Source organism: Nocardia vaccinii NBRC 15922 (assembly GCF_001613305.1).
GTDB lineage: Bacteria > Actinomycetota > Actinomycetes > Mycobacteriales > Mycobacteriaceae > Nocardia > Nocardia vaccinii.
The window spans coordinates 57,672-110,323 of sequence record NZ_BDCC01000064.1; the positions used below are offsets into that span (position 1 = coordinate 57,672).

Sequence of the window (52,652 nt, forward strand, 5' to 3'; positions counted from 1 at the left end):
GACGGGTGCCGTACTTGTTGTCGAACTTGGACTTGGTGACCGAGTCGTTGACGTTGATCGCCGGGAACACCAGCTCACCCGCGGCGGCGAACTGATACAGCCGCAGCACGCCGGTGGTGGTCTCCTCGGTGACGCCGCGCACGCTGTCCGCGATGACGCCCCACTTGTTCTTCTCGCTCTCGAACCGCTCGCGCAACAGGTTCAGGAACACGGTGAACTCGGCCGAATGCTCCTCGTCGGCCGGCGGAACCACGCCCGCCTTCTCGAACTGCGCGCCGCGCAGTACGAGCATGGTCGCGTCGCCACCGTCGTCCAGAATCATATTGGCTGGCTCACTGTTTCCATTGACCGAAGGCCAGGTGAGCATCTGCTCCGCGGCCCACCAGTACTCCTCGAGCGTCTCGCCCTTCCACGCGAACACCGGCACGCCCTGCGGCTCGTCGACGGTGCCGTGCGGACCGATGACCACGGCGGCGGCCGCGTGATCCTGGGTGGAGAAGATATTGCACGAAGCCCAGCGCACCTGCGCGCCGAGCGATACCAGCGTCTCGATCAGCACCGCGGTCTGCACCGTCATGTGCAGCGACCCGGAGATGCGCGCACCCTTCAGCGGCTGCACCTCCGCGTATTCGCGACGCAGTGCCATCAGGCCGGGCATCTCGTGCTCGGCGAGTCGAATCTCCTTACGGCCGAATTCGGCCAGCGACAGGTCCGCGACCTTGTAATCGATCCCGTTGCGGCTGTCGGCAGTCATCATGCTGCTCACTGCGGTCGTCATCTGCCTCTCCTGGTCGGCGTGTACGCAGAAGAGACTAGTACGAATCCTGCGTACACGGTACGCACGGTCGTTCACCAGCGAAATGATCGCGGGCGCGCACCTCAGGCGGCGGCCGCGCGGCCTTCGTGAGCGGCCAGGATGCGCTCCCGTTTGCGCGGGGCGATATTGGCCCGGCCGACGTCACCGCCGTAGTGCGCCAACACCTTCGGATCCATCACGTGCCGCCACAGCGGCGGCACCGCGGCCAGCAGGATCATCCCCGCGTAGCCCGCGGGCAGCTGCGGAGCCTCCAGGGAGCTGCGCAGCGTCTGGTACCGGCGGCCCGGATTGGCGTGGTGGTCGCTGTGCCGCTGCAGGTGGAACAGGAAGATGTTGGTGACCAGCCGGTCGCTGTTCCAGCTGTCGGCGGCCGAACAGCGGGCCCACGTCCCGTTCGGCCGCTTACCACGCAGCAGACCGTAGTGCTCGACATAATTGACCGTCTCCAGCAGCCCGGCCCCGATCACCGCCTGCAGGAACAGGTACGGCAGCATCTCCGGGCCGAACGCGGCGAGCAGGCCGAGATACAGCAGCAGCGTTATCGCCCAGGCCTGCAGGATGTTGTTCTGCCAACTCCACCAGCCCAGTCCCTTGCGCTGCAGACGTTCCTGTTCGATGTGCACGGCCGAACGGAAACCGCCGAGCACACTGCGCGGCAGAAATTCCCACAGCGACTCCCCCAGCCGGGCGCTGGCGGGATCCTCCGGGGTGGCCACCCGGGCGTGATGCCCCTTGTTGTGCTCGACGTAGAAGTGGCCGTAACCGGACTGTGCCAGCGCGACCTTCGCCAGCCACCGCTCGGAACGTTCGACCCGATGCCCCAGCTCGTGCGCCGCGTTGATGCCGATCCCGCTGACCAACCCCAATGTGGTCGCCAGCCCGATCTTGTCCAGGACGCTCAGCTCGTCGCGAGCCCACAGATATGCCGCGATCCCCAGCCCGAACAGCTGAATCGGCAGGAACATATAGGTGCACCAGCGGTAGTAGCGGTCCTTGGACAGGACCTCGTAGTCCTCATCGCGCGGATTGGTGCCGTCCTCGCCGACGATCCAGTCCAGCACCGGAATGGCGATCAGCACGATGATCGGCCCGATCCACCAGAACACCCGCAATCCGGTGTGCAGCACCAACTGTGACGGCAACAGGGCGCATCCGGGCGCGATCAGCCCGAGCACCCACAGGTATCGCTTGGGGTCGGGCCGACCCGAGCGATTGCCAACCGATTGCACGTTTGCCCCGCTAATTGATTCTCTGGAACTGATGCCAGTAGATAGGTACAGACATTAGGACCGTTACACACAGTTTCCGGGCCTGTAAGTGGCGACCGTTACATACGATCCGGTCCATTCTCGATCCATTCCTCATGTCCCGGCGATCACCGCATACGACAGGCAAACAACGGCGCCCGCCCTTCCACGATGCGTCATCCTCTCGTTCGAGCCTTGCAGATCGTCAGCCTCGGCTCAGCGGCACACGCCGGGCGAGTCGACGCAAATGTTATACAACACAACACAATTGGGATAAATCCGAGCCGGTCGTAACGAACCGCCCGAACCGACGTCACACCACCGTTACCACTGCCCGCCGCCAGGAATACCACATTCGACGCCGTCCCGCCGGATGCCCGCCGAGAGGCACATGAGCCGACCGGCCCGTCCGGACCTTTCCGGGCAGGTCCGCAGCGCCCGCCGACCGCGAGCCGAACGAGGTGAACCCGGAATGCGCCGTCCCGCACCTCATCGTCGCCAGACGTACCGTACCTGCGGGCGTCCCGCGCGGCCGTAGTCGGTCCGCCGCTCGACCGCGCCCGCTTCGGCCAATTGCTCGAGATAACGCCAGGCCGTCACCCGCGAGACGCCGACCTCGCGCCCGGCGGCAGTGGCGGAAAGGCCCTGGGGCGCCGCGCGGATCGCCCGCGATATCTGCTCGAGCGTCGGCGGGGACATACCTTTCGGCACGGATGCCTTCGGGTCCGGGGTGCGCAGCGCGCCCAGCGCACGATCGATGTCGTGCTGGGTCAGTGCCGACTCCTCGGCGGACAGCGCCGCCCGGAATTCCAGATAGCGCTCGAGCTTGTCCCGGAAAGCCGCGAACGGAAAGGGTTTGAGGAGATACAGCGCCACGCCGTGGGAGACGGCGGCGCGCACCATCGCCAGATCCCGGGCCGAGGTGATGGCGATGACGTCCGGGCGCGGACTCAGCCGGGCCAGTGCCGCGGTCACCTCGAGGCCGCCGATATCGGGCAGCCCGATATCCAGCAACACCAGATCGATCGGCTCGCCCTCGGCCACGGCCCGGGTCGCCCCGCGAATCGCGTCCCGGCCGGTGTGGGCGATACCGACCGGCGCGAAACCGGGCACCCGGCGCACATAGGAGTGGTGTGCCTGGGCGATGCGCGCATCGTCCTCCACGATCAGCACCCGGATCATCGCGGAATCCTCACCACGACAGCAGATTCGGGAGTCCGCTCCGCGCTCAGCACGCCGCCGTGACGCGCCACCAGCCGCGACACCAGAGCGAGCCCGAGCCCGTGATGATCGGATTTGGTCGAATAACCGCGTTCCACGGCGTGCGCGAACGCCTCCCGCGACATGCCGGGACCGCTGTCGGCGACTCGCACGAACAGTTCCGAGTCCTGTTCGCGCACGGTGACCTCCACCCAGGCGTCGGCGTCCCGGGCGACAGCGTCCAGCGCGTTGTCGATGAGGTTGCCGACCAGGGTGATCATGTCGTGCGCGCTCAGGGGCGCGGTGGAGTCGAGCGCGGTGTCCTGCGCGACGGTGAGCTCTACACCGCGCTCCATCGCCTGATCCACCTTGCCGAGCAACAGCGCCGCCAGCGCGGGTTCGCGCACCGCCTCGGTCAGGCGGTCGATGAGGGCCTGGGACAGGCGCAGCTCCGCGGTCGCGAATTCCACGGCCTCCCCGAAATGTCCCAGCTCCACCAGGGTGATCACCGCGTGCAGCCGGTTGGCGGCCTCGTGCGCCTGGGCGCGCAGCGCGGCGGCCAATCCGCGGGCCGAATCCAGCTCGCCCATGATGTCCCGCAATTCGGTGTGATCGCGGATCGTGAGCACAGTGCCGAGGCTGCGGCCCGACCAGGTGACCAGGTCTTGATTCACCACCAGCACCCGCCCGGCGGTCACATGCATCTCGTCGCGCACCACGCTCGCGTCGAGCCTGCGCAGCGACACCGGCAGATCGGTGCGGCGCACCGGCCCGTCCGGGAGTTCGAGCAGCCGCCGGGCCTGGTCGTTCACCACCGCGGCCCGCTCGGAGTCCCGGTCGAACACCACCAGGCCCTCGTGGATCGAATGCAGGACCGCGTCATGATGTTCGTAGAGGGTACGCAACTCGCCGGGGCCCAGGCCGTGGGTCTGCCGCAGCAGGCGCCGGCGCAGCAGCAGCGCCCCGATCACGGCGAGCAGCAGTCCGGCCGCCGCCGCGCCCAGGATCAACGGCAGTTGCGCGGCGACCTGATCACCGATGCGGGACCGGGTCACGCCCGCCGAGACCAGCGCGACGACGCGACCGCCGTCATCCTGGACAGGAGTCACCGAGCGGATGGACGGACCCAGCGATCCGGTATAGGTCTCGGTGAACGTCTCACCGTTCAGCGCGCGAGTGATGTTGCCGCTGAAGGGCTTTCCGATCCTCGCGGGATCGGTGTGGGTGTACCGGGTGCGGTCGGGAGCCATCACGACGATGAAATCGACCCCGGTGCGCCGCCTGATGCGTTCGGTTACCGGCTGTAGCTCCCGCGTCGGGTCCGGGGTACGCACCGCCGCCACCGTCGCGGGAGACTGCGCGATCGATACGGCGACGCCGATCACTCGCTGTCGCGTCGCGTCGTCCTGTTCGCGGCGTACCTGCCAGACGGCCAGCGCGGAACCGACCGTGATCACCACGACCAGCACGACCAGTTGCACGACGAAGACCTGACCGGCCAGGGTCGTTCCCCGGCCGCGCCGGAATCCGGCCCAGCCGCTCGCCCGCACGACACCTCCCGTGAACCGCACTCCGTGAACGAAATGTACGCAATGGTGACCGACGTCACGGTAGCCGCCAGGATCGGCTGTACGAACGCGTGGCCCAGCTCACGCCGGACCGGAGGCAACGATCGCCATGACCAACTCGACCGGGTCGCACCGTCGCGACCGCACCCACTGGCTCTACCTCGCCGTCATCGCGGCGGTGGTGGCCGGCGTCCTGACCGGATGGCTCGCACCGGGATTCGGGAAATCGGTGGGGAATCTGGGCACCATATTCGTCGATCTGATCAAGATGATGATCTCGCCGGTCATCTTCTGCACGATCGTGCTGGGTATCGGCTCGGTGCGCGCGGCCGCGCGAGTCGGCCGAATCGGCGGGATGGCCATCGCCTACTTCCTGGTCACCTCGACCGTGGCGCTCGCGATCGGGCTGGGGGTCGGCAATCTGCTGCATCCGGGCAGTGGGTTGAACATCCACCAGCACGCCGCCGCGGCCGCGGCCTACGCCAAGCAGGCCGAAGGCGCGGGCGGTACCTGGCATTTCCTGGAAGGCATCATCCCGACCTCGTTACTGTCCTCCTTGACCGCGGGCAGCGTGCTGCAGACGTTGTTCATCGCGCTGCTGGTGGGCTTCGCGATCCAGGCGATGGGCGGCTCGGGTGAACCGATCCTGCGCGGTGTGTCGCTCGTGCAGAAGCTGGTGTTCAGGATTCTGTCCATGATTCTGTGGCTCGCCCCGATCGGCGCGTTCGGCGCGATCGCCAACGTGGTGGCCGACACCGGACTCGGCGCGGTGAAACAGCTTGCGGCACTGATGTTCGCGTTCTATCTGACCTGTCTGATCTTCGTCTTCGGCGTGCTGGGCACGACGATGCGGCTCACCGCCGGGGTGTCGATCTTCCGGCTGGTCCGGTACCTGGCGCGCGAATATCTGCTGATCTTCTCCACCTCCTCCTCGGAGTCGGCGCTGCCGCGGCTGATCGCCAAGATGGAACATCTGGGTGTGGAACGGTCCACTGTGGGCATCGTCGTGCCGACCGGATATTCGTTCAACCTGGACGGCACCGCGATCTACCTGACCATGTCGTCCCTGTTCATCGCCGACGCGACGGGTAAGCCGATGTCGATGGGCGCGCAGATCGGACTGCTGGCCTTCATGGTCGTCGCCTCCAAGGGCGCGGCCGGAGTGACCGGCGCGGGACTGGCCACGCTCGCGGGCGGCCTGCAGAGCCATCGTCCCGACCTGCTCGGCGGCATCGGGTTGATCGTGGGCATCGACAGGTTCATGTCCGAGGCCCGCGCGATCACCAACTTCTCCGGCAACGCCGTCGCCACGGTCTTGGTCGCCACCTGGACCCGCACCATCGATCCGGACCGCGCGCGCTCGGTGCTGAATCGTGAGTTGCCCTTCGACGAATCGGCGCCGGCCGATGAACAGCCGGCCGAGTCGTCCACGACGGTCCCCTCCGAGAAGCAGGACCTGGTATCCGCCTGACGCCGGGCCTGGAAATCGTGTCGTCGACGCACCCGCTCAACGAGCGTGGTGCGTCGACGACACAGATGGTCAGCGCAACAGCAGATCGGAATCGTCGGGCAGGGCGTCCACGGGCCACCAGCGCAGATCGGTGGATTCCGAACTGCGAACCGGGACTGCGTCCTTCGGCGCTCGAATCCTGAACACCAGGTCCAGGTGACGGGTGGGGCGGCCGAGCGAGCAGGTGATGGGGTGGGCCTGAGCGCCGTACAGACCCGGTTCGATCGTCAGGTCGGGGATCCCCGATTCCTCGACGGCCTCGCGCAGGGCGGCGGCCTGCACGGTGTCGTCGGATTCCTCGCAGTGGCCGCCGAGCTGGATCCAGCGGCCGACGCGCGGATGGAGGGTCAACAGCACCGCACGGTCGTCGTGGGAGAACACCATCGCCGAGGCGGTGATGTGTCCGGCGGCGTGCTCGCGCAGGCACCCGCGCGGAGCCGAGCCCAGGAACGCGAGCATGGCCTGGCGCAGGGATTGCTCCGGACCCGTTGCCGGAGACCAGATTTCGAGCAGTTCGGTCGCCGATTCGTGCAGAGAGCTCGCGCTCATGGACACCTTTCCTCGTCGAAATCCCGTGGCTACAACTCGACCAGGCCGGTACCCGGCTCCCGGGGCTCGCGCGGGGTGAGCTCCTCGTCCGGATATCCGACCGCGATCGCGCCCAGGGGATTCCACTCCGCACTCAATCCGAGCACCTCACGGGTGGTCTCCGGGGCGAATATGGTCGAGCCGATCCAGCAGCTGCCCACCCCCTCGGTGGCCAGGGCGACCAGCAGTCCCTGCACCGCCGCGCCGACGGCCACGGTGAACATGGTGGTCTCGGCGGCCCGGCGACGCTCGTCCGGATAGTCGTGCGCGCCGTCGGGCAGACAGAACGGAATGATCACCTCGGGTGCGTCGAACAGGATCCGTCCGCGCGCCACCCGCCGCTCCACACTCTCGGCACTGCGACCGTCGCCGGTCAGATCCTCGCGCCAGCGATCGGCCATCGCCTCGAGCAGCCGCGCCCGCAACGCGCGATCGCGCACCCAGACGAACCGCACCGGGCGGGTGTGGTGCGGCGCGGGCGCGGTCAACGCCACCGAGACCGCGGTCCGGATCAGCTCCGGATCGACCGGCGTGTCGGCGAATCGGCGCACCGAGCGGCGCAGCAGCAACGCCTCGTGCCGCCCCTTGTCGATGGCCTCGGCGGTACCGAGCCAGAACAGATCGTCCTCGCCGCCGCGCAGCAGATCCGCGGCGCGTGAGCCGTCGTCGTGCGGGGCGAGTCCGCGCACCACCGCGACCGGAACACCGCCGAGTTTGCCCTTGGCCAGATCCGCGGCGGCGGCCAGTTCGTCGGCAACAGCGACCTGGGTGACCTGCAGTTCGTTACCCTGCCCATCGATCGCGCCCGCGTAGTCGTGCAACACGCGCAGCCCGGCCGCGCCGATCGCCGCATCGGTCTGGCCGTTGCGCCAGGCGCGGCCCATCGTGTCGGTGACGACCACCGCCACGTCCACGCCGAGTCGCTGAGCCAGCGCGCTGCGCAGAGCAGCGGCGCTGGCGTCGGGATCGCTGGGCAGCAAAACCAATTCGCCCTGTTCGACATTGGAGCCGTCTACGCCGGAGGCGGCCTGCACGATGCCGAGTTTGTTCTCGGTGATCAGGGTTCGGCCCTTCTGGGCCAGCACCCGCACCGCCTCCGAACGCACCAGCTCCCGGCGGACCGCATCGCGCTCCTCGGGATCCGCGGGCGCGGCGACGATCCGCCCCTCCACCTTCGCGACGATCTTGCTGGTGACCACCAGCACATCGCCGTCGGCGAGCCAAGACGCCTGTGCCGCAATATGTTCGGCGAGGTCGTCGCCCGGGCGGAATTCCGGCAGGCCGGAGACCGGGATGATGCGCAGCTCGCCGCCGGGGGCGTGATCGCCGGTGTCGGAGGGCACCGGGGCGCGCTGTGTCGAGGATTCGATCACGGCTTCACCCCCGCGATATCCAGTGCCTCGCGGGCCATTTCGGCAGTCGCGGCCGGATCGGTCATCAGCAGCGGCACACTGCGCACCTCCACACCCGGAACGTCCGCGGTATCGGTGGAGTGCACCAGCCAGCCGTCCAGGATGCCGGTGTCCGAGCGGGCCCCGAAATGCCTGCCGATGGCCTCGGCGGTGGTCTCCACGCCCAGCACCGCGAGGCATTCATCGGCCATGCCGCGCAACGGCTTTCCGTCGATCACCGGCGACAGGCCGACCACCTTGGCCGTCGTGGTGCGCAGCGCGCCGCGAATTCCGGGGACCGCGAGGATCGCACCGATGCTCACCACGGGGTTCGACGGGGCCAGCAGAACGGCATCGGCCCGTTCTATGATATCGATCACACCTGGGGCCGGAGCGGCTCGATCCGCCCCGATTGTGACGAATCCATGGGTCTCCACGTCGGCGCGATAGCGTACCCACCACTCCTGAAAATGAATCGCGCGACGTTCGCCAGCGTTGTCCGGTTCACTGATCACGACATGGGTTTCGCATCGGTCGTCGGTCGCGGGAAGAAGTTTCACACCGGGTTGCCATCGGTTGCACAACGCCTCGGTGACCGCGGAGAGCGGGTATCCGGCACGCAACATTTCACTGCGCACCAGATGCGTCGCGATATCGCGATCTCCGAGCCCGAACCAATCGGGCTGGGCGTGATATTTCGCCAGCTCCTCCTTCGCGTGCCAGGTTTCCCCGACCCGGCCCCAGCCGCGTTCGGTATCGATGCCGCCACCGAGGGTGTACATGCAGGTGTCCAGGTCCGGGCAGATGCGCAAACCGTGCATCCAGACATCGTCGCCGACGTTCACGATGGCCGAGATATCGGCATCGGGCAGTAGTTCGCGCACGCCTTGCAGGAACCGCGCGCCGCCGACTCCGCCGACCAGAACGGCAACACTGGTTCGGGCACCGGCATGCTCGGCAGCGGGCGCGATGTCCGCTTGTTCTCCAGTCACATCCGCATAGCCTATGCGTTGCCTCCGACGCTCCGTCGAGTAGCATATTTGCTGCTCATTTGCTACTAGACGGTCACCGAATGGCCTCGAACCGGGTCGCGGATAGTAACGGAATTGTGTCGGCAGCTTGACCATCGCGCCGTCCGGCGTGTCTAATCACAGACATGTCATTCCGGGCATGCGCGAGAGCACAAGGCGCAGACCGCTTTTCGAACGAATGTTCGAACTGGAGTGACGAGCTCGGGGATGTCCGCGGGACAACGTCGCGGTGTTGGGCCGTCGGTGGGCAAATCGGGTCCGACGGATAAATCTTTCTGCGCTAACACACAGTGAGGAGGCGGAGCGATGGCCGAGGAGCTGGCCCCGTCGGGCATTCCGGGTGGTGTATCGCAAACCGATTCCACAGCAGGCGCAGTTCCAGGCGTCTGCACCGACCGCTGGACCGACGAACGAGAGGGGGGAAGCATGGTGACCGGAATCGATTCCGACACATCGGCACAGCCGGACGGTCACCCGCAGCAGGGCGGCCAGTGGGCGCGCACACAGCGCAAGCCCGAGCCGCCGCAGCTGAGTCTCGTCGTCACCGACTTCGATACGATGTTCGACACCATCGAGGAGCAGTGGCAGGAACGAGCCCTGTGCGCCCAGACCGATCCGGAGGCGTTCTTCCCCGAGAAGGGCGGCTCGACCCGCGAGGCGAAGCGGATCTGCATGGGCTGCGAGGTCCGGGACGAGTGCTTGGAATACGCACTCGCCCACGACGAGCGTTTCGGCATCTGGGGCGGATTGTCGGAACGCGAACGCCGCCGTCTCAAGCGCGGCATCGGTTAGGAGGCAGGGGGCGTCAGCCCTCCGCCTCCGCACGATTTCATTCCTCCGGATCGATGACGTCCGGGTCGACGCCCAGATAAGTCGCGATCTGCTGGACCAGGACCTCCCGTAGGAGGTCGACCAGATCGTCCGGGTCGTTGGCGCGCAATTCGAGGGGCTTGCGGAACAGCACGACGCGGGCGCGGGTGGCCGCGCCGCGCGAATCGACCCCCGCGGGAATCAGCCGGGACAGCGGCACCGCGCCGTCAGCCACGACCTCATCCGGCCAGGTCACCGAATCCGGGTGCAGCGCACGAATTTTGGGCACGTCGTCCACCGCGATATCCAATTTGGTGAGCCGGTCGTGCCAGCGGCTGTCCAGTGGCGCGAACGCCTCGAGCACCAATCGGTCGAACTGCTGCCCGCGCGTGCGCCAGGCCGGGACCGTCGGCGGCAGCATGGGCCCGCGAATCCCCCGCCCGCGACGGATCACCGACCTTGCGGTCGGCGGCCGCCGCTTCCGTGAACGCGTCATAACCACGAGATTAGTCACCCCGCCGCACACCTGGGCGGGGAGGTGAACGCGACGAACTGGTATGGGGCATTCGCGCGTGTCTGTCGGCGCGAGAGCCCCCGGAGGGTTACTCTCCTTTGCGTGATTCCCATGCGTCGTTGCTGCCGACCAGGCTGCAAGAACCCGGCCGTCGCGACGCTCACCTACGTCTACTCCGATTCGACCGCCGTCGTCGGCCCGCTGGCCACCGTCGCCGAACCGCATTCCTGGGACCTGTGCGAGACGCACGCCTCCCGGATCACCGCCCCCAAGGGCTGGGACATGGTCCGCCACGAGGGCGCCTTCTCCTCCAGCACTCCGGACGACGACGATCTGACCGCACTGGCCGAGGCCGTGCGCGAGGCAGGGATGCGCCGTCGGCCGCCGAGCGAACCCGAACAGCGCGGCTACTCCGCCGACTACCAGCCGGCGCCGCAACGGCCGGCCCGTCCGGCGCGTACCGGCCGGCGCGGGCATCTGCGCGTGCTACCCGACCCGCCCAACTGAGTGGCGGATCCGGGACGGAATATGTTCCGGCGCGGGGTCCTATTAGGGTGTTGTCCATGTCAGCATCGCGCAGCGATTCGATCAGGGGTGGCGGTCGGGCGACGGGTGGGCCAGTCGCTCGGTCTGCCGAATCGATACAAGCAGTTGTCAAAGCGTATGACGTGCGGGGTGTGGTCGGAGAGCAGATCGACGAGGATTTCGTGCGCGACGTCGGCGCGGCCTTCGCCCGCCTGATGCGCGGGGAGCAGGCGACCCGGGTCGTCATCGGCCACGATATGCGCGACTCCTCCCCCGCGCTGTCCGCCGCCTTCGCCGCGGGAGTCCTGGCACAGGGCCTGGACGTGGTGCGGATCGGACTGGCATCCACCGACGAGTTGTATTTCGCCTCCGGACATCTGGGCTGCCCCGGCGCGATGTTCACCGCGAGCCACAATCCCGCCCGCTACAACGGCATCAAGCTGTGCCGCGCCAACGCCCTGCCCGTCGGGCAGGACACCGGACTGGCGACGATCGCCGACGAACTCGTCGAGGGCGTCCCGGCGCACGACGGTGCGCCGGGCACCGCCACCGAGGAGAGCCTGCTCGACGCCTACGCCGAATTCCTGCGCGGGCTGGTCGATCTCGGCGGTATCCGCCCGCTGAAGGTCGCGGTCGACGCCGGAAACGGCATGGGCGGCTACACCGTGCCCGCAGTGCTGGGACCGGTCGGTGCGCTGACGGTCGATCCGCTCTATTTCGAACTCGACGGCACATTCCCCAATCACGAGGCCAATCCGCTGGATCCGAAGAATCTGGTCGATCTGCAGCAGCTGGTCCGCACATCGGGTGCGGATATCGGCCTGGCGTTCGACGGCGACGCCGACCGCTGCTTCGTGGTGGACGAGCGGGGCGAGCCGGTCTCACCGTCGGCGATCACCGCCCTGGTGGCCGAACGCGAACTGGCAAAGGAGCCCGGCGCGACCGTCATTCACAACCTGATCACCTCGCAGTCGGTGCCGAAGCTGGTCACCGAACTGGGCGGTAGCGCGGTGCGCACCCGGGTCGGTCACTCGTTCATCAAGCAGCAGATGGCAGCCACCGGAGCGATCTTCGGCGGCGAGCATTCCGCGCACTACTACTTCCGCGATTTCTGGGGCGCCGATTCGGGGATGCTCGCCGCCCTGCACGTGCTGGCCGCCCTCGGCGGCGGCGACCGTCCGATGTCGGAGCTGGCGTCTTCCTACGCGACGTATGCGGCGTCGGGCGAGATCAATTCGACCGTGGCCGATGCGAAGGAGCGGACGAGAGCCGTACTCGCGGCATTCCAGGACCGGGCCGTCGCGGTGGATCGCCTGGACGGTGTGACCGTGCAGCTGCCCGACGAGGCGTGGTTCAATCTGCGCGCCTCCAACACCGAACCGCTGCTGCGTCTGAACGTCGAGGCCCGTTCGACCGAGGAAGTAGACGCACTCGTAACCGAGATCCTGAGCATCGTGCGCGGCCGACTGGAATAGTGGAATCACAGGGCGTGGATTCGCACCCGACTTTTCACTCCGTACGGACAGGTTCTCCCGGCCTGGTGACTCGATGAGGGGAGGTGGCAACGCCCGATGATCGCAGGGACACCAGTTCTCGACCTCGATGACGTCGCCTCACTGGAGGCCGCCGATTCCGGGGGGACATTGCGTTCGGCCGCGTCCGGCGGTGCGCAGGTGCGCGCCACCGCGGCGGCCATCGGCGAAGGCGTGCTGACGCGGTTGGGCGATATGCGTCCGCGCAGCCTCGTCATCGTCACCGGCGCGGGTCGTGCCGCGCGGGCGGCCGGCTTGCTCGCGGCCTGCCTGGGCGATCGCGCCGCGCTGCCGATCGTGCCCGTCACGACGATCCCGCAGTGGGTGGGCCCGCTGGACGTGGTGCTCGTCGCCGGAGACGATGCGGGCGATCCGCGGGTGGTCGGCGCGATCGACCGCGCGCTGCACCGTGGGGCCGAGGTCGTCGTGGCCGCCCCAGACGAGGGCCCGTTACGCACCGCCGCCGCCGGTCGCGCGGCCATGCTGCCGCCGCGAGTGCCCGTACTGGATCACAATCGTCTGCTGCGTTATCTGGCCATCGGCATTGCCGTCCTCCAGGCCATCGATCCGACGCATATCGGCCCGCTCACACCGGATCTGGACACGCTGGCCGACGCACTCGATGCCGAGGCTCTGCGCGACGGCCCTACCAACGAGGTCTTCCACAATCCGGCGAAGACGCTGGCCGCGCGGATGCAGCAGCGCAACGTCGTGCTGTCCGGGGATTCCCCGGCCGCCACGCAGGTGGCCGCGCACATCTCCGAGGTGCTGCTGTCCGCCGCCGGGCAGATCGCCGCCGCCGCCGACCTGGCTCAGGTGGCGGCCGCGCACAATCTGATCTCCGCGGCCGCGGGCGCGGGCGCACCGGGTTTCGATCCGCTGTTCCACGACGAGCAGCTGGACGGCCCGGCCCCCGTGCAGCGCGTCGGCCTGTTCGTGATGAGCGCCGACTCCGACCAGCTCGCCGCACATCGTCGCCTGACCATCTTCGGGGCCGGATCCGGCCTGATCGACGCCGAGTTGGTGAACGTCGACGCCGAACTGATCGCCGGACAACCCGGCGAGCAGAGCCCGCGGGCCGTACGGCCCGGCAGTGAGCTCGAGCAGCTCGCGGTGCTCGTTCTGCGGCTGGAGACGGCGGCGGCCTATCTGCGTCTGCTCGGCGGCCCCGCGACACCGGCCGATCGCTCTGCCCACTACGACGGGGGCCATTTCTAGTGCACGAACTCGTTGGTGCGTTGCGTTCCTATGCCTGGGGCTCGCGCACCGTTCTGGCAGAGCTGTGCGGACGTCCGGTGCCCTCGGCGCATCCCGAGGCCGAACTGTGGTTCGGCACGCACCCGGCCGACCCGGCGCAGGTGCACATCGACGGGCGCACCGAATCGCTGCTCGAACTCGTCGCGGCCGATCCGCAACGCCAATTGGGCTCGGTCGCACCGGAATTCGGCGGACGTCTGCCATTCCTGCTGAAGATACTCGCGGCCGAGGAGCCGCTGTCGCTACAGGCGCATCCCAGCGCCGATCAGGCCCGCGCCGGATTCGAGCGGGAGAATCTGCAACGGGTGCCGCTGGATTCGCCCATGCGCAACTACCGCGACGACAGCCACAAACCCGAATTGGTGGTGGCGCTGAACCGATTCGAGGCGCTGGCCGGGTTCCGCGATCCGCACCGCACGGTCGCGCTGCTGACCGCACTGGCCGTTCCGGAGCTGAAACAGTACATCGAACTGCTTGCCGCACAACCGGATTCGTCGGGCCTGCGGACGGTATTCACCACCTGGATCACGCTGCCGCAGGCCATGCTGGACACGCTGCTGCCCAAGGTGCTCGACGGCTGCGTGAACTATCTGGCCGACGGCAACGACGAATTCACACCCGAGGTGCGCACCGTTCTCGAACTCGCCGAGGCGTATCCCGGCGATGCGGGTGTGCTGGCCGCGCTGCTGATCAATCGGATCACCCTCGAACCCGGACAGGGCCTGTTCCTGGCCGCCGGGAATCTGCACGCCTATCTGAACGGCGTGGGCGTGGAGATCATGGCCAACTCCGACAACGTGCTGCGCGGCGGGCTCACCCCCAAACACGTCGACGTGCCCGAACTGCTGCGGGTGCTGGATTTCGAGCCGCTCGCCCTGCCCATCGTGACTCCGGAACCGGTCGACGAGAATTCGTTCCGATACCGCACGCCCGCATCGGAATTCGCGCTGCGCCGCTTCGAACTGGCGGCCGGGGCCGACCCCGCGCCGATTCCGCGCACCGGACCGGGCATCATCCTGTGTACGGCCGGGACGGCGCGGTTGTCACAGGGGGTCGCCGATCTGGTGATCACCCCGGGCGGGGCGGCCTGGATCTCCGCCGCGGACACCGATATCCGTGCGCAGGCGGTCGACGGGGCGGCGCAACTGTTCTGCGCCTGCGTCGGAGGCGAGTAGTGCTCTCGGCCGGATGTCGGAACGTTCCGGTAGGGTTTGCGGACAAATCGGACGCACAGCGAGCAGGTCGACGAAAGGGCAAGGGCGACAGGTATGTCTGCGAGTGGCGGTAAGAAGGCGATCTTCGCTGCACTCAGCGCGAACGCGGGCATCGCAGTCGCCAAATTCGTCGGTGCGCTGATCACCGGATCCGGATCGATGCTGGCCGAGGGGGTGCACTCGCTGGCCGACACCGGAAACCAGGGATTGCTGCTGCTCGGCCAGAAGCGCGCGGAGCAGGAGGCCGACGATCTGCACCCGTTCGGCTACGGACGTAACCGGTACTTCTACTCCTTCGTCGTGGCACTGGTGCTGTTCACGCTCGGCTCGATGTACGCGATCTGGGAGGGCATCCACAAGATCCAGCACCCGGAGGAGCTGAATTCACCGATCGTGGCGGTCGTGATCCTGGCCGTCGCGGCGGTGCTGGAGGGCTACAGCTTCGTCACCGCCATGCGGGAATCCGCGACGTTGCGCGGCAACACCGGATGGTGGCGGTTCATCCGCAATTCCCGCAATCCGGAACTGCCGGTGGTGATGCTCGAGGACACCGGCGCGCTCATCGGCCTGCTGATCGCCCTGATCGCCGTCCTGCTGACCATGATCACCGACAACCCCACCTGGGACGGTATCGGCACCCTCGGCATCGGCGTCCTGCTGGGCGGCATCGCCGTCGTGCTGATCGTGGAGATGAAGAGTCTGCTCATCGGCGAGGGTGCGACCCCGGATCAGGTCCGCGCGATTCGCGAGAACCTCATCGACGGCACTCGCATCGACCGCGTCATCCACCTGCGCACCGAGTACCTCGGCCCCGAGGAGCTTCTGGTCGCGGCCAAGGTCGCGATCGTGCCCGGCCTGGAGATCGGCGATGTTGCCGCCGCCATCGACGCCGCCGAGGAACGCGTCCGGGTCGCGGTGCCCATCGCCCGCCTCATGTACATCGAACCCGATCTCTACCGCACTCAGCCCGCGTAGGACTGCACGGCAGCGACACAGCCCGCCGCCTCACCCCGGCGCATCGGGTCACCGGGATCCCTTGCCGCACAGCGTGGACGGTGCGGCTGCGTCGTTCGGCGGGCTCATGCCTCCGACGGTATGCCCATTTCATCGAGCAGGGCCCGGACGCGGTGTTCGATCTCGTCGCGGATGGGGCGCACGGCGTCGATGCCCTGCCCTGCCGGGTCGTCGAGTTTCCAATCCAGGTACCGCTTTCCTGGGAAGTACGGGCAGGTATCCCCGCAGCCCATGGTGATCACCACATCGGAGGATTCGACCGCGTTCACGGTCAACACCTTGGGGATTTCGCTGGAGATGTCGATCCCGATCTCGGCCATGGCCGCCACCGCGGCGGGGTTGACCTGGTCTGCGGGCTCCGAGCCGGCGGAGCGGACCTGGACACGGTCGGCGGCGAGGTGGATCAGGAAGGCGGCGGCCATCTGGGAACGTCCGGCGTTGTGGACGCACACGAACAACACGCTGGGTGTCGAAGCCATGAGGGGGTGTGCCTTTCAGTGTTGTCACCGGCGGCCCGGGCAGGTCGGGCGCGCGTCAGTCAGGATTCGGGGCAGAGCGCTGGGTGAGGTTGTGAGAGAAACGGTTTCGCACAGCGAGGGAGACGTAGACCAGCCCGACCAGGACGGGGACCTCGATGAGCGGGCCGACGACTCCGGCGAGGGCTTGCCCGGAGGTGGCGCCGTAAGTAGCGATCGCCACGGCGATAGCGAGTTCGAAGTTGTTGCCCGCGGCGGTGAATGCCAGGGTGGTGGTGCGTTCGTACCCGAGGCCGATGATGCGGCCATAGAGGTAGCCCCCGCCCCACATGATCGCGAAGTACGCCAGCAGCGGCAGCGCGATCCGGGCGACATCCCATGGGCGGGAGGTGATCTGGTGGCCTTGCAGCGCGAACAGGATCACGATCGTGAACAACAACCCGTACAACGCCCACGGCCCGATCCGCGGCAGTAGTTTCCGCTCGTACCAGTCGCGGCCGCGGGCCCTTTCCCCGTACCGGCGGGTGAGGAATCCCGCGACCAGGGGGATGCCGAGGAAGATCAGCACCGATTTCGCGATCTGCCACGGTGAGGTCTGGATCGTGGTCTGCGCCAGGCCGAGCCACCCGGGGAGGATCGAGAGGTAGAACCAGCCCAGCACGGCGAACATGACGACCTGGAAGATCGAGTTCAACGCCACCAGCACCGCGGCGGCTTCACGATCGCCGCAGGCCAGGTCGTTCCAGATGATCACCATCGCAATACATCTGGCCAGGCCGACGATGATCAGCCCGGTCCGGTATTCGGGCAGATCCGGTAGTAGCAGCCAGGCCAGGGCGAACATCAGCGCGGGCCCGATCAGCCAGTTCAGGACCAGGGAGCCGACCAGCAGGCGGCGGTCGCCGGTGACCGAGTCCAGGCGGTCGTAGCGGACCTTGGCCAGCACCGGATACATCATGATCAGCAGGCCGATCGCGATCGGCAGCGAGATCCCGTCCACCTGCACCGCCGACAATCCTTTGCCCAGGCCGGGGATGAGGCGGCCCAGCAGCAATCCGGCGGCCATGGCCACGCCGATCCAGACCGGCAGAAACCGATCCAGCGTCGACAACTTCCCGACGACGGCGGGGTGGCCGGTGTGTTGAGTGGTGCTCACGCGGGCACCTCCAGCCCGGCCTGCCTGCCGAGCACGAACGACAACCGCGCCAGTGCATCGGGCACCACCCGGTAGTACACCCAGGAAGCGCGGCGTTCGCTGGTGACCAACCCGGCTTCGCGCAGCACTTTCAGGTGGTGCGAGATCGTCGGCTGGGTGACGTCCAGGCCGTCGGAGACATCGCACACGCACGCTTCGCCCCCGGCACGCGCGGCGATCGCGGAGAGCACCCGCAACCGCACCGGATCGGCGAGGGCTTTGAACATCACCGCCAATTCGGCCGCTTCCGTGCCGGTCAACGCCCGGCCCACCGCACGGGTGGGCTCACACCCGCCCGGCGCGGCCAACGGCATCAGCACTTCTGGATTAGACATACATCAATATTGACTAATGTCGAACCAGGGAGCAAGTGAACACCCGGTGACACCTCCGGACGTCGACGCGGCGTGTCGGCAGCTGCCGTGGCGAGCGGACTTGCCGGTCCGGGCGTCCGGGACGTTCGCCTCTGCCGCTGCCGCCGGTGGCCGCGGTCGAATGGGAAATGCACGACTCGGCAAGATTCGGCTCGGGTCGGCTGTGGAGGTGAGCGGTGGGTGAGATGAAGTTCCTTGCGGGTGTGCCGCGGTTCGTGTTCTTCACCGGGAAGGGCGGGGTCGGTAAGACCTCGATCGCGTGTGCCGCGGCGGTGGTGCTGGCCCGGGCGGGGCGGCGTGTATTGCTGGTATCGACCGATCCGGCCTCGAATGTGGGGCAGGTATTCGGTGTCACGATCGGGAACACTGTCACCGCGATTGCGGGTGTGCCGAGGCTGTGGGCGCTCGAGATCGATCCGGAGCAGGCGGTGGCCGCGTATCGGGAGCGAATCCTCGCGCCGATGAGCGATGTGCTGCCGCAGGCGGATATCGCGTCGATGACCGAGCAGTTGTCGGGGTCGTGCACGACCGAGGTGGCCTCGTTCAACGAGTTCACCGCTCTGCTCACCGACGAGACCAGCGGCTATGACCACGTGCTGTTCGACACCGCCCCGACCGGGCACACCATCCGGCTACTGCAGTTGCCGGGCAGTTGGAGCGAATTCCTCACCGGCGGCGGCGACGCCAGCTGTTTGGGCCCGCTCTCGGGGCTGGACAAACAGAAGACTGTCTACGCCGCTGCCGTCGCCGCGCTGGCCGACCCCCACCGTACCCGTCTGGTGCTGGTAGCTCGCCCGTCACGCTCGACGCTGGCCGAAATCGCCCGCACCCGAACCGAACTGGCCACCGTCGGGCTGACCGATCAATATGTGGTGATCAACGGCGTGCTGCCCGACGCCGCCGATGCCGGCGACCCGCTCGTGGCCGCGACGCGCCGCCGTGAACGCTCCGCGATCGAGGCCATGCCTGTCGGGGTACGGGAGCTGCCTCGGGATCTGGTCGAACTCAAAGCCACCAACATCGTCGGCGTCGACGCCTTGACCACCCTGTTCGCCTCCGCCCAACCCGCCACCACCGCCGATACCGCGCGGCCGGTCGTGGCGGCGGTGGCCGAAGCGCCCTTATCCGGGCTAATCGAGCAGATCGAACACGAGGGACCGTGCCTGATCATGTGCATGGGCAAGGGCGGGGTCGGCAAAACCACCGTCGCCGCCGCGGTCGCGGTCGCGCTGGCCCGCCACGGTCACGACGTGCACCTGTCGACCACCGACCCCGCTGGCGACCTCGCCGACACCGTCGCCGGCAGCCTGGAACACCTGCAGGTCTCGCGGATCGACCCGGCGGACGCCATCGCCGACTACCGCGCCCGTGTCATGGCCGGCAAGGGCGCCGGCCTCGACGACGCCGGCCGCGCTGCCCTCGCGGAGGACCTGCGCTCACCGTGCACCGACGAAGTCGCTATCTTTCAAGCGTTTTCGCATGTGATCGCCGAATCCCGGCGGCGGTTCGTGGTCATCGATACCGCACCCACCGGCCACACCCTGCTGCTGCTGGACGCCACCGGCTCCTATCACCGGGACATCGTGCGTCAGATGACACCCGGCACCCGGTTCCGCACCCCGCTCATGCGACTGCAAGACCCCGAAGCCACCAAGGTCCTGCTGGTCACCCTGCCCGAAACCACCCCGGTGCTCGAGGCCGCCGACCTGCAAACCGACCTCGAACGCGCCGGCATCCACCCCTGGGCCTGGATCATCGACAACAGCCTCGCCGCCGCCGCACCGAGCGACCCGCTGCTGCGCCGCCGCGCCGCCGCCGAGCTCGACCAGATCCACCGGGCGACCACCTACACCGAGCGCTACGCGGTCATCCCCGCGCTCGCCGAGGAGCCCGTCGGCATCCCCGCGCTAGCCGCACTCACGCACCCACCCCGGCAAGCGACCGAGACCGAGCGAGGGTCCTGCTCGTACACCTCGCCCGCCTGACTCGCCGCACGAGCACACCGAGCGCAACCAGCCGGGCGCTACCGCCCGCCGCAGGCCACGCCGAGCCTGCCCCGGGCACTGTCAGTTGCAGCAGCCGGCGCCGGAAGCGATCACCTTCTCCTTCGCCTCGCCGGTGCAACACGCGCCCGCGTCGCCGGTGGCGGCTTCGGAGGCCGCCGTATCGCCGGCGCCGCAGCACGCCTGTACCGCCTCCGCGTCGCCGGTGGCGAATTCCGGTGCGACACCGAAGTTCTCGGTGTCGGCGAGTACGGTGTACACCTCCCACTTCTCGGCGTTGGGGCCGGTGACCCACACCTTGTCCTGGGTGGCGAAACAACACGTGGTCGCGATCTGCTCCTCGGTGAACAACCCCGCGGCCGACAGCCGCTCGATCTCGCCGTGGACCTGCTCGGAGGACTCGACCTCGACCCCGAGATGGTTTATCGAGCCGCCCTGGCCGGTGTTCTCGAGCAGCACCAGCTTCAACGGCGGGTCGGCGATCGCGAAATTGGCGTAACCGGGCTTACGCTTGGCCGGTTCGGCGTCGAACAGCGTGGAGTAGAACGCGATCGCCTGCTCGAGGTCGTCAACATTGAGGGCGAGCTGTACGCGGGACATGAGAACCTCCATAGTGAGATATATGTCGAAGAGGTGGACGAGCCCGAGTCTGCCACCTTTTCGACATATGTCAACAGTGTGGGTAGTGTGGACTTCATGCCCAAGGCTTTGCCCGTGATCGATATGTCAGCGCCGGTGTGCTGCGCGCCGGTAGCGGCCGGACCGGTGGACGACGATGCCGCCCTCGAGGTCGCGCTGCGGCTCAAGGCGCTCGCCGATCCTGTGCGGGTGAAGCTGATGTCGCTGCTGCTGACCAGCGCCGGCGGGCAGGAGAACAGCGGCGACCTCGCTGCCGCGGTCGGGCTGTCCGAATCGACCGTCAGCCACCACCTTTCGCAGCTGCGCAAAGCTGGACTGGTCGAATCCGAACGTCGCGGCATGAACGTCGTGCACCGCAGCCGCCGCGACGCGCTCGCCGCGCTGTGCCTGGTGCTCGACCCCAACTGCTGCACCTGAATTGGTCGATCCGACGCCACCGTTGAGCCGCGAGGTGACGAATTCTCGCCGCGCGTAGGGAAGTCGCCGGCACGCTGATCGTGTGATGGTGAGGATTGCCGTGTGGTCGTGCCGACCGGACCGGGCATGTCATCGATCTGACGGTGGGATGATGAGATTCTCCCGAATATGCCGAACGAGGCGCCATCATGACCGAATCGAACGCCGATCGCGACGCACTGGCCGCTGACCTGGACCGAGTGCGCCGAGACTTCCATCACCTGCTCGACACCACCGAACCGAACGAGTGGGACAAGCCCACCTCGGGGACCCGCTGGACCAACGAGCAACTGCTGTTCCACATGGTGTTCGGCTACATGATCGTCCAGAAACTACTGATCCTGGTACGCCTGTTCGGACATCTTCCCGATCCGGTCAGCCGAGGCTTCAGCGGACTACTCGATGCCGCCACCGGACCGTTCGACATGATCAACTACTACGGCTCCCGCATGGCCGCGCGCGTATTCAACCGGCACCGCATGGGCGCCGAACTCGACCGTGTCCTGGACTCCCTACAGCATTCGCTCGCACGCGAACACGACGCGGCCTTCGGGCGCGGCATGCACTACCCGGCCCGTTGGGACCCCTACTTCCGCGACTACATGACCCTCGCCGACATCTACAGCTACCCCGGGCGGCACTACGACCACCACCGCCGACAACTCACCCTGGCCGCAACCCGATAAGCCGGAAACCCCGGCCGCCGAGGAAATCGCCACTTCGATGAGACACCGCGCTCACCTGCGCTCGCGAAACGAGTTGGCAGACAGCTGAACGTGCCGGGATGAACGTGGTCCACCACGCCGGACGCGCCGCTATCGCCGCATTGTGCGCCGTGCTGGACCTCAGCTGCTGTCGCCGGGAGTACCGGATGTCGCACCAGAGGCGATTCAGCCGGTTTGCACCGCAACGCGATGTCAGCCACGAGTGCCGATCGGGTCCGTGCCGCGCGGTAGCGCGGGGCCGCGAGTACCCGGCGGCAACCACTCAGCCCGGCATGGACGCGGTCCCGGCGGCGAGGGTGAGCGGGTCGGTGCGGATGCCGAAGCGGGTGCGCAGGGCGTGTGCTGCGGCGTGCAGGCCCGACATGCCGTGGACGCCCGGACCGGGCGGGGTGGACGCGGAGCAGAAGTACACGCCGGGTAGCGGGGTGGAGTACGGGTTCCAGCGTGGGGTCGGGCGCAACACGATCTGGCGCGCGGTCATCGCGCCTGCCGAGATGTCGCCGCCGATGTAGTTCGCGTTGTACGACGGCATCTGCGCGGCGGTGCGGACGTGCTGGGCCAGGATCAGGTCGCGGAAACCCGGCGCGAAGCGCTCGATCTGAGCGATGACCTCGGCGCTGACGTCACGCGGGGAACCGTTGGGTACGTGCGCGTAGGCGTAGAGCGTGTGATTGCCCTGCGGCGCACGGGAATCGTCGACGACGCCGGGCTGGATGACCAGTACGTACGGCCGATCGGCATGACGTCCGGCGGCGACCTCGCGCTCGACCGCCAGCGCCTCGGCCCGGGTGCCGACCAGATGCAGCGTCCCGGCCAGCGCACAATCGGGCATCTGCCACGGCACCGGGCCCGACAGCGCGAAATCCACCTTGCACGCCGCGCCGCCGTAGCGCACCCGCGACAGCTGGGCGGCGTAGCGAGCGGGCAGGCGATCACGGCCGATCCGCAACAGCTCCGCGGGTGCGGTATCGAGCAGAATTGTTCGCGCACCGCGCAATTCGTCGAGCGAGTCGATGCGGTGACCGGTGACGATGCTGCCGCCCGACGCTTCGAGATCGGATGCGAGCGCATCGACGATGGCGCGACTGCCGCCTCGCGGAATCGCCCACCCGCCGACGTGTGCGAGAGTGCCCAGCAACAGTGCGACGCCCGCGGCGGAGAATGCGCGCGGCGGAACGATCGCGTGCGCGGCCACCCCGGTGAACAGCGCGGCGGCGGTTTCCTCTCGAAAACGCAAGTCCCACAGCGGCGAAGCCTGCTCCAGCAGCCGCCGACCGAAACGCACGCCGGTGATCGCGTCCAGCGGCGGACGGCGGGTGTCGGACATCGCCAATGCCACCAGTTCCCGCCAATCGCGCACAAGCGGACCGAACAACCTCCCCCACGACGCACCGTCCCGCCCCAGATCGGCCATCGTGCGGCCCAGGTCGAGCCACGCCAGACCAGCCTTGCCTCCATCGAGCGGGTGCGCGTAGGAGATCTCGGGAGCGAGCAGTTCCACCCCGTGCGCGGCCAGATCGAACGCGCGGAAGAACGGGGAGGCCACCGCCATCGGATGCGCACCCGCGCATTCATCGTGCTGATAGCCCGGGAGGGTCGTCTCGGCGGTACGACAGCCACCTCCGAGGGTGTCCGCGGCCTCGAACACCTGCACATTCAATCCCGCGTGAGCGCAGATCACCGCCGCGGCAAGACCATTCGGCCCGGATCCGACGACGGCGACGTCCATGATCACCATCGTAGGCGCGGGATGCTCAGTGATGCGTCCAGTCGGCGACGAGGAGGGCGAGACGCTGGTCACGGAACCCCGGCCGCAGCCTGCCGTGCTGCTCGAGCGTCGCCAGCCCGTGCAGCGAGGCCCAACCGACCTCGGTGAAGGTCTCCACGTCGTGTTCTCCCGCGAAAGGTGCGAATACGGCCGCCAGTTCCGCGAACGCGTCCTGCAGCGCCTGGGGCGCACCCTCGCCGAAGGTCAGATCCACCTTCTGTACGAACATCGCGTCGTACAGCGCGGGACTGTCCCGGGCGAAATCGAGATAGCCGTTCGCGACGGCGGTCAGGGCCTCTTCCGGGGTCCGCGCCGCGGTCCGCAACGCTCGCGACCGAACGGCCATCTCGGCACACCCCTGTTCGGCGACCGCGGCCACGATCGCATCGCGACCACTGAAATGGCTGTACAGCACGGGCTGGCTGTACTCGATCGCCTCGGCCAGTCGGCGCACGGTCACCGCATCCCAGCCGTGCGTCTCGGCGATCTCCCGCGCGGTATCGACGATCAGCTGATGCCGTTCGGCCCGTTGCCGTTCGCGGCGCGTCTGGGTGCTCATATCCGAATTCTAGCATTGCTAGACAATATAGCCAGACAGAACCTAGCGTTGCCATATCACTTAGCGCCGCTAGACGTTGGAGCGAACACCATGACCCCGGCCCACATCACCACCGCCCGAGCGGTACATCGCGGCCGGACAACGATTCGATGCGGTCGTTGCCGAGCCCGGGCGGCGAATTCCTAGATGTCGGTGGAGAATCGGATCCCGCCGTCGGGCAGGTCGACGCCCGGCCAGATGCGAGCTCCGCGCAGAAGTTCGCAGCGAGCGCCGACATTCGCGCCGTCACCGATCACGGCGTCTCGGACCAGGGCGCGCGGACCGATGCGGGCGCCGAAGCCGATAATCGAACGTTCTACTGTCGCACCGGCTTCCACGCGCGCACCGTCGAACAGCACCGCGCCGTCCAGGCGCGCGCCGGCGCCGACCTCCGCGCCGCGGCCGACGACCGTACCGCCGATCAGCAACGCACCGGGTGCCACACCGGCCCCTGGATGCACCAGCGACTCACCGCGCTGACCCGGCAGAGCGGGCGAGGGCGCGATACCGCGCACCAGATCGGCCGAACCACGCACGAAATCCTCGGGCGTGCCCATATCGCGCCAGTACGAGACGTCCACGTGGCCCTGGATGTGCGCACCCTCGGCCAGCAGCGACGGGAACACCTCGCGCTCCACCGACACCGGACGCCCGGTGGGGATCTTCTCGATGTACTCGCGGCGGAACACGTAACATCCGGCATTGATCTGATCGGTCGGCGGATCCTGGGTCTTCTCCAGGAATGCGGTGACCCGGCCCGAATCGTCGGTGGGCACACAGCCGAAGGCCCGCGGATCGCTCACCCGCACCAGATGCAGCGTCACGTCGGCATTGGTCGCGACATGGGTGTCGAGCACCGCGCCCAGATCCGCACCGCCGAGCACGTCGCCGTTGAACACCAGGACGGTGTCCGCGCGCAGTTTGGGCAGCACGTTGCGGATACCGCCGCCGGTGCCCAGCGGCTCGGTCTCGGTGACGTACTCCAGATCCAGCCCGAGTTCGGCGCCGTCCCCGAAATGCTCCTCGAACACCTCGGCCTTGAACGAGGTGCCCAGCACCACGTGCGTGATGCCCGCGTCGGCGATCCGGGCAAGCAGGTGATGCAGGAACGGCAATCCCGCGACGGGCAACATCGGTTTGGGCGCGGAGAGCGTCAACGGCCGTAGGCGGGTGCCCTGACCGCCTACCAGGATCACCGCGTCGGCCGTCGCGCCGAGCCCGGACCCGGCGGCGCCGCCATTCGACACCGCCTCACCGACGTCAGGCCCGGAGGCGGCAGCCCGCGTAACCACGGAGGGCTCGGCGGTGGGGCTATTCGACACCGCCCCACCCCCGCCAAGCCCGGAGGCGGCAGCCCGCGTAACCACGGAGGGCTCGGCGGTGGGGCTATTCGACACAGTAGTGTCGGCCATCAATCTCCCCTTGTCAGGTTCGGTCCACGCGGGTGCGGGTGGAAGTCGTCGCGCTAACGCTGTGCATCACGTTCGCGCAGCGCAGATCGAACCGCAAGCCTGCAGCGAATCGCAAGTCCGGCCTTCAGAGCCCACCGCAAAGGCGCCTGCCACCAGTGCGGATGCCGATCGGCCTGGAAGCGGTACGCCGACGCGTGGTGGGCGGGCAACATCGTTTCGGGGTTGCGGCCCGCCGCATGGCCCTTCGCATGTGTGACCTCGGCCGAGGGCACGAAGACGTTGTGCCAGCCCGCGCGGCCCATCCGGTCGCCGAAATCGACGTCCTCCATGTACATGAAATACCGGGAGTCGAACCCGTCGATGCTGTCGAACGCGGCGCGGCGCACCAGCAGGCACGAGCCCGAGAGCCAGCCCACGGTACGCTCGGCGATCTGTTCGTTGTCCTGGCGGTACCGCCGCGTCCAGGGGTTGCCCGGCCAGATGCTGCCGAGGACGGCGTGCCCGGCCCCGTCGAGCACTCCGGGCACCGATCGCGCCGACGGGTACACGCTGCCGTCGGGTTCGCGCACCAGCGGGCCGATCGCCCCGGCGCGCGGCCAGCGCTGCGCGGCCTCGAGCAGGATGTCGATCGAATCGGAGCCCCAGCGGATATCCGGGTTGGCGATGACGACGTACTCGATCTCCGGGTCGATCTCCGCAACGGCCCGGTTGATCGCGCCGCCGTAGCCGATATTGCCTCCGGTCCGTAGCAGCCGGACATGTTCGTTCGCCTCGGCCGCGAGTTCGGGAGTTCCGTCGTTCGAACCGTTGTCGGCCAGGATGACCTGCGGCTTCTCACCGGTCGCGGTGGACAGCGTACTGATGAAATGCTCGAGGTGCTCGCCGGGCGAATAGGTCACGGTGACAACGACCAGACGGGGCCGAGGGGTCGTCTCACCGTCGTGCCGTTCTACTGCATCCGAAGAGTTCACCGGTGCAGCCTACTGGTCCGGGCGGGCCAGCGCGTCGTCGAGTGCGAGCCGCCAATCACGAAGCGGTGTCAGTCCCGCCTCGGCCCAGGCGCGGTTCGACAACACCGAATATGCCGGGCGCGGTGTGGAACTCGGATATTCCGCACTGCTGCACGGACGCACCCGATCCGGATCCGCACCCACCCCGGCGAAGACGGCGCGGGCCAATTCGAACCAACTGGCCCGACCGGCGTTGGTGGCATGCAGGATCGGCGCGATGCCGTCCGCACCGGCGGTGACCGACCGGACGAGTTCGAGCAGGCCCGCGGCCAGGTCCGGAGCGAAAGTGGGCGAGCCGATCTGGTCGTCCACGACGGTGACGGTCTCGCGTTCGCGTTCCAGCCGGCGCATGGTCGCGACGAAATCACGGCGATCACCGGTGTACACCCACGCCGTGCGCACGATGTGAGCATCGGGAGCCAGCCGCAGTACGGCCTGTTCTCCGGCCAGTTTGGAACGGCCGTAGACGGTGGTCGGCCCGGTTTCGTCACCGGGTTCGTAGGGGCTGGTTCCGGTCCCGTCGAAGACGTAGTCGGTGGAGATGTGAATCAGCGTGGCGCCCACCGCGGTACAGGCCGCCGCGAGCACCGCCGGCCCGGTCTCGTTGCGGGCGAACGCGGCCGCGGCATCCGATTCGGCGGCGTCGACCGCGGTATAGGCGGCGCAGTTGAGCAGCACGTCACCGGGTTCGAGGACGGCGCGCACACCCGCGTCGTCGGTGATGTCGAGCTCCTCGCGTCGAAACGCCACGACGCCGGGAGCCTGGGCGCGCAGGGCTCGCCCGAGTTGGCCGCCCGCGCCGGTCACCACCACACGTCTGGAAATTTCTGGGCACACGCGGGCCAGTCTGGCACGCCACGCCCGCCCGCCTCGCAGATGCCCGCGACTGCGTTGGCTAGCCTCGATTCCACGGGGTCGATGCGTGAAAGAGTTCTTCAGGGCGTGGCCGAAAGGATCAGAGCATTGCCGCAGAAGCTGTCTCCCGCCCGCCCAGGATCCTCTCACGCCAATCCGGGCCGACTGCTGGTCGCGGCGCTCGCGGCACTGATCTTCATCGTCACCGGTTTCGGCTGGCACAGCATCGACGGACTGATCTCCGGTATCGAGCGGATCGGCGATCTCGGCCTGGGCGGCGGCAGCGACGGCGCCACCGACATTCTCATGGTCGGTATCGACAGCCGCACCGACGCGCACGGAAAGCCGCTCAGCACGTCCGAACGGGCGATGTTGCACGCGGGGGACGAGGTCGGCACCAACACCGACACGATCATCCTGGTCCGCATACCCAACAACGGCCGCTCGGCCACGGCGATCTCGATCCCTCGCGACTCCTACGTGGACATCCCCGGCATCGGTAAGGGCAAGATCAATTCGGCGTACGGGGCGACCAAGGAGCTGACCCGGCAGAAGCTCAACGCGAAGGGCGTCTCGGATGCCGAGGCGGACAAGCAGTCCACGCAGGCCGGGCGCGAGGCGCTGATCAAGACGGTGGCCGATCTGACCGGGATCACCGTCGACCACTACGCCGAGGTGGGTCTGCTCGGATTCGCCCTGCTCACCGATGCCGTGGGCGGGGTGCAGGTCTGCCTGAACAATCCGGTCTACGAGCCGATGTCCGGCGCGGACTTCCCGGCGGGCGTACAGCGGCTCGACGGCGCGCAGGCGCTGAGCTTCGTACGTCAGCGGCACGATCTGCCGCGCGGGGATCTGGACCGGATCGTGCGCCAGCAGGTGTACATGGCCTCCCTGGTACATCAGGCGCTCAGCGCCAAGATCCTGGCCAACCCGTCGAAGCTGGACTCGCTCAGCAAGGCGCTGGGCCGCACGGTCGTGCTGGACGACAAGTGGGACGTGCTGGATTTCCTGAAGCAGTTGCAGGACCTCACGGGCGGGCAGGTGCGTTTCGAGACGATCCCGGTGGCCGATCTGAATGGCAGCACCGACGATGGCGAATCGGTGGTACGGGTGGATTCGTCCGCGGTGCGGAGCTACGTCGCGTCGCTGGTCGGCCGATCCGGCTCGGATGGCGGGGTAACACCCGCGCAGGTGACCGCCGACGTGTACAACGCCAGCGGCACCTCGGGATTGGCCGGACAGGTGGCACAGGCGTTGGTGGGCAAGGGATTCCGCACCGGAACAGTGGACAACTGGTCGGGCGCTCCGGTGCCGACGAGCCGGGTGCTGGCGGCCAGCACCGCCGATCCCAAGGCCGAGGCGGTGGCCGATGCGCTGGGCGGACTGCCGGTGCGGGCCGTTCCCGGCACGCCGGAGGGGGCCGTGCGGGTGGTGCTGGCCGGTGACTACTCTGGTCCGGGCTCGGCGGCGGGCGAATTGTTCGATACGTCGGGGAGTTCGAGCACCGCGACCCCGGTCCCGCCCGCCCCTCCCATCGACGCAGGCCAGAACGGACCGAAATGCGTGAACTGAACCGCACTCTCACCGACGCGCTCCTGGAACCGATCCTCGCCCGGGATCCGGCCGGGCCGCGGATCACCTATTACGACGACGCCACCGGCGCACGCGTCGAACTGTCCGCGCTCACCCTGGCCAACTGGGCGGCCAAGACCGCCAACCTGCTCCGTGACGAATTCGGCCTCGCGCCCGGTGCGCGGGTCGCGGTGCTGCTGCCCGCGCACTGGCAGACCGCCGCGGTGCTGCTGGGCTGCTGGTGGGCCGGTGCGGAGGTGCTGCTGCGGCCCGAGGACGACGCCGAACTCGCCGTGACCACCGCGGCGCGGCTCGACGAGGTCGACCACATTGCCGAGGTGGTGGCCCTGTCGCTGGACGCGATGGGCGGGCCGGTGCGCGATCTGCCGCTCGGCGTCACCGATTTCGCGACGTCCGTGCGTGCCCACGGCGATCAGTTCCATCCGAGCGGCGCGGGTCTCGCACTGGCGGGCGCATCCGTCGCCGAGGTTCTCGAAGCGTCTCGTGAATCCGCTGTCCGGCAAGGGTTCTCGGAGAAGGATCGGGTGCTGTCCGAGACGTCCTGGGATACCTCCGCCGAAGTGATCGACGGTCTGCTCGCGGTGTATGCGGCGGGTGCGTCGCTGGTGCAGGTCGACAACGCCGATCCCGCGAAACGCGAGCACCGCGTCGGCACCGAGCACGTCACCGTGTCCCGGTCCTGATCGCTCGTCATCGCGATCCCCGGCGGGTTCTTCGGCCGCTGGCACGATCGGTTCGCGAGCACGGTGCGATCGGTTCGATGACGCACCCCGTTCCTGGATCCGCACACGTTCCCACGGCTGTCACGGAGGCGGCTGCGGGTAGCGGGTGCGGCTGGGAGAGAAGTGTGTACGCGCCGATATCGCGCTCGTAGCATCGGATGTGGCGTCCTACCGCGGGAGGGGTTCGAGTCCGACCGCAGGACGTTTCCGCTAGCAGTACGCGTGCGTACCGTGGATGTCGACCTGGACGAAACGACGAGTTGGGGGTAGCTATGGGACCGCTGTACTGGATGCGCTGGATGTCGGTGCAGGGCCTGCCGCGGCTGGCGTTGAAGGCGTACGCCCTGCGCGGCGATCCGCTGGCGCGGCTGTTCGGCGATCCCGCGGTCACCCACGACCCGTACCCGCTGCTCGAGTCGATCCGGGCGCGCGGGCGACTGGTGCGGACACCGTTCGCCTGGGTCACCGTCGAACACGATTTGTGCCGGAACATCTTGCGGGACAACGCGATGGGGGCGGTCAGCGCGGATGCCTTCGACATCCCGCGGCCGCTGCGCAAGCTGACCACCCTGGCCCCGCTCCCGCCGAATCCGATGGAATCGCCCTCCATGCTGGTCATCGATCCACCCGAGCACACTCGGCTGCGGCGATCGGTCTCGGCGGCGTTCACACCGCGGGCGATCGGCCGGCTGAGCGACCGCGTCGAATCGGTCACCGAGGAGCTGCTGGATGCCCTCCCCGAGAACGGTTCGGCCGATCTGGTGGCCGATTTCGCCGCACAGGTACCGATCGCGATCATCTCCGAGATGCTCGGCTTCCCGCGCAGTGCGAAGGAGCGGTTCCTCGGCTGGGGCGATGCGGTCAGCCCACTGCTGGATATCGGCATCCCGTGGCGCTCCTACCGCGATGCCGTGGCCGCCATCGGGCAGATGGACGAATTCGCCGATGAACACCTCGCGCAGCTGCGCCGCTCCCCCGGCGAGGACATCCTGTCCAGCCTGGTCACCGCGGGCGAACTCGACGAGCGGGAGCTGAAGGCCACCGCGAGCCTGCTGATGGGAGCAGGATTCGAGACGACGGTCAACCTCATCAGCAATGGCATCGTGCAACTGCTCACCCACCCCGATCAGCTCACCAGACTGCGCGAGGAGCCCGCCTTGTGGCCCAACGCCATCGAGGAGGTGCTGCGTTTCGACGCCCCCGTGCAGAACACCGGGCGCGTCACCCTGCAGGACACGGAGTACGAGGGCATCCCGATGCGCAAGGGCACGACCATCGTGCTGTCACTGGCCGGCGCCAATCGCGACCCGAATGTCTTCGACGCTCCGGACCGTTTCGATATCGGCCGCGCCAATGCCAAGGAGCACCTCACGTTCTCCTCCGGCATCCACGCCTGCCTCGGCGCCAGCCTGGCTCGCATGGAGGCGGTGCACGCGCTGCGCGCGCTGTTCGACCGCTTCCCCGATCTGCGACTGGACGGCCCACCGCAGCGCCGACCACTGTTCACCCTGCACGGATACAGCCATATGCGAGCGAATCTCGGCAGGCGCCACGCCGACCACACCACGCCGGTCTGACCGGCCGCTGCGGCTCAGCTGAAGCCGACGACCTGGTCGCCCCATGCGGTGAAGAGGTTATGGTCCGGATCGTCTTCGACGCGGTCCGCGACGTCGATGAGCAGTGTGTTGCGCACGGACTCGCGGTACGGCGGCCAGTGCTTGGATCCGTCCAGCGCCGCGGGCACACCGTGCTCGGCGAAGGCCAGCCAGCGACGCATCATCCGGCCCGAGACCTCCATGGCCGCTTTGCGACCACCGAGCCAGAACGTCGGATCATGGTTGAGGGTGCCGAAATTGCCGAAGACATAGGGCAATTCGGTGGCATGCCCGGCGCCGACCCGGGCCGCCTTGAGCATCGGGGTGGCCTGGTCGAACCGGTACATCCAGGTGCGGGTGTGCCGGGAGTGCGCATCGGCGACCCAGTGCGCGGGCATCCGGAACGCGGCGTCGGTCGACATCGCCAGGGCGCCACGGGCTTTGCTCAGATCCGGATAGGCCGAGGTGATCTCGGCGATCCGCTCGGGTGACATCTCCGGGTGATCGGCGGCGACACCCTCGAGCATCGCATTCACCGCATCCGGGGTGACCGGCATGATCGGCGAGCGGAACAGCCGGAAGAGCGAGGCCTCGTCCCGGTTGGTGCCGATCATCAGGGGCACTCGATGTGACCGCCCCTGCTGGAACCGGTCGGTGGGGTAGGTGGGCAGCAGATCGCCGTCCACCACCGGCGCCGCGGCCAACCGGCCCGGGGATTGCAGCGGCACCTCGTCCAGCAGGATCCCGGCCGCCTCCACGATCCGGCCGATCGGGCATTCGAGCAATTCCTTCGCACGCTCCCGCGGCAGATCAACGAGTTCCAGGAATCGGCCGGCCACGACCGCGGCCCGTTCGGGCCCGAAAACCGATGTGGCGGGGGGACTCTGCGCGATGGCCCGATGAAACAGCCCGGCCGCGGGAGGCGAGGTGAGCAGTGCGGTCACACATCCCGCACCCGAGGATTCACCGAACAGCGTCACATTGCCCGGATCACCACCGAATGCCGCGATATTGTCACGCACCCATTCCAGTGCGGCGATCTGATCGTGCATACCCAGATTCGGCACGAACTCGTCCCCGAGCGAGGACAGGTCCAGAAAACCCAGTGCACCCAGCCGGTAGTTGACCCCGACCACGACGACTCCGCCGGTCTCGGCGAGTTTGCGTCCGTCGTAGATGCTTTGGGCAGCGGTACCGAGACAGTAGGCGCCGCCGTGCAACCAGACCATCACCGGCCGCGGCTCCGAATGCGCCGCGGCGGGAGCCCATACGTTCACCCACAGACAGTCCTCGCCCATCCGCAGACCGGAATCGACCGGCACCATCGTGCCCATCGTCTGCGGAGCGATATCACCGAACTCGGTGCAGTCGCGTTCTCCGGCCCACGGGATGGGCGGTTGCGGGCGGCTGAACCGATCGGGGCCGGTCGGGGGCGCCGCATACGGAATACTGCGCCAGACGTGCACCGATCCGTCATGAAATCCACGGACCGCACCCGCGGCGGTGCGGGCTACGGGATCGGGGCCACGGGTGTCCACACCCTGAGCCTCTTGAAAGAATTGAGCACTCATCCGCGTGCCTCGCTCCGGCTCGCCTCCGGCCCGACTACCGCTGTAGCTGCGCCTGATACTCGCTCGCCCATGACGGCACCTCCTCAACTCTCTGTAATGAGAGTACGTCCGAGATCATGTCCGACGGCGAAGCCCGAGCCCTCGCACGTCAGCCGCGATCGATATGACCGAGGTCGCGACCGGGATCGATCCGGTCGCGAACACGCTGCTTGAGCAGGGCGATGTCGGGAAATCCGCCGTCCGAGCGGCGGTCCCAGATCTGATCTCCATCGAGCGTGATGCGGAAGACACCCCCGTCCCCCGGGATCAGCGCCACCTCCGACAGTTCGGTGGTGAAGGTACTCAACAGCTCCTGAGCCATCCAACCCGCTCGCAGCAGCCAGCGGCATTGGGTGCAGTACTCGATCGCGACTCGTGGCATATCCGCACCCTACGTCGGCGGCGGATCTGCCCTTGGAAAAACTTGTAGCAACTCCTCCGCTTCCTCGGTGCGTTTGTAGTGGGAACGGTAGGAGTGTCCCCTGTACCGGGCAGCAACTCGAGAAAGCCGCACCCGAATCGTTATATCTCGATGTCTCCGTCCAGGTAGCGCCACGCGCCGTCGACCCTGGCAAATCTGCTGCACTCGTGCAGCACACCCCGCCCGCCCGAACTCCGGTAGTGCGCACGGAATTCCACGACGCCGGTGTCGTCGAATGGCCCGCCCGCCTCTGTACGCAGAATCTCCAGAAACATCCAGCGCTGCCCCGGATCCAGTTCGAGCCGGCGCGGCCGGGTCCGGGGATGCCAGGACGCGAGCAGATATGCGGTGTCACGCACGGCGAACGCGGTGTACCGCGACCGCATGAGCGTCTCGGCAGTGGGTGCGGGCCGAGTGCCGTCCAAGCGCGGCCCGCAGCACTGCTCGAACGATTCACCACTGCGGCAGGGACACCGATCGGAGCCGGCCGGAGATTCACTGTGCATCGTTCGATTATCTGATCCGGGCGGCCCGGGTACGGGCCGCCCGGTCACCGAACGGGATACGTCGCCGGATCATCGGCTCCGCACCCGCCGGGTTCACAGCATGCTGAGCAGATTGATGACGCTGGCCAACGCCGCGCTGGCATTGGACACCAGCGACGAACCGGCGTTGAGCAGGTTGAGCATCCCCATATCCATGATGCAGCTCTCTTTCATCGAGACAGATGAAACCCGACTGTGTACAACCGCATTCACGCCGCAAACCGAGCAGCAAGCACACAGTACTGTTCATAGGCCGACCGCATCAACGAAATCCCCATGTTGATAGCGATATTAGGGCGTCCAGCATCGAATTGCCGGACAATACGGGCCATTACGACCGGCTGGTACGTGGTTGCCTAGCCGTAGCCATATCCTCGGATTCGGTCAATGTCCCCAATTCGTCCGCGAGCCGGGCGGTTTCGTCGAACCAGCGCCGCAGCTCGACCACGGTCGGGGCCAGTTCGTAATCCTGGTGATGCCCTACCCGGGACAACGTCGCCCACAGCGCCGAAATCCGGGCCGAGGTCTCCTGGCCGGCATAGGAATCCAACGCCAGCAGTTGGGCCCGCATACTGCATCGTGCCAGCGGCGGCGCGACCACCAGCCACAGCCGGTCGATGGACTGCTCGAGCGCCAGCCGCAGAATCCACACCGTGGCCCGCGACCACAACCCACCCGCATCGGTCACGGTGCCGCGCAGCAGTTCGTCCGCCGCGGCAAGGCGCTGCGCGACCGTCGGCGGCTGCGATTCCCGCGCTACGGATTCAGCCATTTGACGAATTTCCTGGTCCCACTGATTAATTCGCGCGTACCCCGGTCGATTCGGATATGCGCCCCGGCGGCCGCGTCCCGCAGGACCGCCCGCGCCCACGCCGCATCGCGATCGAGCAGCTCGTTCAGATCGTCCACTCGATCCGGATCGCCGAAGACGGCCAGCGACACCTTCTCCCAGGTGGTGCGCGCGGCGTCCACCCGGCGCTGCACCTCGCGATGATCGATTCCCTCGGCCAGCAGCGTGCGCCGGGACCGGGCCAGGGCGGCGGCCTCGATGGCTGAGCGGCAACAGGTCACCACCAGTTCGGCGGCGATGGCGCGCGGCAGCTGCTTGGTGCGCACCAGGGCATTGGCATCGCTGAGATAGCGCCGCACCGGATCCTCCGCGACGCGCACCTCCACCGCCGACCGCTCCCGCCGCTGTACGTCCAGGACCGTTGCGTCCAGCCGCAATCGGCGCACCGCTTCGGCCAGACGCTCGTCGTGGGTGAACACCACGACCTGACGTCCGCTGCGCGCGGCCGCGGCGAGCACCCGCGCGAGACCGTCCACCTTGGCCGGATCCATCGCCTGCACCGGATCGTCGATGACGACGAAACCGAACGGACTCTCCGGCACCGTCGCGCGCGGCAGGAACAAAGCCAAGCCCAGGGCGTGCAACTCGCCCTGGCTCATCACACCCAGCGCATTGCTCCCGGCCTCGTCGACCGTGACGTCCAGCAGCACCTTGCGACTGGCTCCGGCGTTGCCCTGCAACCGGATCACGCCGAGATCGACATTGCTCTGCTGACGCAGTCCGCGCCAGATGCCACGGGCATGCTCGGCCAGCGGCGCCATCCGCTCGTCGCGGAGTCCGGCAGCGGCGGATTTGAGCCAATCCTCGGCCCTCCGGACGGTGTGCAGTTCGGACTCGGCGGCCGCGACCGCACGCGCGCCCTGCAACCACGCGGCGATGCGCGGAACCAGGGGCATCCAGACCGCATCGAGTCGATCCAATTCCTTTCGGGCCGAACCACGCAGCGCCGCCAGCAGCCGGACCAGATCCGCATGGGCGGCCCGCAACCGCTCCGGAAACTCCGCATCCGGTTCCGTCTGCGCCACCCTTACCCACGCGGACCAGGCTCGCCGCGCCGGACCGGTATCCACGTTGGGGGCCTGCGGCGGAGCGGGATCCAGTTCGGCGGGCACCGGAAGCACCAGCGCGCGAGCACGTTCGGCCGCCGCCACGAGAGTGTCACGGGCCGCGGTGACCGCGGCCGCGCGCTCGGTCAACCGGGTGATCTGGACATCGGTCTCGCGCAACCACTCCGCATCGAGCATGCCCGCCCCGCACACCGGGCAGGCGCACGCGCCCGAGGCCGCCGCATGTGCGCGGGCACGGTCGAGCAGATCCAGCACACGCAGTTCCGCCTCGGTATCACCGGTGGTCAGCTCGCTCAGCCGCCGCGCGCCGGCCTCGACCGCCGCGGCGGCCTCGTCCACCGACGCCGAATCCGGCAATCGCAGTCGCAGCATCGCCTGCAATGCGGCGGTGCCGGCCGGATCGTGCCGGGCGCCCGACACCTCCCGGCCGATGGTCGCCAGATCCGGATCCACGGCCCGCAGCAGCTGCGCGACCCGGGCCGCGCGATCGTCGGCGACGGCCTCCAGAGCGGTGAGCAGCTCGTTGCGTTCGTCACGGGATTGTCTTGCCGCACGCTCCAATTCGAGTCGGCGCACGCGAGTTCGCTCCTGCGCCGCGGTGAGATCGTCCAGGCCCAGCAGCCGATGCAGTGCGTCGAACAGATCGCTGGGACGGCCGTCGACCAGAGCGCCGAGTTCGCTGTAGGACAGGAACGGCCGGTACAGCTCCAGTGCGCGAGCCCAGCGCTCGACGCGAAAATCGATGGGAACGCCGTCTTTTCGCGATTCCGTCCAGGCGCCGCCGGTGAGGTCGACGCCCTCGGGCCACTCCCGGGCAATCGTCACCGTCCCGTCCGGGCCCGCCGCCGTGAGTTCCACTTCGACACGAGATGTCTTGCTGTCGTGGAGATTTCGCCATCCTTCGCGCCAGACCGATGCCCTGCCCGCCCAACGCCGCGTATCGCCGGTCAGCGCCAGCTCGGCGGCCTCGGCGAAACTCGACTTACCGGACCCGTTGCGCCCTACCACGAGCGTGAGCCCCGGGCCGGGATCGAGGCGCAGCGACGCCTCGGGACCGATACCGCGGAATCCACGAACCCGGATGGCACGCAGGAAGATTCCGCTCATGCCCAGACCAGGCGACCGATCGGGTTCGGCATCCAGCGCGGCCAGCACCGCACTCGATACCTCCGGCGTGATCGTCGGGTCGGCATCCAGGCGGTGCAGTACCAGATCGGACAGGCGTTGCGCACCGCCGGTGGACACGTCCCCCAACTGCCACTCCCTCCGCAAACGCCGTAACGCGTTCGGACTATCGAGATGCCGACGCTACCGGATGCGCCGCGCCTTCGCGTATGCCGGAGGCCGCGAACCGTCCCGGACGGGGTGCTTATGGCCATCGAGCGGTGATCCGCCCGATGTCCACCCCTCGGCCGTCCCCGGCCGGGCAGTTCTACGGGTCTCGCCCGAATTCGGGCGGTTCGGATCAACCGAACAGAACAGAATGACAGAGTTCGATCTCGAGCACAAGAACAGATGAGATTTCAATTACTCACCGCCCCAGCGATATTGGCCTCGCAAACACACCGCGAACTCGGTCGTTCGAGCTGTCCGGCGATTCCTGTCGGTGGGGTGAGGTAGAAATCCGGTCAACCGAGTGAACGGGGGACGGCAGTGCCGACGACACCAGTGGGAACCGAATCGATGATATGGACCGCACCGCAGGTCGCCGCGCTGGCACCCGATGCCGCATCGCTCACCGCCGCGCGAAAACTGCACGGGCGGTGGAACTCCGCCGGGTGGTGCGAGACCGCGCTGTGGGGGCTGTGCAAGGGCAGTGGCGCGAAGCCGTATCAGACGATCGTGGATCTGTCCGGCCCCGCCTACAAATGCTCCTGCCCCAGCCGGAAATTCCCCTGTAAGCACGCCTTGTCCCTCTTGCTGACCTGGTCCGACGGCTTGGTGCCCGAGGCCGGCGCACCCGCCGACTACGCCGCGGAATGGCTCGGCGCCCGCGCGCAGCGGGAGTTCAAAACCGTTGTCGCGCAGAAAAAGACGCCGTCCGCAGCGACGGCAGCGCAGCGTCGCGATCGGGTCGCGGCCGGCCTGGCGGATCTGGACGTGTGGCTGTGCGATCAGGTGCGCACGGGGTTGGCCCAGGCGGACCGCTCGTTCGGCGCCTTCGAATCGGTGGCCGCGCGGATGGTCGACGCACAGGTTCCCGGCGTTGCCTCGGCGCTGCGGCAACTTCCACGCAATGTTGTCGGCCGGGAGGACTGGCCGGCGATACTCCTGCGCGAGTACGCCCGGCTACACCTCCTCGCGACGGCACATCGCCGCCTGGACGATCTCGAACCAGCGCTTGCGGCGAGTGCGCGCACGCACATCGGCTATCCGGTCACCGCGGAGTCCGTGCGCAACGAACCCGCCGTCCGCGATCACTGGATGGTGCTGGGCCTGCGCGTCTCCGAGGACGAGAGCCTGCACACCCGTCGAGTCTGGTTGCGGGGGCGGGTGAGCGGACGGTGGGCGCTGATCCTCGACCACGCTTTCGGCACTCCGGCCTTCCCCGCGGATCTCCCGGTGCCCGGTTCGATGGTGGACGCTGAACTGCATTTCTACCCGGGCGCCGCTCCACTGCGCGCACTGTGGGGCGAACGACACGGTGTTCCCGCACCGATCCCCCAGCCGCTCGCCGCCGCACCGGAGACATCCGGCGAGGAGCCCGGCGGTATCCCCGCCGCACTCACCGCGCACGCCCGCGCGCTCGGCGCCGATCCGTGGCTGCGATCGTGGCCGGTGCTGCTGGCCGATGTCGTTCCGGTGGTGTCCGGCGACGTCTGGTCCGTCGTGGATCGCGAAGGTTCCGCGCTGCCGCTGGCGCGGCTGGCCCAGCAGCCCTGGCAACTGATGAGCCTGTCGGGCGGACACCCGGTGACGGTCGTCGGCGAATGGTCCGCCGATGGTCTCGTCCCCGTGTCGGCCTGGGCGGGCGGCGAGATGGCCGCCCTCGGCGCGCAGGTAATCGGCGGATCCCGAACACAGTCGAACGACCTTGCCTCGGTAGCGCTACTGGGCACGGCGCGGCGCGGATTCGATCCGACCACACTGCCCGAGCCGGTGGCCGAGGCGGCAGCATCACTGCACGGCGATCCGGCACTTGTGTTGCTGGAAACCGCCGCGCTCCAGGACCTCTTCGCTCGCGGCGCGGTCCTGCCCGGCACCGGTGAGCCGCCCGAACCCGCCGAAGCCGACCCGCGCCCGGTCCTGCCCGCCCCGGCCGCGGCTCGACTCGTCCGCCTGCTGGCAGAGGGGTCGCCGTTCCTCACCGAATGGTTCGACGCCGCCGGACCACACGACTTCCGCGCACCCGACGCCATCTGCACCCTCTTGCTGGATCAGGCGAAAACCCGTGGCCCCCTGCGTGAATCGCTGCTACGGCTGGCCGGTGAGCGCGGCCGCTGGCTGGCCGCACACCATTCACCGTGGCACACCTTGGCCCGCGCCAGACCCGAGGACGCGAGCGTCTGGTCACACGGCCGCCCCGCCGAACGTCACGTCTGGCTGGCGCAACTGCGGGCGCACGATCCCCGCGCGGCCCGCGAAATACTCGCGGGCACCTGGCGTTCCGAACCCGGCCCGGCGCGCGCGGATCTGCTGGCCGTTCTCGCCGAGGGGCTCACCCTCGCCGACGAGCCCCTGCTGGAATCCGCGCTCGACGACGCTCGCGCCGAGGTCCGCCGGGTCGCCGCGGATCTGCTGGCCCGCCTTCCGGACTCGGCCTTCGCCGCGCGCATGAGCGAACGCGCCTCGCGCTGGCTCACCTTCGACGGTAAGCAGTTGGTCGCCGATCTCCCGCACCGACTGGAGGATTCGGCTCGTCGCGATGGCATCGCCGACCGCACCGCGCACACCGCCTACCGACTGGACGGGGCGCCGCACGTCGCGGCGGAGTGGCTGCGCCGAGTGATTGCCGCGACCCCGCTGCGTCATTGGGACGCGCTGCTGGGCGCCCCCGGAGCGGCCGCCCGGGTGGGTATGCGCGCCGATCTGCTCGGTCCGGTCACCGCCGGATGGGCCGACGCGGCGCTCGCTCAGCACGACAGCCGTTGGGCCGCAACGTTGTTCGAGGTGCTGACCAGCACCACGCTCGGCGCCGATCCCGATGTGCGGCGGCGGCTGTTCGCGCTGCTTCCACTCGACCGGCGGGTGGAGTATCTGCGCACGCTGGACAGCAGCTGGCTGGCCGAGATCGAACTACTGGTGCAGGCGGTGCCGCGGCCGTGGCCCGCACCGCTGGCCCAGTACCTGGTCCGGCTGCTGCTGGACCGCGCCAAGCTCGCCGCGGCCCGTCCCGGTGCGCCGGGCCTGTCGCCGGCCTCCTATCGCACCCTGTTCCGCACCGCCGCCGCGCACTTCCCGGTCGAGGCCATCGCCGCGGTCGAGGTCGCCGCCCGCCGCTGCGGTGATCCCTACTGGGAAACCTGTTTCAACGAACTGGCCCACGACCTGATCCAGCGCACGACCATGCTCGAGGAGTTGCAATGACCACGACGAATACGACCGATTCGGTGCCGACCGGGCTGCTGCGTCCACACGCCGAACAGGCCTTCGCCGATGAGCTGCGTGCACTGGCCGCGGCCGACGACCGTCCCCGCCCGCCCTCGTGGCGGCTGTCGCCGTGGGGTGTGGTCACCTACCTGCTCGGTGGCACCCTGTCCGACGGCACCGTGGTGAGCCCGAAGTACGTCGGACCGCGCAGGCTGATGGAGGTCGCGGTCGCGACGCTCGCGACCGACCGCGCACTATTGCTGCTCGGCGTGCCCGGCACCGCGAAAACGTGGGTGTCCGAACATCTTTCGGCGGCCATATGCGGTGAATCGACCCTGCTCGTGCAGGGCACCTCCGGAACCGCCGAGGAGGCGATCCGCTACGGCTGGAACTACGCCCGGCTGCTCGCCGAGGGGCCCAGCGAGGGCGCGCTGGTTCCCTCACCGGTGATGACGGCCATGCGCTTGGGCTCCATCGCCCGTGTCGAGGAGCTCACCCGCATCCCCTCGGATGTGCAGGACGCGCTGATCACGGTGTTGTCGGAGAAAACACTGCCGGTCCCCGAGCTGGGGATGGAGGTGCAGGCCGCCAAGGGCTTCAATGTCATCGCCACGGCCAACGACCGAGACCGCGGGGTCAACGAACTGTCCTCGGCGCTGCGGCGACGCTTCAACACCGTCGTTCTGCCGCTGCCCGCCGGCGAGGACGAGGAGGTCGCGATCGTGACCCGCCGCGTCGTGCAGCTCGGCGCCGCATTGGAACTGCCCGCGGTGCCGGCCGCCGCGCAAGAGGTGCGACGGGTGGTGCGAGTCTTCCGCGAGTTGCGGTCCGGAATCACCGCCGACGGCCGGACCAAACTCAAATCCCCCTCCGGAACATTGTCCACCGCCGAGGCGATCTCGGTGATCACCAACGGACTGGCGCTTTCGGCGCACTTCGGCGATGGAGTGCTGCGCGCCGCCGATATCGCGGGCGCGGTGCTCGGTGCGGTCGTGAAGGATCCGGTCGCCGATGCGGTGGTGTGGACCGAATATCTGGAAGCGGTCGTCCGCGAACGGGAGGACTGGGCCGATTTCTACCGGGCATGCCGCGAGGTACACGCATGAACTCACACGAAACACCGGACTCGGCACCGGAATCCGAACCGCCGCAGACCCGGGTGTTCGGCATCCGCCATCATGGCCCCGGATCCGCACGCTCACTTCGCCTGGCGCTGGAGCGGTTCCGTCCCGATGCCATCCTGATCGAGGGTCCGGCCGATGCCGACCCCCTGATCACCCATATCGCCGCCGAGGATATGACGCCCCCGGTCGCACTGCTGGCCTACGTCCCGGATACCCCCTCCCGCGCGGCGTTCTGGCCCTTCGCGGTGTTCTCCCCGGAATGGCAGGCTCTGCGCTACGCCCACGAGCACGACGTCACCGTCGGCTTCTGCGACCTGCCCGCCGCCCACGCCCTCGCCGCCACCGATGAACCCGGCGACCGCACCGATCCTCTGGCCGTCCTCGCCGCCACCGCGGGCTACGACGACCCGGAACGCTGGTGGGACGCGGTCATCGAATCCAGCGCCGACGCGGACGTTTTCGAGGCCATCACCGAAGCCATGACCGCCCTGCGCGACTCGACTCGTGAACCGGAGAATCCTGAGGCTGCACGAGGCGGTTCTACCTCTGTTCCGGCTACGGAAACTACTGCCGCACAGGGTAATCCGAGCTCGCGGACCACCCGTCCGGCCAAGCCGGACGACGCGGGCAACGATTGCGCCGCCACTGCCGAAAGCGCCACGGACCTGGCTGCTGGATCGATTGCAACGCAACAGGTCACAGGCTCGACAAATTCTCACCCGCGATGCGAAGGATCGACCGAAGGCGCGGAACGTGAGGCGGTCACCGAAGCCGTCACCGCGCCGGATGATCCGGCCCCGCAGTACGCCGACGGATCGCACGATGCCATCGGTGCGGCCGAGCGCTCCGAGAGCACCTCTACACCAGGCGATTACAGTTCGCCGGTGTTGACCGCACCGGACCAGATCGGCGAGTCGCCGACCGCGAGCGATTCGGCACACGAGGCCGATGAGCTGATCGGATCGGCGGTGGATCCGCATACGTTGCGGCGTGAAGCTTATATGCGCCAGACGATGCGTAAGGCGTTGAAGGGCGGCGCGAAGCGACTCGCGGTGGTGTGCGGGGCGTTTCATGCTCCGGCGCTGGCGGGAGCGCTCGGGCCCGCCGCGGCCGATGCGCGGATACTCGAGGGTCTGCCGAAGGTGAAGGCGACCTCGACGTGGGTGCCCTGGACGCATTCACGGCTGGCGGGTTCCTCGGGGTACGGCGCGGGAGTGACCTCGCCGGGGTGGTATCACCACCTGTTCACCGAGACCGATCAGCCGATCGCGCGCTGGCTCACCAAGGTCGCCGGTACCTTGCGGGCGCACGACCTGCCGGTATCCAGCGCGCACATCATCGAATCGGTGCGGCTCGCGAACACTCTCGCCGCCCTGCGCGAGCGACCGTTGCCAGGGTTGTCGGAGGTCACCGAGGCCACTAGAGCGGTGCTGTGCGAGGGTGATGAGACCATGTTGCACCTGGTCACCGGGGAACTGGTCATCGGCGAGGCGCTCGGCTCGGTACCGCAGGACATCCCGGCGGTTCCGCTCGAGGCGGATCTCCGCACGCAGGCGCGCTCGCTGCGGTTGACGCGCCAGGCCCTTTCCCGGCAGCTGGATCTGGACCTGCGCAAGGACCGGGACATCGCGCGCTCACGGCTGCTGCATCGGCTGCGACTGCTCGCAATCCATTGGGGCACACCGACATCCAGCGAGGTCCGCAATGCCGGAACCTTCCGGGAGACGTGGACGCTGGTCTGGGAACCCGAACTCGCCCTGGCCGTGATCGAGGCGTCCCGGTGGGGCACCACTCTCCTAGCCGCCGCGGAGGCGAAAATCCTGGACTCCGCCGCCGCACCCGATGCCGGCGTCGCCGATCTGAGCGGCGCCCTCGAACAGGCCCTGCTGGCCGATCTCGGCGGGGCCGTACCGGGACTGGTGGCCCGCCTCGAATCCGTGGCCGCGGTGGATCACGATGTCACTCACCTGCTGGCCGCCCTCCCCGGTCTGATCCGCACGCTGCGGTACGGCGACGTACGCGGCACCGACGTGGCGGCGCTCATTCGCGTCGCCGACGGGATGCTGGTACGTATCTGCGCCGGATTGCCCAGTGCCGTCACGGGATTGGACGCCGACGCCGCGGCCGGCCTGCGCGCTCGGCTGGACGACGCGCAGCTCGCCCTGGCCACCCGCGACGACGAGTGGGCGACCCGCGAATGGCACAGTGCCCTGGGCAAACTCGCCGACCGGAGCGATGTGCACGGCAGCCTGGTCGGCCGTGCGGTCCGGCTGCTGTGCGACGCGGGCATCTTGGACGACGCCGAATCCGCCCGTCGCCTGTCCGCGGCGCTGTCGGTCGGTCACGATCCCGCCGAGAAGGCCGCATGGATCGACGGATTCCTCGGCGGCCGCGGCCTGCTCCTGGTGCACGACCGGAACCTGTTGCACCGCATCGATGTGTGGCTCCGCAGCTTGAACGAAGACCAGTTCATCGCCACTCTGCCCCTGCTCCGCAGAACCTTCGGCGCTTTCGAATCCGGTGAGCGCCAGGCAATCGCCCGGGCCGTCCGCGACGGCGGCCAGGTCGCCGTCACTCCGACCCGAACCGGTGGCTTCGATCCCGATCGCGGCGTCCTCGCCCTGGGGGCCGTCACCCGAATCCTGGCGGTCGCATGATGCCGCCCACGAATCCTCTGCCAACCTCACCCGCCACACCGGGCGGTCGATACCACGGAGGTGTACGCCCGCCATCCACACGATCCGACAGCGCCGATGCACCGCCGGCACGGTCCAGTACCGCGTCAACCGGCCGCACCGCGACGGTGGCCCGCCGCCACACGGCGCAGCCCCGGCGGACGAGCGCGGCTGTGCCGCGACCATGCAACCAGCACGAGCCGGTCGGCGACCGGATCACGACGAGAACCGCACGGCGCGAATTCATGCGCTGCCCGCAGGAGAGGCGGTAGGCACCCATGACCGAAATGGATCGAACACATTCCCGCCGTTGGCGTTTGGTGCTGGGCGCCCCCGCGGAGTCCTGCCTGGGCGGACTGGGTTCCGGAGGTGACGCGGCGATGGATCGAGCGCTCTCGGCGTTGTACAACGCCGACGAGCTGACTCCGGCGGAGAAGCGCACGGGCGGACTGGGCGGATCGGCGCCCAAGGTCGCCCGGTGGCTGGGTGATATCCGCAGCTATTTCCCGTCCACCGTGGTGGAGGTGATGCAGCGCGATGCGGTGGAGCGACTCGATCTGACCCAATTGTTGCTCGAACCCGAACTGCTCGAGGCGGTCGAACCCGATGTGCACCTGGTCGGCACCCTGCTGAGCCTGAACCGGGTGATGCCCGAAACCACCCGGTCCACGGCACGCATGGTGGTGGAGAAGGTGGTGCGCGAGATCGAGCGGCGCATCGCCGCGCGCACCGTGGCCGCCGTATCCGGCGCGCTGAACCGAGCCGCCCGCACCACCCGCCCGCGACTGCGCGATATCGACTGGGACCGCACCATCCGCCGCAATCTCGCGCACTACCTGCCCGAACATCGCACGGTGGTGCCAGAACAACTCATCGGCTTCGGCCGCAAGTCGCAGGCGGTGCGGCGCGATGTGGTGCTGGCGATCGATCAATCCGGATCGATGGCGTCGAGCGTGGTGTACGCCTCGGTGTTCGGTGCGGTCCTGGCCTCGATGCGTGCACTGAAAACGTCGATGGTCGTATTCGATACGGCCGTGGTCGATCTCACCGATCAGCTCGCGGATCCGGTCGACGTCCTGTTCGGCACCCAGCTCGGCGGCGGGACCGATATCAATCGCGCCATCGCGTACAGCCAGCAGTTGATCACACGTCCGGCCGACACTCTGTTCGTCCTGATCTCCGACCTCTACGAGGGCGGAATCCGCGAGGAGATGCTGCGCCGGATCGCCACGATGCGTGAATCCGGCGTCCAGGTACTGGTCCTGCTGGCCCTGTCCGACGACGGCGCACCCGCCTACGACCACGAGAACGCCGCGGCACTGGGCGGACTCGGCGTCCCGGCCTTCGCCTGCACCCCGGACAAATTCCCGGATCTACTGGCGGTGGCCCTGGATCGCGGCGACGTCCGCACCTGGGCGAACACCCATGCGGGCTGATCCGGACGCTACGTCCCCGGCGCGCTGCTGCCGAGCGCGGTCAGAAATCCCAGCAGCGATTGCCCGAACCCGATACCTGTTCCCAGAACCCCCAATGCGCCACCGAGCGTGCCGAAGAGATCCATCTCCAGACTCCTTCACCGACCGTAGGGACCAGCGAGCGAACCGGACAGATCATACGATCCACACACCCCCGAACCCAGCATCTCGTCGCCGCGTCATCCCACCAGCCGCAGCACGCCGACAGCCGCCCCGCGGCTCGGACCGCAGGCACCATCGCCGTACCCGTGTGCCGCCGCACCCGGCGGCCGCATGATCGACCTCGCCGCGCCCTCGGCTACGTCATGCGAATCGGGCCCGCCACGCGAGCGCCGACGACCGCGTCGTCCGATGCCGCGCTATCCGCAGCTACCGCGCTCACAGGTCGGCGATGGCCGCCAGAGGCGGAGTGCGAGCGGCGCGGATTCCCGGCCACACGGCAGCCAGCACACCGACGACGCCGGAGCCGACGAGCATGAGCACGATCTGGATCCACGGCACGGTGATCGTGCTGATACCCAGGTCGCTCAAGGTCCGCAGGAATCCGACGCCGAGCCCGAGCCCGAGCAACACACCCACGAGCGCACCGAACACCGCGATCAGCATCGATTCCAGATAGATGCTCCGGCGGACCTGTGGCCGCTGCATGCCGACCGCACGCAACATGCCGATCTCGCGGCGGCGTTCGACAACCGACAGTGCGAGCGTGTTGACGATGCCGAGCACCGCGATCACCACCGCCAGGGCCAGCAGCCCGTACAGGATCGCGAGCATGGTGTCGATCTGCCTGCCCTGCGTGCCCTTGAATTCGTCCCGGTTCTCCACCTGCACCACGACGTACTTCTCGGTCGCTTTCACCAGGTTCTGCCGCATGAGCGTCAGGTCCGCGCCCGGCGCGGCGGTGATCAGCACGACCACATCGGAGCGGAACGCGACGGGCATCACCTGGTCGTACAGTGCCGAGGACACCACCATGGACCCGAGCAACTGGGTGTCCTTGTAGATTCCGGAAACCGTGACGGTGAACTTCTTGTTGTCCATACTGGTCAACTGCACCTGTTCACCGGCGTGCCAATCGCGTTTCCCGGCTTCGGTTTCCGAGACCTGGATATCGTTGTCGCCGAGTGTGTAGCCGCCGCTGCGGATCTCGTAGTTCAGCACCGGACTCATCGGCGCATCGGGTGAGACGCCGTACACCGCATCCTCGCCGATCTTCATCTGCACACCGCGGAACGCCACCACATCCCGGACTCCCGCAACCGATCTCGCGGCCGGCCCCGCGCCGACCGGCACACCGACCAGCTGCGGGCCGGTCAGTATGTAGTCGGCCTTGACTCCCCGGTCGACCACATCGCTCACGCTCGCCTTCGCCGAGGATCCGAGCATCCCGATCGCCGAGACCAGCATCAGCCCGAGGGTGAGGGCGAACGCGGTCGCGGCGGTGCGCCGCGGATTGCGGACCGCGTTGTTGCGCGCCATATGCCCGATCGGCCCGAACGGCCGCACCAGCACCCCCAGCGCGGCGAGCACCGGCCGCGACAACGACGGCGAGGCGAACAATACCGCGAAAATCATTGCCGCAGCGCCGATTCCGACCGTCAGTGCGGCATTGCCGCCGGTGTGGCGGGCCCCGAGCACGACCAGTACGACGCCGAGGACCGCCAGCCCGACACCGATGCCCGTACGCAGCCGCAGCGAATCGCCGATCGAGGCGAACTCCTCGCGCATGGCCTCCACCGGCGGAATCTTGGCCGCCCGGCGCGCGGGCGCATAGGCGCTGCCCACCGTCACCACGAGACCGATGCCCAGCGCCGCCAGCACGGTGCGTGGCTGCACCTGCATGGCCCCGGTCGGCAGTCCCAGATCGAAGGCATTGAGCAGCCCGGACAGGCCGAACGCCAGCGCGATGCCGCAGGCCAGACCCAGTGCGCTGCCGATCAATCCGATGATCGCCGCCTCGGCCACCACCGACAGTCCCACCTGACGTCTGCTCGCGCCCACGGCGCGCAGCAGCGCCAGTTCACGCAGCCGCTGCGCCACGATCATCGAGAAGGTGTTGTAGATGATGAACGTGCCCACCAGCAGCGCGATCGCACCGAAGGCGAGCAGGAAGTAGTTCACGAATTTGAGCGCGTTGCCGACCTGTTCTTTCAGGTCCGCCCGCACCTGATCGCCGTCGAGCACCTTGTAGTCCGGCAGCACCCGGGACAGCCTGTCGCGCACGGTATCCGCCGAAACACCCGGCGTCACGCCCACGTCGACATAGCCCACATGCTGTCCGTCGGTGAACAGATCGCGCGCCTGCGCGTCGTCGAACAGCACTTGGATGAATCCGCCGGAATCGGAAGCCACGGTGTAGATCCCGCTGACGGTCACCGCGATATTGCCCTTGGCCGGCACGAGGATCTCGGTGCGATCCCCGACCGACAACCCGGCGCGTTGCGCCCCGCCGGAATTGATCGCGATCTGCCCGGGTTGGCTGGGGGCGGTGCCCGCGACCATCTTCTGCGGTTCCGCGACGGCCTTGTCCGGAGGCAGATACGACTGCCCGAGACTCGGCGCACCGCCGGTCTGCACCGCGTGACCGTCCTGCAGCAGCACGATCGGACCCTGCACCGCGGGGGCGACCGCCCGCACACCCGGGGTCGCGGTGATCTTGTCGACCACGTCGAGCGGAACACCCAGCGACACGCGTTCCTTGGGGCCCACGCGTACGTCGACGCCTTTGGCCTGATCGGCGAAAATACCGTTGAAGGTGCTCTGCAGGGTGTCAGTGAACACGAAAGATCCTGCGATGAAAGCGGTTCCGAGGATCACCGACAGCACGGTCAGCGCGAGGCGTACCTTGTGCGCGGCGAGATTGCGCAAGGCCACCTTGCGCATCGGGCTCCCGGCCATCAGGCGTTCTCCAGCTTTTTCATCCGGTCCAGCACGGATTCGGCTGTGGGGGCACGCAATTCGTCGACTATGCGACCGTCGGCGAGGAAGATCACCCGGTCGGCATAGGAAGCGGCGTGGGGCTCGTGGGTGACGATGACGACCGTCTGCCCGAATTCGTCGACAGCCGCGCGCAGGATCGACAGCACCTCCCCGGAGGACCGCGAGTCCAGATTTCCGGTCGGCTCGTCGCCGAAGATGATGTCGGGTTTCCCGGCCAGCGCACGTGCGCAGGCAACCCGCTGCTGCTGCCCGCCGGACAGTTCGCTGGGCCGGTGGTCGAGCCGGTCGTTCAGGCCCAGGCGTTTGATCACCGTATCCAGCCAGTCCTGATCGGGGCTGCGGCCGGCGATATCCAGCGGCAACGTGATGTTCTCCAACGCGGTCAGCGTCGGCACCAGATTGAACGCCTGGAACACGAAGCCGATCCGGTCCCGGCGCAACGCGGTCATCTCCTTGTCCGAGAGCCCGGTCAGGTCGGTTCCGCCGATGTGCACCGCGCCGGAGGTGGGCGCGTCGAGCCCGGCCAGGCAGTGCATCAGGGTGGATTTGCCCGAACCCGAGGGGCCCATGATCGCGGTGAACTCACCCGCGGCGAATTCCGCGCTCACCCCGTCCAGGGCGCGGACCTGGGTATCTCCCGTTCCGTATAGCTTGACCAGATCGGTGGCGCGGGCCGCGATCGAGGTATCGGCAGTCGTCTCGGTGCCCAGGGCATCGGCAGTCATGCTCTCCAGTGTTGCGTGAGCGGGACGCCCGCGCCATCGGGGACACCCCCCAATACCTCAGAGGTACGCCGAACCGCCTCAGCCCAGCGAACCGATGATCGCCAGCACGACCAGCAGGATGATCACCGCGCCGACGATGATGCCGATGATCAGACCGGTATTCGACTTGCGCTGCTGCGGCATCTGCGCAGGTTGATATCCGTAGCCGGTCTGCTGCTGGTACGGCGGATTCTGCGGATACATCGGTTGCGGCGGCGTCGCCGCGCGCACCGACATCGGCATGGGGGTAGGCCCCGCGGTGGGCATCGGCCCGGCATTGGGCATCCCGATACCGGTGCGCGGCGGCGCCACCGGGTTGCCGGGGCCGGTTCCGGTGAGGCCCATCTGCGGACCGACGGTCTGCATCCCCGGTCCGGTGAACTGCCGCGGCGGCGTCACCGGCACCGCCGGCGAACTGGGCACGGCGAGGGCGCGGCGGGCCGCGGCGGCGAATTCCGCGCACGAGGCGAAACGATCGTCCGGGCGCTTGGCCATGGCCTTGGCCAGTACGGTGTCCATGCTCGGCGGGAGACCGGGGCGGATCTTGCTCAGCGGCGGCGCGGGCTCCTGCAGATGTCCGCGGATCACCGCGGCGGGGTTCGACGCGGCGAACGGGCCGGTACCGGTGAACAACCAGAACAGACTGCAGGCCAGGGAATACTGATCCGCCCGGCCGTCCAGGTTGGCGCCGGTGAGCTGTTCGGGCGAGGCGTAGGCCAGCGTCGCGGTGAACGTGCCGGTCTGGGTGAGGTGGCCGCCGTCGTCACGCAGCCGGGCAATGCCGAAGTCGGTCAGGTAGACCCGCTCGCCCTTACCGCCGGTCGAGCGGGCCAGCAGCATGTTCGCGGGCTTGACGTCGCGGTGCATGACGCCGTTGCCGTGCGCGTAGTCCAACGCCTCGGCGACCTCGCCGATGATCTGGACCGCGCGTTCGGGCGGGAGTTTGGTCGGGTCCACACTGGCCGCGTCGATCCCATCGATGTACTGCATCGAGATCCACAGTTGACCGTCCTCGAGACCGCGGTCGTAGACGGTCACGATGTTGGGGTGGTCCAACTGGGCGACCAGATCGGCTTCGCGCTCGAAGCGGGCGCGGATCTCCTGATCGGACACCATTTCACGGTTGAGCAGCTTGAGCGCGGTCTTGCGCGGCAGACGCGGATGTTTGGCCAGATAGACCGAACCCATGCCGCCGCGGCCGAGCAGTTGCTCGACGAGATATCCGGCGAAGACCTCACCGTTGGCCACCATGATGTCCGCTCCCACTTCCCGTGCCGCGCACCGGGACCCGCCAGCGCACGGCCGTGTACCGCATGAACTCCGTCGCCGTTACGAACCGACCACGGGAAACACCGAAACCATAGCAGCCCCGCCCGATCCGCACGGCTCGGCAGCGCGAACCCCCGCGCGGCCGCATCGCACGATTCGATGCGGGTTGATCGCCCCGGTAGAACCGGCGGAACGGCCTGTTCCGCGCCCCCGCGGAAGCTGTCGGTGGGTACCGATACGCTCGACCCCATGCGCATTGGAGCACACGTCCCCCGCAGCGGCGGCGGCATTGGAGGCTCTGCCCAGGAAAGACAGGACAGTGATCCGATCGGCTTCGGCGAGAAACTGGGCGCCGAGGTCATCCAGATGTTCGTGGTGGATCCGCAGAGCTGGGACAAACCCCAGCCGCATCCGGCCGCCGAACAGATCAAGGCCAGCCCGATCGATGTGGTGGTGCACTCCTCGTATCAGATCAACGTGGCCAGCACCAACAATCGGCTGCGCATGCCCTCGCGGCAGGCTGTGGCGCTGCAAGCGCAGGCGGCGGCCGATCTGGGGGCGTTCGGGCTCGTCGTGCACGGCGGGCATGTGCGCTCGGATGCGGAGATCGAGGCCGGTATCACCAACTGGGGCAAGCTGTTCGAGCGTCAGCGGGACAAGGGCGGTTTCGCCGTGCCGATTCTGATCGAGAACACCGCGGGCGGAAATCACGCCATGGCGCGGCATTTCGACTCCATCGCCAGACTCTGGGACGTCGTCGGCGAGTACGACGCGGGATTCTGCCTGGACACCTGCCACGCCTGGGCCGGCGGCGAGGAACTCGTCGGCGTGGTGGATCGCATCAAGGCCATCACCGGCCGGATCGATCTGGTCCATCTGAATTCCTCACGCGACGAATTCAATTCGGGTGCGGATCGGCACGCCAATTTCGCCGAGGGCACCATCGACCCGCAACTGCTGGCCGAGGTCTGCCGCACCGCGGGTGCGCCCGTGGTGCTGGAGACGCCCGCCGAGGGTGTCGCCGAGGACCTGGCCTACCTACGCGAACATCTGGGCTGAACCACAGCGTTCGGATCCTGCTGACCGCAAACCTGGTTCGCCCCACCCGCCGGTGATGTGCTGCTCATGCACCACAGATCCGAGCGAAAGGCCCGTCATGTCCATCGATCACGCAGTAGAAACCGAGACCGCCGTCCAGGTCGTCAAGCTCGGCACCCACATCGGCGCACGCATCGATGGCGTGCAGCTGGGCGGCGCGCTTTCCGCGCGGACCGTCGCCGCGATCCGCGCGGCGCTCAACGAGCACAAGGTGATCTTCTTCCACGGTCAGGATCACCTCACCGAGGACGGCCAATACGCATTCGCCGAACTGCTGGGCACCCCGACCACACCGCATCCCACGCTCACCTCCCAGGGTGTCCGATCTCTGGCCATCGACTCCGACACCGGACGGGCCAACAGTTGGCACACCGACGTGACCTTCGTGGACCGGGTCCCCAAGGCCTCGATCCTGCGCGCGGTCACCCTGCCCAGCTACGGCGGCTCGACCACCTGGGCCTCCACCGTGGCCGCCTACAATTCGCTGCCCGATCCGCTCCAGCGACTCGCGGAGAGTTTGCGCGCGGTGCACACCAACACCTACGACTACGCCGCCAGTCACGGCTCCGACGCCGAGGCGAAGTACGGTGCGCAGGCCAACGACAAGACTCGCCGGCATCGCGAGGAATTCGTGTCCACTTACTA

General features: G+C 68.1%; 44 protein-coding genes (1 of these 44 only partly in view). 19 read left to right on the plus strand and 25 right to left on the minus strand.

Features of this window, described 5'->3' with window-relative positions; genetic code table 11:
• The 4 genes from ahcY to NV1_RS33525 all read right to left on the minus strand — a co-directional run.
• On the minus strand, positions 1-778 hold the 5' portion of the coding sequence (gene ahcY / locus NV1_RS33510; protein ID WP_067900814.1) for an adenosylhomocysteinase. Its footprint begins 713 nt before the window's first position; the window shows 778 of its 1,491 coding nt (coding positions 1-778); it begins with the start codon at positions 776-778; its stop codon lies beyond the left edge, outside the window.
• Positions 779-879: 101 nt separating this feature from the next.
• Positions 880-2,046: an alkane 1-monooxygenase gene (locus tag NV1_RS33515; RefSeq protein WP_245714063.1), complete on the minus strand. Its 1,167-nt coding sequence runs from the start codon at positions 2,044-2,046 to the stop codon at positions 880-882.
• A 507-nt stretch (positions 2,047-2,553) separates the two neighbouring features.
• Positions 2,554-3,246, minus strand: coding sequence for a response regulator (locus NV1_RS33520; protein ID WP_067900820.1), 693 nt, complete (start codon positions 3,244-3,246; stop codon positions 2,554-2,556).
• A complete protein-coding gene (locus tag NV1_RS33525; RefSeq protein WP_373864684.1) occupies positions 3,243-4,835 on the minus strand; it encodes a sensor histidine kinase in 1,593 nt (530 codons plus the stop codon). The genes NV1_RS33520 and NV1_RS33525 overlap by 4 nt, the downstream gene beginning before the upstream one ends.
• A gap of 106 nt (positions 4,836-4,941) precedes the next feature.
• Between NV1_RS33525 and NV1_RS33530 the strand changes: the two genes are divergently transcribed.
• Positions 4,942-6,303, plus strand: coding sequence for a cation:dicarboxylate symporter family transporter (locus NV1_RS33530; RefSeq protein ID WP_067900823.1), 1,362 nt, complete (start codon positions 4,942-4,944; stop codon positions 6,301-6,303).
• A 69-nt stretch (positions 6,304-6,372) separates the two neighbouring features.
• On the opposite strand, the gene NV1_RS33535 is transcribed toward NV1_RS33530, so the two are convergent.
• From NV1_RS33535 to cofD, 3 genes are read right to left on the minus strand one after another with little or no spacing between them, the layout of a single operon-like run.
• Positions 6,373-6,891 (minus strand): NUDIX hydrolase, encoded by a 519-nt coding sequence (locus NV1_RS33535; RefSeq protein ID WP_067900826.1) that lies wholly within the window; start codon positions 6,889-6,891, stop codon positions 6,373-6,375.
• A gap of 29 nt (positions 6,892-6,920) precedes the next feature.
• On the minus strand, positions 6,921-8,273 hold the full coding sequence (locus NV1_RS33540; protein ID WP_067900933.1) for a coenzyme F420-0:L-glutamate ligase: 1,353 nt from the start codon (positions 8,271-8,273) through the stop codon (positions 6,921-6,923).
• 26 nt (positions 8,274-8,299) lie between these two features.
• Entirely contained in the window at positions 8,300-9,313 is a 1,014-nt protein-coding gene (gene cofD / locus NV1_RS33545) for a 2-phospho-L-lactate transferase (RefSeq protein WP_245714065.1), read from the minus strand.
• A 597-nt stretch (positions 9,314-9,910) separates the two neighbouring features.
• Between cofD and NV1_RS33550 the strand changes: the two genes are divergently transcribed.
• Positions 9,911-10,144: a WhiB family transcriptional regulator gene (locus NV1_RS33550; RefSeq protein WP_040827503.1), complete on the plus strand. Its 234-nt coding sequence runs from the start codon at positions 9,911-9,913 to the stop codon at positions 10,142-10,144.
• Between the two features lie 37 nt (positions 10,145-10,181).
• Here the strand turns inward: NV1_RS33550 and NV1_RS33555 are convergent, their stop codons facing one another.
• Complete coding sequence (locus NV1_RS33555) at positions 10,182-10,658, minus strand: metallopeptidase family protein (protein WP_169813468.1); 477 nt, start codon at positions 10,656-10,658, stop codon at positions 10,182-10,184.
• 129 nt (positions 10,659-10,787) lie between these two features.
• Between NV1_RS33555 and NV1_RS33560 the strand changes: the two genes are divergently transcribed.
• The 5 genes from NV1_RS33560 to NV1_RS33580 all read left to right on the plus strand — a co-directional run bounded on the left by NV1_RS33560 (position 10,788) and on the right by NV1_RS33580 (position 16,179).
• On the plus strand, positions 10,788-11,183 hold the full coding sequence (locus NV1_RS33560) for a DUF3499 domain-containing protein (RefSeq protein WP_067900832.1): 396 nt from the start codon (positions 10,788-10,790) through the stop codon (positions 11,181-11,183).
• A gap of 56 nt (positions 11,184-11,239) precedes the next feature.
• Entirely contained in the window at positions 11,240-12,676 is a 1,437-nt protein-coding gene (locus NV1_RS33565; RefSeq protein ID WP_067900834.1) for a phosphomannomutase/phosphoglucomutase, read from the plus strand.
• A 96-nt stretch (positions 12,677-12,772) separates the two neighbouring features.
• On the plus strand, positions 12,773-13,951 hold the full coding sequence (locus NV1_RS33570; RefSeq protein WP_067900837.1) for a tobH protein: 1,179 nt from the start codon (positions 12,773-12,775) through the stop codon (positions 13,949-13,951).
• Positions 13,951-15,165, plus strand: a complete 1,215-nt coding sequence (gene manA, locus NV1_RS33575) for a mannose-6-phosphate isomerase, class I (protein WP_067900840.1) — start codon at positions 13,951-13,953, stop codon at positions 15,163-15,165. Before NV1_RS33570 ends, manA begins: the two co-directional genes overlap by 1 nt.
• Positions 15,166-15,258: 93 nt before the next feature.
• Positions 15,259-16,179, plus strand: a complete 921-nt coding sequence (locus NV1_RS33580; RefSeq protein ID WP_067900843.1) for a cation diffusion facilitator family transporter — start codon at positions 15,259-15,261, stop codon at positions 16,177-16,179.
• A 104-nt stretch (positions 16,180-16,283) separates the two neighbouring features.
• Here the strand turns inward: NV1_RS33580 and NV1_RS33585 are convergent, their stop codons facing one another.
• Genes NV1_RS33585 through NV1_RS33595 form a run of 3 tightly spaced genes read right to left on the minus strand, consistent with a single transcriptional unit; the run spans position 16,284 to position 18,224 of the window.
• Positions 16,284-16,697, minus strand: a complete 414-nt coding sequence (locus NV1_RS33585) for an arsenate reductase ArsC (protein WP_067900845.1) — start codon at positions 16,695-16,697, stop codon at positions 16,284-16,286.
• A gap of 55 nt (positions 16,698-16,752) precedes the next feature.
• Positions 16,753-17,850, minus strand: coding sequence for an ACR3 family arsenite efflux transporter (gene arsB / locus NV1_RS33590; protein WP_067900849.1), 1,098 nt, complete (start codon positions 17,848-17,850; stop codon positions 16,753-16,755).
• Positions 17,847-18,224: an ArsR/SmtB family transcription factor gene (locus NV1_RS33595; protein WP_084526152.1), complete on the minus strand. Its 378-nt coding sequence runs from the start codon at positions 18,222-18,224 to the stop codon at positions 17,847-17,849. Before NV1_RS33595 ends, arsB begins: the two co-directional genes overlap by 4 nt.
• A gap of 224 nt (positions 18,225-18,448) precedes the next feature.
• On the opposite strand from NV1_RS33595, the gene arsA reads away from it, so the two are divergent.
• The gene (arsA, locus tag NV1_RS33600) at positions 18,449-20,248 is read left to right on the plus strand and encodes an arsenical pump-driving ATPase (protein ID WP_067900946.1); all 1,800 of its coding nucleotides are present in this window, start codon (positions 18,449-18,451) and stop codon (positions 20,246-20,248) included.
• An 81-nt stretch (positions 20,249-20,329) separates the two neighbouring features.
• Here arsA and NV1_RS33605 read toward each other — a convergent pair whose 3' ends face one another.
• Complete coding sequence (locus NV1_RS33605) at positions 20,330-20,866, minus strand: ArsI/CadI family heavy metal resistance metalloenzyme (RefSeq protein WP_067900949.1); 537 nt, start codon at positions 20,864-20,866, stop codon at positions 20,330-20,332.
• 96 nt (positions 20,867-20,962) lie between these two features.
• On the opposite strand from NV1_RS33605, the gene NV1_RS33610 reads away from it, so the two are divergent.
• Together NV1_RS33610 and NV1_RS33615 are read left to right on the plus strand one after the other, a co-directional pair.
• Positions 20,963-21,322 carry an Rv2640c family ArsR-like transcriptional regulator gene (locus NV1_RS33610; protein ID WP_067900952.1) on the plus strand — a complete coding sequence of 120 codons (360 nt, stop codon included), beginning with the start codon at positions 20,963-20,965 and terminating at the stop codon, positions 21,320-21,322.
• A 188-nt stretch (positions 21,323-21,510) separates the two neighbouring features.
• Complete coding sequence (locus NV1_RS33615; RefSeq protein WP_067900852.1) at positions 21,511-22,047, plus strand: DinB family protein; 537 nt, start codon at positions 21,511-21,513, stop codon at positions 22,045-22,047.
• A gap of 301 nt (positions 22,048-22,348) precedes the next feature.
• Here NV1_RS33615 and NV1_RS33620 read toward each other — a convergent pair whose 3' ends face one another.
• From NV1_RS33620 to rfbD, 5 genes are all read right to left on the minus strand, one after another.
• Entirely contained in the window at positions 22,349-23,815 is a 1,467-nt protein-coding gene (locus NV1_RS33620) for a phytoene desaturase family protein (protein ID WP_218027279.1), read from the minus strand.
• Positions 23,816-23,840: 25 nt separating this feature from the next.
• Positions 23,841-24,413 (minus strand): TetR/AcrR family transcriptional regulator, encoded by a 573-nt coding sequence (locus tag NV1_RS33625; protein ID WP_067900855.1) that lies wholly within the window; start codon positions 24,411-24,413, stop codon positions 23,841-23,843.
• A gap of 182 nt (positions 24,414-24,595) precedes the next feature.
• Complete coding sequence (gene manB / locus NV1_RS33630; RefSeq protein ID WP_067900858.1) at positions 24,596-25,699, minus strand: mannose-1-phosphate guanylyltransferase; 1,104 nt, start codon at positions 25,697-25,699, stop codon at positions 24,596-24,598.
• A 218-nt stretch (positions 25,700-25,917) separates the two neighbouring features.
• Positions 25,918-26,835 (minus strand): glycosyltransferase family 2 protein, encoded by a 918-nt coding sequence (locus tag NV1_RS33635; protein WP_067900862.1) that lies wholly within the window; start codon positions 26,833-26,835, stop codon positions 25,918-25,920.
• Between the two features lie 9 nt (positions 26,836-26,844).
• A complete protein-coding gene (gene rfbD / locus NV1_RS33640; protein WP_373864685.1) occupies positions 26,845-27,681 on the minus strand; it encodes a dTDP-4-dehydrorhamnose reductase in 837 nt (278 codons plus the stop codon).
• Between the two features lie 156 nt (positions 27,682-27,837).
• On the opposite strand from rfbD, the gene NV1_RS33645 reads away from it, so the two are divergent.
• The 3 genes from NV1_RS33645 to NV1_RS33655 all read left to right on the plus strand — a co-directional run bounded on the left by NV1_RS33645 (position 27,838) and on the right by NV1_RS33655 (position 31,621).
• On the plus strand, positions 27,838-29,301 hold the full coding sequence (locus NV1_RS33645) for an LCP family protein (RefSeq protein WP_281181935.1): 1,464 nt from the start codon (positions 27,838-27,840) through the stop codon (positions 29,299-29,301).
• Positions 29,289-30,005, plus strand: coding sequence for a TIGR03089 family protein (locus NV1_RS33650; RefSeq protein ID WP_067900963.1), 717 nt, complete (start codon positions 29,289-29,291; stop codon positions 30,003-30,005). Before NV1_RS33645 ends, NV1_RS33650 begins: the two co-directional genes overlap by 13 nt.
• Before the next feature lie 311 nt (positions 30,006-30,316).
• Complete coding sequence (locus NV1_RS33655; protein ID WP_067900865.1) at positions 30,317-31,621, plus strand: cytochrome P450; 1,305 nt, start codon at positions 30,317-30,319, stop codon at positions 31,619-31,621.
• 14 nt (positions 31,622-31,635) lie between these two features.
• On the opposite strand, the gene NV1_RS33660 is transcribed toward NV1_RS33655, so the two are convergent.
• From NV1_RS33660 to NV1_RS33680, 5 genes are all read right to left on the minus strand, one after another.
• Positions 31,636-33,210, minus strand: coding sequence for a carboxylesterase/lipase family protein (locus tag NV1_RS33660; RefSeq protein ID WP_084526157.1), 1,575 nt, complete (start codon positions 33,208-33,210; stop codon positions 31,636-31,638).
• 148 nt (positions 33,211-33,358) lie between these two features.
• On the minus strand, positions 33,359-33,631 hold the full coding sequence (locus NV1_RS33665) for an Rdx family protein (protein WP_067900870.1): 273 nt from the start codon (positions 33,629-33,631) through the stop codon (positions 33,359-33,361).
• Positions 33,632-33,771: 140 nt separating this feature from the next.
• Positions 33,772-34,176, minus strand: a complete 405-nt coding sequence (locus tag NV1_RS33670) for a YchJ family protein (protein WP_067900872.1) — start codon at positions 34,174-34,176, stop codon at positions 33,772-33,774.
• A 370-nt stretch (positions 34,177-34,546) separates the two neighbouring features.
• Entirely contained in the window at positions 34,547-34,987 is a 441-nt protein-coding gene (locus NV1_RS33675; RefSeq protein WP_067900875.1) for a hypothetical protein, read from the minus strand.
• Entirely contained in the window at positions 34,972-37,377 is a 2,406-nt protein-coding gene (locus tag NV1_RS33680; RefSeq protein ID WP_067900965.1) for an AAA family ATPase, read from the minus strand. Before NV1_RS33680 ends, NV1_RS33675 begins: the two co-directional genes overlap by 16 nt.
• A gap of 438 nt (positions 37,378-37,815) precedes the next feature.
• Here NV1_RS33680 and NV1_RS33685 point away from each other — a divergent pair, with 438 nt between their 5' ends.
• The 4 genes from NV1_RS33685 (at position 37,816) to NV1_RS33705 (ending at position 45,897) form a co-directional block, all read left to right on the plus strand.
• A complete protein-coding gene (locus tag NV1_RS33685) occupies positions 37,816-40,659 on the plus strand; it encodes an SWIM zinc finger family protein (RefSeq protein WP_067900968.1) in 2,844 nt (947 codons plus the stop codon).
• On the plus strand, positions 40,656-41,768 hold the full coding sequence (locus NV1_RS33690; RefSeq protein ID WP_067900877.1) for an ATP-binding protein: 1,113 nt from the start codon (positions 40,656-40,658) through the stop codon (positions 41,766-41,768). The genes NV1_RS33685 and NV1_RS33690 overlap by 4 nt, the downstream gene beginning before the upstream one ends.
• The gene (locus NV1_RS33695; RefSeq protein WP_245714066.1) at positions 41,765-44,443 is read left to right on the plus strand and encodes a DUF5682 family protein; all 2,679 of its coding nucleotides are present in this window, start codon (positions 41,765-41,767) and stop codon (positions 44,441-44,443) included. Before NV1_RS33690 ends, NV1_RS33695 begins: the two co-directional genes overlap by 4 nt.
• A gap of 296 nt (positions 44,444-44,739) precedes the next feature.
• A complete protein-coding gene (locus tag NV1_RS33705; protein WP_067900882.1) occupies positions 44,740-45,897 on the plus strand; it encodes a VWA domain-containing protein in 1,158 nt (385 codons plus the stop codon).
• Between the two features lie 417 nt (positions 45,898-46,314).
• Here the strand turns inward: NV1_RS33705 and NV1_RS33710 are convergent, their stop codons facing one another.
• From NV1_RS33710 to NV1_RS33720, 3 genes are all read right to left on the minus strand, one after another.
• Complete coding sequence (locus NV1_RS33710) at positions 46,315-48,834, minus strand: ABC transporter permease (protein ID WP_067900885.1); 2,520 nt, start codon at positions 48,832-48,834, stop codon at positions 46,315-46,317.
• On the minus strand, positions 48,834-49,601 hold the full coding sequence (locus NV1_RS33715; RefSeq protein WP_067900888.1) for an ABC transporter ATP-binding protein: 768 nt from the start codon (positions 49,599-49,601) through the stop codon (positions 48,834-48,836). Before NV1_RS33715 ends, NV1_RS33710 begins: the two co-directional genes overlap by 1 nt.
• 78 nt (positions 49,602-49,679) lie before the next feature.
• Positions 49,680-50,891 carry a protein kinase domain-containing protein gene (locus NV1_RS33720; protein WP_084526169.1) on the minus strand — a complete coding sequence of 404 codons (1,212 nt, stop codon included), beginning with the start codon at positions 50,889-50,891 and terminating at the stop codon, positions 49,680-49,682.
• 267 nt (positions 50,892-51,158) lie between these two features.
• Here NV1_RS33720 and NV1_RS33725 point away from each other — a divergent pair, with 267 nt between their 5' ends.
• Complete coding sequence (locus NV1_RS33725) at positions 51,159-51,968, plus strand: deoxyribonuclease IV (RefSeq protein ID WP_067900891.1); 810 nt, start codon at positions 51,159-51,161, stop codon at positions 51,966-51,968.
• A gap of 97 nt (positions 51,969-52,065) precedes the next feature.
• On the plus strand, positions 52,066-52,652 hold a 587-nt coding region (locus NV1_RS33730; RefSeq protein ID WP_169813469.1), incomplete at its 3' end, for a TauD/TfdA dioxygenase family protein.

Bases quoted from the DNA above. Each gene is read 5' to 3' on its own strand.
- NV1_RS33715 (WP_067900888.1), bottom strand. From the start codon at position 49,601: ATGACTGCCGATGCCCTGGGCACCGAGACGACTGCCGATACCTCGATC.
- NV1_RS33560 (WP_067900832.1), top strand. From the start codon at position 10,788: ATGCGTCGTTGCTGCCGACCAGGCTGCAAGAACCCGGCCGTCGCGACG.
- NV1_RS33565 (WP_067900834.1), top strand. From the start codon at position 11,240: ATGTCAGCATCGCGCAGCGATTCGATCAGGGGTGGCGGTCGGGCGACG.
- NV1_RS33660 (WP_084526157.1), bottom strand. From the start codon at position 33,210: ATGAGTGCTCAATTCTTTCAAGAGGCTCAGGGTGTGGACACCCGTGGC.
- NV1_RS33555 (WP_169813468.1), bottom strand. From the start codon at position 10,658: ATGACGCGTTCACGGAAGCGGCGGCCGCCGACCGCAAGGTCGGTGATC.
- NV1_RS33710 (WP_067900885.1), bottom strand. From the start codon at position 48,834: ATGGCCGGGAGCCCGATGCGCAAGGTGGCCTTGCGCAATCTCGCCGCG.
- NV1_RS33550 (WP_040827503.1), top strand. From the start codon at position 9,911: ATGTTCGACACCATCGAGGAGCAGTGGCAGGAACGAGCCCTGTGCGCC.
- NV1_RS33535 (WP_067900826.1), bottom strand. From the start codon at position 6,891: ATGAGCGCGAGCTCTCTGCACGAATCGGCGACCGAACTGCTCGAAATC.
- NV1_RS33580 (WP_067900843.1), top strand. From the start codon at position 15,259: ATGTCTGCGAGTGGCGGTAAGAAGGCGATCTTCGCTGCACTCAGCGCG.
- NV1_RS33520 (WP_067900820.1), bottom strand. From the start codon at position 3,246: ATGATCCGGGTGCTGATCGTGGAGGACGATGCGCGCATCGCCCAGGCA.
- NV1_RS33570 (WP_067900837.1), top strand. From the start codon at position 12,773: ATGATCGCAGGGACACCAGTTCTCGACCTCGATGACGTCGCCTCACTG.
- NV1_RS33725 (WP_067900891.1), top strand. From the start codon at position 51,159: ATGCGCATTGGAGCACACGTCCCCCGCAGCGGCGGCGGCATTGGAGGC.
- NV1_RS33585 (WP_067900845.1), bottom strand. From the start codon at position 16,697: ATGGCTTCGACACCCAGCGTGTTGTTCGTGTGCGTCCACAACGCCGGA.
- NV1_RS33530 (WP_067900823.1), top strand. From the start codon at position 4,942: ATGACCAACTCGACCGGGTCGCACCGTCGCGACCGCACCCACTGGCTC.
- NV1_RS33605 (WP_067900949.1), bottom strand. From the start codon at position 20,866: ATGTCCCGCGTACAGCTCGCCCTCAATGTTGACGACCTCGAGCAGGCG.
- NV1_RS33650 (WP_067900963.1), top strand. From the start codon at position 29,289: ATGCGTGAACTGAACCGCACTCTCACCGACGCGCTCCTGGAACCGATC.
- NV1_RS33620 (WP_218027279.1), bottom strand. From the start codon at position 23,815: ATGGACGTCGCCGTCGTCGGATCCGGGCCGAATGGTCTTGCCGCGGCG.
- NV1_RS33665 (WP_067900870.1), bottom strand. From the start codon at position 33,631: ATGCCACGAGTCGCGATCGAGTACTGCACCCAATGCCGCTGGCTGCTG.
- NV1_RS33670 (WP_067900872.1), bottom strand. From the start codon at position 34,176: ATGCACAGTGAATCTCCGGCCGGCTCCGATCGGTGTCCCTGCCGCAGT.
- NV1_RS33705 (WP_067900882.1), top strand. From the start codon at position 44,740: ATGACCGAAATGGATCGAACACATTCCCGCCGTTGGCGTTTGGTGCTG.
- NV1_RS33625 (WP_067900855.1), bottom strand. From the start codon at position 24,413: ATGAGCACCCAGACGCGCCGCGAACGGCAACGGGCCGAACGGCATCAG.
- arsA (WP_067900946.1), top strand. From the start codon at position 18,449: ATGAAGTTCCTTGCGGGTGTGCCGCGGTTCGTGTTCTTCACCGGGAAG.
- NV1_RS33595 (WP_084526152.1), bottom strand. From the start codon at position 18,224: ATGTCTAATCCAGAAGTGCTGATGCCGTTGGCCGCGCCGGGCGGGTGT.
- NV1_RS33690 (WP_067900877.1), top strand. From the start codon at position 40,656: ATGACCACGACGAATACGACCGATTCGGTGCCGACCGGGCTGCTGCGT.
- NV1_RS33610 (WP_067900952.1), top strand. From the start codon at position 20,963: ATGCCCAAGGCTTTGCCCGTGATCGATATGTCAGCGCCGGTGTGCTGC.
- NV1_RS33615 (WP_067900852.1), top strand. From the start codon at position 21,511: ATGACCGAATCGAACGCCGATCGCGACGCACTGGCCGCTGACCTGGAC.
- NV1_RS33720 (WP_084526169.1), bottom strand. From the start codon at position 50,891: ATGGTGGCCAACGGTGAGGTCTTCGCCGGATATCTCGTCGAGCAACTG.
- NV1_RS33655 (WP_067900865.1), top strand. From the start codon at position 30,317: ATGGGACCGCTGTACTGGATGCGCTGGATGTCGGTGCAGGGCCTGCCG.
- NV1_RS33685 (WP_067900968.1), top strand. From the start codon at position 37,816: ATGATATGGACCGCACCGCAGGTCGCCGCGCTGGCACCCGATGCCGCA.
- NV1_RS33695 (WP_245714066.1), top strand. From the start codon at position 41,765: ATGAACTCACACGAAACACCGGACTCGGCACCGGAATCCGAACCGCCG.
- NV1_RS33675 (WP_067900875.1), bottom strand. From the start codon at position 34,987: ATGGCTGAATCCGTAGCGCGGGAATCGCAGCCGCCGACGGTCGCGCAG.